Origin of the sequence: Actinomadura sp. NPDC023710, assembly GCF_040639875.1 — a bacterium.
Lineage (GTDB): Bacteria > Actinomycetota > Actinomycetes > Streptosporangiales > Streptosporangiaceae > Spirillospora > Spirillospora citrea.
Window position 1 is genome coordinate 55,531 of the sequence record NZ_JBFAGB010000011.1, and the last position, 56,074, is coordinate 111,604.

Annotated in this window: 55 protein-coding genes (2 of these 55 running past the window's edge); 32 read left to right on the top strand and 23 right to left on the bottom strand. The window is 72.8% G+C overall.

What is annotated here, in order from left to right; translation table 11 throughout:
* Positions 1-590, bottom strand: partial view of an ATP-binding cassette domain-containing protein gene (locus tag AB0H37_RS14745; protein ID WP_329087846.1) — the 5' portion only. Its footprint begins 403 nt before the window's first position; only the first 590 of its 993 coding nucleotides appear in the window; its start codon is at positions 588-590; its stop codon lies beyond the left edge, outside the window.
* Between the two features lie 305 nt (positions 591-895).
* Between AB0H37_RS14745 and AB0H37_RS14750 the strand changes: the two genes are divergently transcribed.
* Together AB0H37_RS14750 and AB0H37_RS14755 are read left to right on the top strand one after the other, a co-directional pair.
* On the top strand, positions 896-1,456 hold the full coding sequence (locus tag AB0H37_RS14750; protein ID WP_229810131.1) for a PH domain-containing protein: 561 nt from the start codon (positions 896-898) through the stop codon (positions 1,454-1,456).
* The gene (locus AB0H37_RS14755) at positions 1,453-2,895 is read left to right on the top strand and encodes a PH domain-containing protein (protein ID WP_360613043.1); all 1,443 of its coding nucleotides are present in this window, start codon (positions 1,453-1,455) and stop codon (positions 2,893-2,895) included. The genes AB0H37_RS14750 and AB0H37_RS14755 overlap by 4 nt, the downstream gene beginning before the upstream one ends.
* Here the strand turns inward: AB0H37_RS14755 and sepH are convergent.
* Positions 2,867-4,636, bottom strand: a complete 1,770-nt coding sequence (gene sepH / locus AB0H37_RS14760) for a septation protein SepH (protein ID WP_360613045.1) — start codon at positions 4,634-4,636, stop codon at positions 2,867-2,869. The two genes, AB0H37_RS14755 and sepH, sit on opposite strands and share 29 nt — an antisense overlap.
* A gap of 445 nt (positions 4,637-5,081) precedes the next feature.
* Between sepH and AB0H37_RS14765 the strand changes: the two genes are divergently transcribed.
* A complete protein-coding gene (locus tag AB0H37_RS14765; RefSeq protein ID WP_360613047.1) occupies positions 5,082-5,996 on the top strand; it encodes a hypothetical protein in 915 nt (304 codons plus the stop codon).
* A 27-nt stretch (positions 5,997-6,023) separates the two neighbouring features.
* Here the strand turns inward: AB0H37_RS14765 and AB0H37_RS14770 are convergent, their stop codons facing one another.
* On the bottom strand, positions 6,024-7,334 hold the full coding sequence (locus AB0H37_RS14770) for a D-arabinono-1,4-lactone oxidase (RefSeq protein WP_360613049.1): 1,311 nt from the start codon (positions 7,332-7,334) through the stop codon (positions 6,024-6,026).
* A 172-nt stretch (positions 7,335-7,506) separates the two neighbouring features.
* On the opposite strand from AB0H37_RS14770, the gene AB0H37_RS14775 reads away from it, so the two are divergent.
* Genes AB0H37_RS14775 through AB0H37_RS14785 form a run of 3 tightly spaced genes read left to right on the top strand, consistent with a single transcriptional unit; the run spans position 7,507 to position 10,495 of the window.
* Complete coding sequence (locus AB0H37_RS14775; protein ID WP_360613050.1) at positions 7,507-8,733, top strand: lytic transglycosylase domain-containing protein; 1,227 nt, start codon at positions 7,507-7,509, stop codon at positions 8,731-8,733.
* Positions 8,734-8,780: 47 nt separating this feature from the next.
* Entirely contained in the window at positions 8,781-9,689 is a 909-nt protein-coding gene (locus tag AB0H37_RS14780; protein ID WP_360613052.1) for a ferrochelatase, read from the top strand.
* Positions 9,686-10,495, top strand: a complete 810-nt coding sequence (locus AB0H37_RS14785) for an inositol monophosphatase family protein (protein ID WP_179836394.1) — start codon at positions 9,686-9,688, stop codon at positions 10,493-10,495. The genes AB0H37_RS14780 and AB0H37_RS14785 overlap by 4 nt, the downstream gene beginning before the upstream one ends.
* Before the next feature lie 83 nt (positions 10,496-10,578).
* Here the strand turns inward: AB0H37_RS14785 and AB0H37_RS14790 are convergent, their stop codons facing one another.
* Complete coding sequence (locus AB0H37_RS14790; protein WP_179836393.1) at positions 10,579-10,755, bottom strand: hypothetical protein; 177 nt, start codon at positions 10,753-10,755, stop codon at positions 10,579-10,581.
* A 221-nt stretch (positions 10,756-10,976) separates the two neighbouring features.
* On the opposite strand from AB0H37_RS14790, the gene AB0H37_RS14795 reads away from it, so the two are divergent.
* Complete coding sequence (locus tag AB0H37_RS14795; RefSeq protein ID WP_179836392.1) at positions 10,977-11,630, top strand: response regulator transcription factor; 654 nt, start codon at positions 10,977-10,979, stop codon at positions 11,628-11,630.
* The gene (locus AB0H37_RS14800; protein WP_229810130.1) at positions 11,627-12,991 is read left to right on the top strand and encodes a HAMP domain-containing sensor histidine kinase; all 1,365 of its coding nucleotides are present in this window, start codon (positions 11,627-11,629) and stop codon (positions 12,989-12,991) included. Before AB0H37_RS14795 ends, AB0H37_RS14800 begins: the two co-directional genes overlap by 4 nt.
* 70 nt (positions 12,992-13,061) lie before the next feature.
* On the opposite strand, the gene AB0H37_RS14805 is transcribed toward AB0H37_RS14800, so the two are convergent.
* Both AB0H37_RS14805 and AB0H37_RS14810 read right to left on the bottom strand, forming a co-directional pair.
* Positions 13,062-15,833: an ABC transporter substrate-binding protein gene (locus AB0H37_RS14805; RefSeq protein WP_360613055.1), complete on the bottom strand. Its 2,772-nt coding sequence runs from the start codon at positions 15,831-15,833 to the stop codon at positions 13,062-13,064.
* On the bottom strand, positions 15,830-17,497 hold the full coding sequence (locus AB0H37_RS14810) for a serine/threonine-protein kinase (RefSeq protein ID WP_360613057.1): 1,668 nt from the start codon (positions 17,495-17,497) through the stop codon (positions 15,830-15,832). The genes AB0H37_RS14805 and AB0H37_RS14810 overlap by 4 nt, the downstream gene beginning before the upstream one ends.
* Positions 17,498-18,002: 505 nt before the next feature.
* Here AB0H37_RS14810 and AB0H37_RS14815 point away from each other — a divergent pair.
* Together AB0H37_RS14815 and AB0H37_RS14820 are read left to right on the top strand one after the other, a co-directional pair.
* The gene (locus AB0H37_RS14815) at positions 18,003-18,299 is read left to right on the top strand and encodes a DUF4193 domain-containing protein (protein ID WP_089313703.1); all 297 of its coding nucleotides are present in this window, start codon (positions 18,003-18,005) and stop codon (positions 18,297-18,299) included.
* 52 nt (positions 18,300-18,351) lie between these two features.
* On the top strand, positions 18,352-19,170 hold the full coding sequence (locus AB0H37_RS14820) for a hypothetical protein (protein ID WP_229810129.1): 819 nt from the start codon (positions 18,352-18,354) through the stop codon (positions 19,168-19,170).
* 185 nt (positions 19,171-19,355) lie between these two features.
* On the opposite strand, the gene AB0H37_RS14825 is transcribed toward AB0H37_RS14820, so the two are convergent.
* Positions 19,356-19,643: a DUF4235 domain-containing protein gene (locus AB0H37_RS14825; RefSeq protein WP_179836389.1), complete on the bottom strand. Its 288-nt coding sequence runs from the start codon at positions 19,641-19,643 to the stop codon at positions 19,356-19,358.
* 128 nt (positions 19,644-19,771) lie between these two features.
* Here AB0H37_RS14825 and valS point away from each other — a divergent pair, with 128 nt between their 5' ends.
* The gene (gene valS, locus AB0H37_RS14830; RefSeq protein WP_329087873.1) at positions 19,772-22,297 is read left to right on the top strand and encodes a valine--tRNA ligase; all 2,526 of its coding nucleotides are present in this window, start codon (positions 19,772-19,774) and stop codon (positions 22,295-22,297) included.
* Positions 22,298-22,412: 115 nt separating this feature from the next.
* Positions 22,413-23,300 (top strand): metal-dependent hydrolase, encoded by an 888-nt coding sequence (locus AB0H37_RS14835; RefSeq protein WP_329087875.1) that lies wholly within the window; start codon positions 22,413-22,415, stop codon positions 23,298-23,300.
* 10 nt (positions 23,301-23,310) lie between these two features.
* On the opposite strand, the gene AB0H37_RS14840 is transcribed toward AB0H37_RS14835, so the two are convergent.
* The 7 genes from AB0H37_RS14840 to AB0H37_RS14870 all read right to left on the bottom strand — a co-directional run bounded on the left by AB0H37_RS14840 (position 23,311) and on the right by AB0H37_RS14870 (position 27,643).
* Positions 23,311-24,594, bottom strand: coding sequence for a cytochrome P450 (locus AB0H37_RS14840; protein WP_329087877.1), 1,284 nt, complete (start codon positions 24,592-24,594; stop codon positions 23,311-23,313).
* Positions 24,595-24,680: 86 nt separating this feature from the next.
* Positions 24,681-25,235, bottom strand: coding sequence for a hypothetical protein (locus AB0H37_RS14845; RefSeq protein WP_360613060.1), 555 nt, complete (start codon positions 25,233-25,235; stop codon positions 24,681-24,683).
* Between the two features lie 18 nt (positions 25,236-25,253).
* Complete coding sequence (locus tag AB0H37_RS14850; RefSeq protein ID WP_179836384.1) at positions 25,254-25,421, bottom strand: hypothetical protein; 168 nt, start codon at positions 25,419-25,421, stop codon at positions 25,254-25,256.
* The gene (locus tag AB0H37_RS14855) at positions 25,409-25,963 is read right to left on the bottom strand and encodes a hypothetical protein (protein WP_329087882.1); all 555 of its coding nucleotides are present in this window, start codon (positions 25,961-25,963) and stop codon (positions 25,409-25,411) included. Before AB0H37_RS14855 ends, AB0H37_RS14850 begins: the two co-directional genes overlap by 13 nt.
* Positions 25,960-26,421, bottom strand: a complete 462-nt coding sequence (locus AB0H37_RS14860; RefSeq protein ID WP_360613062.1) for a hypothetical protein — start codon at positions 26,419-26,421, stop codon at positions 25,960-25,962. The genes AB0H37_RS14855 and AB0H37_RS14860 overlap by 4 nt, the downstream gene beginning before the upstream one ends.
* Positions 26,418-26,948: a MauE/DoxX family redox-associated membrane protein gene (locus AB0H37_RS14865; protein ID WP_329087886.1), complete on the bottom strand. Its 531-nt coding sequence runs from the start codon at positions 26,946-26,948 to the stop codon at positions 26,418-26,420. Before AB0H37_RS14865 ends, AB0H37_RS14860 begins: the two co-directional genes overlap by 4 nt.
* Positions 26,945-27,643, bottom strand: a complete 699-nt coding sequence (locus tag AB0H37_RS14870; RefSeq protein ID WP_360613064.1) for a hypothetical protein — start codon at positions 27,641-27,643, stop codon at positions 26,945-26,947. The genes AB0H37_RS14865 and AB0H37_RS14870 overlap by 4 nt, the downstream gene beginning before the upstream one ends.
* Positions 27,644-27,865: 222 nt before the next feature.
* On the opposite strand from AB0H37_RS14870, the gene dut reads away from it, so the two are divergent.
* Together dut and AB0H37_RS14880 are read left to right on the top strand one after the other, a co-directional pair.
* Positions 27,866-28,366 carry a dUTP diphosphatase gene (dut, locus tag AB0H37_RS14875; RefSeq protein ID WP_229810128.1) on the top strand — a complete coding sequence of 167 codons (501 nt, stop codon included), beginning with the start codon at positions 27,866-27,868 and terminating at the stop codon, positions 28,364-28,366.
* 3 nt (positions 28,367-28,369) lie between these two features.
* Positions 28,370-29,197, top strand: a complete 828-nt coding sequence (locus AB0H37_RS14880; RefSeq protein ID WP_179836378.1) for a DUF3710 domain-containing protein — start codon at positions 28,370-28,372, stop codon at positions 29,195-29,197.
* 198 nt (positions 29,198-29,395) lie between these two features.
* On the opposite strand, the gene AB0H37_RS14885 is transcribed toward AB0H37_RS14880, so the two are convergent.
* A complete protein-coding gene (locus tag AB0H37_RS14885) occupies positions 29,396-30,097 on the bottom strand; it encodes a PIG-L deacetylase family protein (RefSeq protein WP_179836377.1) in 702 nt (233 codons plus the stop codon).
* 31 nt (positions 30,098-30,128) lie between these two features.
* Positions 30,129-31,409 carry an ArsB/NhaD family transporter gene (locus AB0H37_RS14890; RefSeq protein ID WP_329087892.1) on the bottom strand — a complete coding sequence of 427 codons (1,281 nt, stop codon included), beginning with the start codon at positions 31,407-31,409 and terminating at the stop codon, positions 30,129-30,131.
* 230 nt (positions 31,410-31,639) lie between these two features.
* Between AB0H37_RS14890 and AB0H37_RS14895 the strand changes: the two genes are divergently transcribed.
* From AB0H37_RS14895 to AB0H37_RS14905, 3 genes are all read left to right on the top strand, one after another.
* The gene (locus AB0H37_RS14895; RefSeq protein WP_179836375.1) at positions 31,640-32,437 is read left to right on the top strand and encodes an ABC transporter ATP-binding protein; all 798 of its coding nucleotides are present in this window, start codon (positions 31,640-31,642) and stop codon (positions 32,435-32,437) included.
* Position 32,438: 1 nt separating this feature from the next.
* A complete protein-coding gene (locus AB0H37_RS14900) occupies positions 32,439-33,794 on the top strand; it encodes an FtsX-like permease family protein (RefSeq protein WP_360613068.1) in 1,356 nt (451 codons plus the stop codon).
* 70 nt (positions 33,795-33,864) lie between these two features.
* Positions 33,865-34,689, top strand: a complete 825-nt coding sequence (locus AB0H37_RS14905) for a hypothetical protein (RefSeq protein WP_329087896.1) — start codon at positions 33,865-33,867, stop codon at positions 34,687-34,689.
* Between the two features lie 131 nt (positions 34,690-34,820).
* On the opposite strand, the gene AB0H37_RS14910 is transcribed toward AB0H37_RS14905, so the two are convergent.
* A complete protein-coding gene (locus AB0H37_RS14910) occupies positions 34,821-36,296 on the bottom strand; it encodes an MFS transporter (RefSeq protein WP_179836373.1) in 1,476 nt (491 codons plus the stop codon).
* Positions 36,297-36,526: 230 nt separating this feature from the next.
* On the opposite strand from AB0H37_RS14910, the gene AB0H37_RS14915 reads away from it, so the two are divergent.
* The gene (locus tag AB0H37_RS14915; protein ID WP_218936192.1) at positions 36,527-36,859 is read left to right on the top strand and encodes an OB-fold nucleic acid binding domain-containing protein; all 333 of its coding nucleotides are present in this window, start codon (positions 36,527-36,529) and stop codon (positions 36,857-36,859) included.
* A gap of 28 nt (positions 36,860-36,887) precedes the next feature.
* The gene (locus AB0H37_RS14920) at positions 36,888-37,583 is read left to right on the top strand and encodes a DUF3159 domain-containing protein (protein ID WP_329087900.1); all 696 of its coding nucleotides are present in this window, start codon (positions 36,888-36,890) and stop codon (positions 37,581-37,583) included.
* A 2-nt stretch (positions 37,584-37,585) separates the two neighbouring features.
* Here the strand turns inward: AB0H37_RS14920 and AB0H37_RS14925 are convergent, their stop codons facing one another.
* Both AB0H37_RS14925 and AB0H37_RS14930 read right to left on the bottom strand, forming a co-directional pair.
* Complete coding sequence (locus AB0H37_RS14925; RefSeq protein WP_179836370.1) at positions 37,586-38,245, bottom strand: TrkA family potassium uptake protein; 660 nt, start codon at positions 38,243-38,245, stop codon at positions 37,586-37,588.
* Positions 38,245-38,910 (bottom strand): TrkA family potassium uptake protein, encoded by a 666-nt coding sequence (locus AB0H37_RS14930; protein ID WP_179836369.1) that lies wholly within the window; start codon positions 38,908-38,910, stop codon positions 38,245-38,247. Before AB0H37_RS14930 ends, AB0H37_RS14925 begins: the two co-directional genes overlap by 1 nt.
* 259 nt (positions 38,911-39,169) lie before the next feature.
* Between AB0H37_RS14930 and AB0H37_RS14935 the strand changes: the two genes are divergently transcribed.
* From AB0H37_RS14935 to AB0H37_RS14945, 3 genes are all read left to right on the top strand, one after another.
* Positions 39,170-41,203 carry an APC family permease gene (locus AB0H37_RS14935; RefSeq protein WP_329087904.1) on the top strand — a complete coding sequence of 678 codons (2,034 nt, stop codon included), beginning with the start codon at positions 39,170-39,172 and terminating at the stop codon, positions 41,201-41,203.
* Positions 41,196-42,533: a class I SAM-dependent RNA methyltransferase gene (locus tag AB0H37_RS14940; protein ID WP_329087906.1), complete on the top strand. Its 1,338-nt coding sequence runs from the start codon at positions 41,196-41,198 to the stop codon at positions 42,531-42,533. Before AB0H37_RS14935 ends, AB0H37_RS14940 begins: the two co-directional genes overlap by 8 nt.
* A gap of 308 nt (positions 42,534-42,841) precedes the next feature.
* Positions 42,842-43,243 (top strand): PASTA domain-containing protein, encoded by a 402-nt coding sequence (locus AB0H37_RS14945; protein WP_360613072.1) that lies wholly within the window; start codon positions 42,842-42,844, stop codon positions 43,241-43,243.
* Positions 43,244-43,288: 45 nt separating this feature from the next.
* Here AB0H37_RS14945 and AB0H37_RS14950 read toward each other — a convergent pair whose 3' ends face one another.
* Entirely contained in the window at positions 43,289-44,035 is a 747-nt protein-coding gene (locus tag AB0H37_RS14950) for a GntR family transcriptional regulator (protein WP_360613074.1), read from the bottom strand.
* Positions 44,036-44,157: 122 nt separating this feature from the next.
* Here AB0H37_RS14950 and AB0H37_RS14955 point away from each other — a divergent pair, with 122 nt between their 5' ends.
* From AB0H37_RS14955 to AB0H37_RS14975, 5 genes are all read left to right on the top strand, one after another.
* A complete protein-coding gene (locus AB0H37_RS14955) occupies positions 44,158-44,544 on the top strand; it encodes an ATP-binding protein (protein ID WP_360613076.1) in 387 nt (128 codons plus the stop codon).
* Positions 44,541-45,002 carry a hypothetical protein gene (locus AB0H37_RS14960; RefSeq protein ID WP_360613078.1) on the top strand — a complete coding sequence of 154 codons (462 nt, stop codon included), beginning with the start codon at positions 44,541-44,543 and terminating at the stop codon, positions 45,000-45,002. Before AB0H37_RS14955 ends, AB0H37_RS14960 begins: the two co-directional genes overlap by 4 nt.
* 229 nt (positions 45,003-45,231) lie before the next feature.
* Entirely contained in the window at positions 45,232-45,657 is a 426-nt protein-coding gene (locus AB0H37_RS14965) for a hypothetical protein (protein ID WP_329087915.1), read from the top strand.
* Positions 45,658-45,933: 276 nt separating this feature from the next.
* Positions 45,934-46,446 (top strand): GNAT family N-acetyltransferase, encoded by a 513-nt coding sequence (locus AB0H37_RS14970; RefSeq protein WP_360613080.1) that lies wholly within the window; start codon positions 45,934-45,936, stop codon positions 46,444-46,446.
* Positions 46,447-46,532: 86 nt separating this feature from the next.
* On the top strand, positions 46,533-47,714 hold the full coding sequence (locus AB0H37_RS14975) for a GNAT family N-acetyltransferase (RefSeq protein WP_360613081.1): 1,182 nt from the start codon (positions 46,533-46,535) through the stop codon (positions 47,712-47,714).
* Position 47,715: 1 nt separating this feature from the next.
* On the opposite strand, the gene AB0H37_RS14980 is transcribed toward AB0H37_RS14975, so the two are convergent.
* A complete protein-coding gene (locus tag AB0H37_RS14980; RefSeq protein WP_360613083.1) occupies positions 47,716-48,747 on the bottom strand; it encodes a glycoside hydrolase domain-containing protein in 1,032 nt (343 codons plus the stop codon).
* 180 nt (positions 48,748-48,927) lie between these two features.
* Here AB0H37_RS14980 and AB0H37_RS14985 point away from each other — a divergent pair, with 180 nt between their 5' ends.
* Positions 48,928-49,578 (top strand): hypothetical protein, encoded by a 651-nt coding sequence (locus AB0H37_RS14985; protein ID WP_360613085.1) that lies wholly within the window; start codon positions 48,928-48,930, stop codon positions 49,576-49,578.
* Between the two features lie 58 nt (positions 49,579-49,636).
* Positions 49,637-50,563, top strand: a complete 927-nt coding sequence (locus tag AB0H37_RS14990; protein ID WP_360613087.1) for an LLM class F420-dependent oxidoreductase — start codon at positions 49,637-49,639, stop codon at positions 50,561-50,563.
* Positions 50,564-50,622: 59 nt separating this feature from the next.
* Here AB0H37_RS14990 and AB0H37_RS14995 read toward each other — a convergent pair whose 3' ends face one another.
* Positions 50,623-52,329 carry an MFS transporter gene (locus AB0H37_RS14995; RefSeq protein WP_329087928.1) on the bottom strand — a complete coding sequence of 569 codons (1,707 nt, stop codon included), beginning with the start codon at positions 52,327-52,329 and terminating at the stop codon, positions 50,623-50,625.
* Positions 52,330-52,497: 168 nt separating this feature from the next.
* Between AB0H37_RS14995 and AB0H37_RS15000 the strand changes: the two genes are divergently transcribed.
* A complete protein-coding gene (locus AB0H37_RS15000; protein WP_360613089.1) occupies positions 52,498-53,262 on the top strand; it encodes a TetR/AcrR family transcriptional regulator C-terminal domain-containing protein in 765 nt (254 codons plus the stop codon).
* Here AB0H37_RS15000 and AB0H37_RS15005 read toward each other — a convergent pair.
* Entirely contained in the window at positions 53,259-54,089 is an 831-nt protein-coding gene (locus tag AB0H37_RS15005; RefSeq protein WP_329087932.1) for a TIGR02452 family protein, read from the bottom strand. The genes AB0H37_RS15000 and AB0H37_RS15005 overlap by 4 nt on opposite strands.
* A gap of 107 nt (positions 54,090-54,196) precedes the next feature.
* Here AB0H37_RS15005 and AB0H37_RS15010 point away from each other — a divergent pair, with 107 nt between their 5' ends.
* Together AB0H37_RS15010 and AB0H37_RS15015 are read left to right on the top strand one after the other, a co-directional pair.
* Positions 54,197-55,630, top strand: coding sequence for a 3' terminal RNA ribose 2'-O-methyltransferase Hen1 (locus AB0H37_RS15010; protein ID WP_360613091.1), 1,434 nt, complete (start codon positions 54,197-54,199; stop codon positions 55,628-55,630).
* A protein-coding gene (locus AB0H37_RS15015; RefSeq protein ID WP_360613093.1) for a polynucleotide kinase-phosphatase crosses the window boundary here: on the top strand, positions 55,627-56,074 show its 5' end (the start). 2,108 nt of this gene lie beyond the right edge of the window; the window shows 448 of its 2,556 coding nt (coding positions 1-448); its start codon is at positions 55,627-55,629; the stop codon falls past the right edge of the window. The genes AB0H37_RS15010 and AB0H37_RS15015 overlap by 4 nt, the downstream gene beginning before the upstream one ends.

Consider the following 56,074-nt stretch of genomic DNA (forward strand, 5'->3'; position numbering starts at 1 on the left):
TCCTCCAGGTACTGCGTGGTGAGCAGCACGGTGACGCCGTCGTCGGTGAGGCCGCGGACGATGTCCCAGAGGCCGTTCCGGCTGCGCGGGTCGAGGCCCGTGGTCGGCTCGTCCAGGAACAGGATCTGCGGGCGCCCGACGAGGCTCGCGGCCAGGTCGAGGCGGCGCCGCATCCCGCCCGAGTAGGTCTTGGCGGCGCGCTCGGCGGCGTCGGTCAGCTGGAAGCGCTCCAGCAGTTCGGCGGCGCGCGCCCTGGACTCCCGGCGCGGCAGCCCGAGCAGCCGCCCGATCAGGACGAGGTTCTCGGTGCCGGTCAGCATCTCGTCGACCCCGGCGTACTGGCCGGTGAGCCCGATCAGCTGCCGCACCTTGTGCGCGTCCTTCACCACGTCGAACCCGCCGACCCGGGCGGTGCCGCCGGTCGGCTCGATCAGCGTGGCGAGGATCCGGGTCATGGTCGTCTTGCCGGCGCCGTTCGGCCCCAGCACGCCGAGCACCGTTCCGGCCTCGGCGGTGAGGGAGACGCCGTCCAGCGCCCGGGTCTCACCGAACCGCTTCTCCAGGCCGTCCGCCTGGATCGCGTAGGTCATGGGATCTCCTAGGACTCGGTTGCCGGACGCCGGGGCCCCCGACCAGGGGGACCAGCCAAAATAGGCGGAGTCCGGGTCAAGTGCATCCAAATTTTCTGCCGCCGCCCCAGGGAGGGCGCCGTCGGCAGCGTGAACCACGCCACAACCTCGCATGCGCCACCGACAATCTCGCATGCGCCAACGGCAAATCTCGCACGCACCACTGACAGGAACGAGGAGGCGCCCGCGATCGTGCCGCCGGCTCCCAGGCCGTTCCCGCCGCGCGAGGCGGCGGGAGGGCGCCTTCGGCGCTCTAGACTCGCGGTGTGACGTCGGTGCGGCGCGGTCGCCGGAGGGACGGCGGGCGGCCGCACCCGCCGCGTCTGCGGCCGCCCGAACACCGGGTCTCGCCCCGCGCGATCGCGCAGTGGGCCATCGAGTACCTGCTGCTGTGGGGCCTGGCGTTCGGCCTCGCCCTCGGCGTGGCCGCCTGGGTCGGAGACGCCGGCCTGGACGCGCTGCCCGCCTGGCTGACCGGCCGGATCGGCTGGCTCCCCTACATCGTCGGCGCCGCGGGGCTGCTCATGGTCACGGTCGCGCCCGTGTGGCGGTACCGCGTCCACCGCTGGGAGGTCAGCTCCGACGTCGTCTACACGCGGACGGGCTGGTTCAGCCGCGAATGGCTGCTGGTGCCCGTCGGGCGGATCCAGACGGTCGACAGCAAGCAGGGCCTGATCGAACGGATGCTCGGCCTCGCCACCATCGAGGTGAACACCGCCTCCCACACCGGTTCCTCGGAGCTCTCGGGCCTGCCCGTCTCCGCGGCGACGCGCCTCGCCGAAGACCTCGCGCACCGCGCGCACGACCTCCGCGACGACGCCACGTGACCGCACGCCTGCATCCGCTCACCTTCGTGGTCGGCGCCGTCCGCGAGCTCCTCGCGCTCCTCGCCGCCGGCGCGACGGGCCTGCTCGTGGGCGGGCTTTCCACCGCGTTCTACTTCACGCTCGTGGGGTTGGCCTTCGGGCTGCTCTTCCACGCCGCGAACTGGGTGACGTTCACCTACGTCCTGCACGAGGACCGCATCGAGTTCCGGCGCGCGCTCATCGGGCGGTCGGTCAAGAGCATCCCGCGCGACCGGATCCGGGGCGTGGACATCAGCGCGTCCCTCCCGCACCGCCTGCTCGGGCTGGCGATCGTGCACATCGACGCCGGGGCGGACGGCGGCGAGGGGGAGCTGAACGCGGTCTCCCGCACCGAGGCCGAACGGCTGCGCGGCGTCCTGCTCGCCCGGGACGCCCCGGCTCCGCCCCGGCGCGCCCTCGGCCGCATGCGGCGCCGCTGGTACCTGTACGCCCCGCTCAGCGGCGCCTACCTGCTGACGCCGTTCGCGCTGGCGGGCAGCCTCCTCGGCACCGTCTACAACCTCGGCGACGACCTCGGGCTCATCACACGGGAGCGCGTGGAGAGCCTCGGCCACGACGTGGTGGGCCTGCCCACCGTCGTGGTCCTGGCGCTGGCCATCCTCACCCTGATCGCCATGCCCGTCATGTCGGTGATCGTCTTCACCCTCTTCAACTGGGACTTCACCGTGCACGAGCGGGACGGGTCCGTCGTCGCCGAGCGCGGGCTGCTCACCCGCCGCAGCGTCTCCCTCGAACGCCGCCGGCTGCGGGGCGTCGAGCTCGCCGACAACCCGTTCGAGCGCGCGGCGGGCGTGACGCGGCTCGGCGCCCTCATCACCGGGCTGGGGGACGCCGCCCAGCGGGGACGGCTGCTGCCCGCCGCGCCCCGGGCGGCGGCCGAGGCCCTCGCCGCGGGCGTCGTCGGGAACGTCCCCGGGCCGCTGACCGCGCACCCGCCGGCCGCGCGGAGCCGCCGCGTCGTCCGCGCGGTGGCGCCCCCGGCGGGCGTCGCCGTCCTGGCGGTCCTCGCGGGCCAGCCCTGGGTCGCGGTGGCGTGCGCCGTGATCGCCGTCCTCGCGGTGCCGCTGGGGCTGGACCGCTACCGCCAGCTGGGCCACGCCACCGACGGGGAGCGCCTCACCGTCCGGTCGGGCTCCCTGCGCCGCCGCCAGGTCGTCGTCGAGCACTCGGCCGTCATCGGCTGGCGGGTCCGCCAGACGCTCTTCCAGCGCAGGCTGGGCCTCGCCAGCCTCTTCGCGGCGGTGGGCGCGGGCGACGGGGGCTGCTCGGCGACGGACATGTCCGAGGAGGACGCCGTGGCCCTCGCCGCCGCCATCACCCCCGCGTGGCTGGCCCCGTTCCTGGACGGGCCGCCCGGTGCGGGCGCCGAGCCTATTCAGGCCGGCGGGCACCGAACATGATCTCGTCCCAGGACGGGACGGAGGCGCGCTTGCCCTTGGCCTTGCGGCGCCGGGCCGGACGCTGCGCGCCCGCGGGCTCTCCGGCCGCCGCGGCGGCGGCGGGAGAGCCGGTGGCCGGCTTGTCCTGAGCGGCGGCGGGCATGGTGGGCCGGGCCGCCGGCTTCTTCTTGGCGGGCGGCCGCGCGGGCTGCCGCGGCGGAGCCACGGGCTTGCCCTCCGCTGCGGCCTCACGGGACGCGGCGGGCTCGCGGGACGGGGCGGGCGCTCGGACGGGTGCGGTCTCCTGCTCGGCCTCCGGGACGCAGGGCGCGTCGGCCTCGACCCGCGGCCGGGCGGCGGCCGGGGCCTGCGGCGTCTCGGCGGGCTCGGCCGGCTCCTCCGGCTCCTCCGCGGGGGCGGCCTGGACAGGTTCGGGCGCCTTCGCGGCCTCCGGTGCCTCGCCGACCGCTTCGCGCGCGTCGTCGACCTCGTGCGCCTCGTGCGCCTCGTGGTCGGCGCCCGCCTGCTCTGGGAGAGCCGGCTCGGCCGGTTCGGCGGCCGCGTGCTCCTCCTCCCGGACCGCTTCCGGGTCGTCGGCGTCGAGCGCTTCGATCTCCTCGGGAGCCGGAGCCTCGTCCTCCGGCTCCCCGGCGGCCTCGGCAGGCCGCGCTTCATCCGCGACAGTGGCCGTGTCGTCGTTCCCGGCGGCCGTCTCGCTCGCCAGGTCGCCCACGTCCTCGCCGGAGGTCTCGGCGGGTTCCGCCGGCTCGGGCCCGGCCGCGGCGCCGTGCGGCTCCTCGCTCTGGACGGGCAGGGCGGCCTCGTCGGCGCGCGGCTCGGCGAAGGGCGCCTCCGGAGCCGCCTCCTCGACCGGCGGGCCGGGACGGGGCGGCTCGGGGGCGTGCGCGGCCGGACGGGGCGGGGCGGCCTCGCGCAGGGAAGGCGGCTCGGACGCCTCCCGGAAGGCGGGCCGCGGGTCGACCATGCGGCCGCGTTCGACGATGTAGGCGCGGGGCTCCGCGGCGCGCAGCGGCTCGGGGGCGCCCTGCTCGGGCTCGGCGGGCAGGCCGCGCGCGGGCAGCCCGCGGCCGCCGGGAAGGGCGTCGCGGTCGCTGGAGACGACCTTCATGGCGGGACGGCGCGGGACGAGCGGCGTGACGGTGTCGGAGAGCGCGTCGTCGTCGTCCCACTCGACGGAGGTGAGCCGGGCGGCGACCTCGTCCAGCGGGGAGACGTGCCGGCGGCGCGGGTCGAACGTCCACTCGGCCGCGTGCGGGCGGCCGCCCTCGAAGAAGGACAGCCGGACGCGCCAGGTGTTGTCCTCGCACTTCCAGGAGTCCCACTCGACCTCTTCCAGGTCGACGCCGCCGCGGCCGAGGCGCTCCTCGACGGTCTCGCCGAGCGGCGGGCCGGGCGTGGACTCGCCTGGGCGGCGGACGGTGACGCGCTGCGCCTGCTGGGCCATGTATTCGCGTTCCTGCAGGACCGGACCCTCGAACCAGCGGACCCGTTCGACCGGGATGCCCGCCGACTCGGCGATCTCCTCCGCGGTCTCCCCGGACCGGATGCGGGTCTGGATCTCCTTGGGGCGCAAGGGACTCTCCACTTCGATCTCGAACTGGCCGAGGCGGGAGAAGTGCCCACGGACCGCGGCGCGGAGCCGGTCGTCGACGGGCAGGGTGAACCGGGTGCCTCGGCCCGCGGTGGCCAGGACGAGGTACGTACCGTCCTCGCTGACCGCGACGAGGCGCAGCTCCTGCATGCGTGTCCTTCCTGCCCTGTCCAGACGGCACGGAGGACGCCGGACCGCGCGACCGTGCTCTTCACCGGTCGGCCGTCCGATGCCCACCGAGGGCGCATGCGTGCCCTTCCCCCGGGTTCCCGAGTCTCTCTTTCGGACACACCTGCTGCCAGCACCGTACCCGGCATGTCCGAACATCGCCGCTCTCGAAGCCCTCTTCACGAGGTCGAAGAGGGCACCTGACCAAGCTTGCCGGTGCCGCGACCGGCGGGGGGCCGCTCTGCTCGATTCTTGTCCATCCTTTTCCACACCGTTCCTGACGAGGCCGCGAACGTCCCGCCGCTTCGACGTTGCGAGTGTCACGTCGTGGGCAGGAACACCCGCGTCCTCCCGATCAGTTCACTTTCGGGGGTGTTCGTGGCGACAGACAGGGGTGAATCAGGCGATGCCGCGCAAGCTGCCGGACGTGAGCACGACGCAGCTGATCGCGAGTGCGGTGGCGACGGCGGTCGCCGCCCTGGGCGCGTCCTTCCTGGGCGTGTACGGGACGATCATCGGCGCGGCGCTGATGAGCGTGATCTCGACGGCGGGGTCGGCGGTCGGCAAGCACTACCTCGACCAGGGCCGTGAGCAGATCAAGGAGCTGACGCACCTGCAGTCGGCGGTCCGGCGGCGGGACATGGCCGAGGGCGCGGCCGACGAGGCGACGAGCGCCGACCCGACCCGGACCGTGGTGTGGTCCGGCGACCCCGGCGCCACGCGCCTGGACCCCGTCTTCGGCGGGGGCGACCCGAACGCCACGCGGCTCGACCCCGGCGGGGATCCCGGCGCCACGCGCCTGGACCCGGCGCAGGCGGTCGCCGCCGCGTTCGCCGAGGAGGCCGGCGAGGACGCGGTGCGCCAGGTCGTCCGCCGCTCGGCGTGGCAGAGCACGGTCGAGTGGGCCAAGGCGCACTGGGTGACGCTGGTGGTCTCCTCGGCGGCGGTGTTCGCGGTCGTCATCGGCGGGATCACCATCTACGAGGCGAGCACCGGCAAGCCGGTCGGCGGCGGGGGCGGCAAGGGTCTGACGGTGACCAAGGTCCTCGACGGCGGGGGCGGCGGACGGCCGGCCGACACGCCTTCGCAGAACCCCTCCGGAGGCACCGGCGAGGAGCCCGGCTCCTCGCCGAGCGGCACGCCGACGGGCGAGGCGCCCACCGGTGGAACGGGCTCGCCGGCACCGCAGCCGTCGTCGGAGCCGACCGAACGGCCGACGCAGGAGCCCACGACCGCGCCGCCGACGACGACGCCGACGCCGGAGCCGCCGGCGACCACGGGGGGCCCGCAGGACGGCGGCCAGGACGTCCCCGATCCGCAGGGGGCCACCCCCGGCGGCTGAGCACGGCCGCCGACGAGTCGAGCACGGCTAGTCGCCGAAAACCTGCCTCGTGTAGGGGTTGGCGAAGCGGCGGTCGGGGTCCAGTTCGTCCCGCAGGGCGCGGAAGTCGCCGAACCGGGGGTACACCTTCTCCAGGTAGGCGGCGTCGCGGGTGTGGAGCTTGCCCCAGTGCGGGCGGCCGTCGAGCCCGGTCAGAAGGTCCTCGACGCCGCGGAAGTAGTCCTCGTGCGGATCGCGGTGGTAGACGTGCACGGCGATGAACGCGCTCTGCCGCCCCTGCGCCATCGACAGCCAGGCGTCCTCGGAGGGAAGCAGCCGGACCTCGATGGGGAAGCTGATCCGCCAGTCCCGCCTGGCGAACAGGGCACGGAGTTCGCGCAGCGCGGGGACGAGCGCCTCGCGCGGGATCGCGTACTCCTGCTCCTTGAAGCGGACCGTGCGCGGGCTGGTGAAGATCTTGTACGAGGTGTCGCTGTAGGTGCGGGCCCCGAGCGCCTTGGCGGAGACGCCGTTCACGAAGGGCGACGCGGCGGGCGCCCGGTGGGTGACCCTGTTGACGGCCCCGAAGACCGTGTTCGACAGGAACCGGTCGTCCAGCCAGTGCCTGAACTTCGACAGCGGCTGCGCGGGGCCCTCGACGCGGTTGTTGCGCTTGGTCAGGCAGCCCTCGGTGTGCGGGAACCAGTAGAACTCGAAGTGCTCGTTGGCGGCGTCGAACTCGTCCACGCGCGCGAGGACCTCGTCCCACTTCATGGGGGCCTCCTGCGCGCGCAGCAGGAACGCCGGGACGGTCCGCCAGGTGACGGCGGTGACGACGCCGAGCGCGCCGAGCCCGGCGAGGGCCGCGGCGAACAGGTCGGGACGCTCCTCGCGTGAGCAGCTCGCCACGGTGCCGTCGGCGAGGACGAGCTCCAGGGCGGCGACCTGGGAGGCGAGCCCGGCGGCGTCGCGGCCCGTTCCGTGCGTGGCGGTCTGCAACGCGCCCGCGACTGTCTGCTCCTGGATGTCGCCCATGTTGGCCAGCGCGAGGCCGTGGTCTTCCAGAAGGCGGTTGAGCGCGTGCAGCGGCAGGCCGGCCTCGACGGTGACGAGCCCCGTCGCGGTGTCGACGGAGCGGACCGCGGTGAGCGCGGTGGGGCGGAGCAGGACGCCCTCGGCGACGGCGGCGCCGGTGAAGGAGTGCCCTGTGCCGGTCATGCGGATCGTGAGGCCGTCGCCGGCGGCCGACCGGACCGCGGCGGCCACCTCGTCTGCGGTGCGCGGCGTGGCGACGCGGTGCGGCGTGGCCTGCTGGTTTCCCGCCCAGTTCTGCCACGTCCGGTTGGTCACTGGGGACATGCGGTGACTCTACTCAGGATTCGATCGTGAGGAAAGTTCACATTTTTGGACGGCCCGAACGGGGGCACAGAATCGGCGATACCGTACGATCCGGTAACCACGGCAGGCTAACCGTCCGTAGCGAGACTCGTGGGGAAATGTTGTGGCTCCTCCTTCAGCTCCGCGCACCGGCGTGATCGGCGGTGATGAGTCGCCCGCCGCCCGTCCGCACCGGTCGCGACCCGAGAAGAAGCAGCGGGATCCGCGGGGGAGGAACGCGGGAGCGCGGCGGGGCGGCCGGGCGCTGCCGTTCCTCATCGGCGGTATCGCCGTCCTGGCCGTCGCCAGCACCTCCGGTGGCGTCTACGCGGCGCTGACCACGGAGAAGGCGGATCCGGCCGGGGCCGACTCGCCGCAGGAGGCGGCCCCTCCGAGCGTGCGGCCCGGCGACCCCGTCAACGTGGCCACCGGCGGCCAGGTCGCGCCGCTGCGCCGCGTCGTGCCGCCGGACGTGCTCGCCGTCGGCACCGCCTCGATCCCCGCCGCCAAGATCGACCGGATCGCGAAACTCGGCAGGGTCGGGGACGTGGCGGCCGTCGCGGGCGGCGCCGTCCAGCTCCAGGGCCGCCAGGTGAACGCGCTCGCCGTGGACCCGTCGGCGTTCCGCTCCTGGACACCGCCCGCGACGGCGAAGAAGACCGACCTGTGGGCCGCCCTGGCCGGGAACCAGTTCGTGGTGTCGCCCGCCGCCGCCCAGCAGCTCCAGCTCAACCGCGGCTACCAGTACCCCGTGGTGGCGCGGACGATGCCGAAGCTGACCATGGGCGGCTCCGGGCCGCTCGGCCTGCCCGGGATCGACATGCTCGTCAGCAGGAAGTCCGGGGAGGAGATGGGGCTCGTCCCCAACGTGGCCGTCCTCGTCAACGCCCCCGGGGTGGACCCCGACAAGGTCGTCAAGGCCGTCGGCAAGGTCCTCGGCTCCGGCACGAGCGTGCTGAACCTGCACGAGGGCAAGTACCAGACGCCGGCGGACGGCGGCCGCCCGGGCAGCTACCTGGACCTCTACAAGCAGGCGGCCAGGAGCTGCCGCGGCCTGTCCTGGACGGTCCTCGCCGCGATCGGCCAGGTCGAGAGCGACCACGGGCGCAACGCCGGCCGCTCCAGCGCGGGCGCCCTCGGCCCGATGCAGTTCCTGCCCTCGACGTGGAAGGCGTACGGGGTGGACGGCGACGGCGACGGCAAGGCCGACATCATGAACCCCTACGACGCCATCCCGGGAGCGGCCAAGTACCTGTGCGCGAACGGAGCCGGCCGGGGCGGGCCGCAGCTCTACCGGGCCGTCTGGCAGTACAACCACGCGGACTGGTACGTCCAGAAAGTCCTTAACCTGGCGAAGGCCTACTCGGCGCGCTACGAGTGAGCGCACCCCTGGCCGGGAGTCGGGCCCCGGGCTGGTTGGATGGACGCATGACGTCGTATGACGCGTTGCTTCTGCTGTCCTTCGGAGGGCCGGAAGGGCCCGAAGAGGTGATCCCGTTCCTGGAGAACGTCACCAGGGGCCGCAACATCCCCAAGGAGCGCCTGGAGGAGGTGGGGGAGCACTACTTCCTGTTCGGCGGGGTCAGCCCGATCAACCAGCAGTGCCGGGACCTCAAGGCCGCGATCGAGGCGGACTTCGCCGCCAACGGCGTGGACCTGCCCGTGTACTGGGGCAACCGGAACTGGGACCCCTATCTCGCCGACACCCTCCGGCAGATGGAGGAGGACGGGATCCGGCGCGCGGCCGCGTTCGTCACGTCCGCCTACAGCGGCTACTCGACGAACGACCAGTACCTCGAGGACATCGCGCGCACCCGCGAGGAGGTGCCGGGTGCCCCCGAGATCGACAAGCTCCCCGTCTACGCGGACCGCCCCGGTTTCGTCGAGCCGTTCGTGGACGCGACGAAGGACGCGCTGAGCCGCCTGCCCGAGGGCGCGCGGCTGGTCTTCACCGCCCACAGCGTGCCGCTGTCCCAGCCCAACCAGGAGCTGTACACCGCGGAGCTGCACACCGCCGCGCAGACGGTCGCGCGGCGGGCCGCCCCGGGGGCGCCCTGGGACCTGGTGTACCAAAGCCGGAGCGGGCCGCCGAGCCAGCCGTGGCTGGATCCGCAGATCACCGATCACCTGGAGGAGCTGCACGGCCGGGGCGTCCGCGCCGTGGCGGTCGTGCCGATCGGGTTCGTCTCCGACCACATGGAGGTCAGGTACGACCTCGACGTCGAGGCCGCGGACCTGGCCGCCGAGCTCGGACTCGCCTTCGAGCGCGCCGCCACGCCCGCGACCGACCCGCGCTTCGCCGCCTTGCCCCGCCACCTCCTGGAAGGGGCCTCATGAGCCTGGCCGAGGAGCTGCTGGAGCTGGCCGTGGCGACCGCCCGCGAGGCCGGCCGGATGCTGGTCGACCAGCGCCCCGCGGGCGGCCCGGACGTCGTCCAGACCAAGTCGTCCCCGACCGACGTCGTCACCCAGATGGACCGCGCCGCCGAAAAGCTGATCATCGAGCGGATCAGGGCGGTGCGCCCCGGCGACGGCTTCCTCGGCGAGGAGGGCGGCACCCAGGCCGGCGCCAGCGGCGTGCGATGGGTGGTCGACCCGATCGACGGGACCGTCAACTACCTCTACGACCTGCCCGACTGGGCGGTCAGCATCGCCGCCGAGGTGGACGGCGAGGCCGTCGTCGGGGTGGTGGAGATCCCGCGCCGCGGCGAGACCTGCACGGCGGTGCTCGGCGGCGGCGCCGTCCAGCACACGGCGGCGGGCACCCGCGAGCTCCGCGTGAACGCGCACGTACCGCTCGGCCGCGCGCTGGTGTCCACCGGGTTCGGCTACGAGGCGGGACGGCGGGCGAGGCAGGCGGAGGTCCTCACCGGGGTGCTGCCGAACATCCGCGACATCCGCCGGGGCGGGTCGTGCTGCGTCGACCTGTGCTCCCTCGCGGCCGGTCGCGCGGACGCCTACTACGAGCGCGGCGTCCAGGCGTGGGACATCGCCGCAGGCGGGCTGATCGTCCGGGAGGCGGGCGGGCGCGTCGAGGGGCTGCACGGCGCGGCCCCCGGCCCGGAGCTGACCATCGCCGCCGGCCCGGGCACCTTCGAGGCCCTGCACGACCTGCTGGCCCCGCTCGACCCGGCCAGGGACTGACGCGAGCGGGGGGAGACCGGAACGGGGAGCCCGGGACCAGGTCCCGGGCTCCCCGTCACGGACAGCGCCTTGCGACGGCGGGGTCAGTCGCAGCGGGGCGGTTCGACGCCGATGTCGTTGTTCGCTGCGATCCGGCGCAGGTCGTCGATCTCCTCCTGGCGGATGTCCGCCAGGTAGGTGTCCCCATCCTGGTGGGCGCTCCGCAGCGACGCGTACGCGTCGTCGAGCCGCTGCTGGATCATGCGTGTCAACTCGCCCATGGGCCTCCTCCCGGATCGTGCCCATGCCTACCCAGGCCTAGGCTGAAGGTAAACCTGACTTGCGATGCAATTTTCGCAGATCCTTGCGTCCGCGAGATCGCGATCTGGCGTACGGGGAGAGGAACAGCTGCTTACGGGCGTCTTACGGCCTCCATGGCATATGTGAAGCGGGCAATGTTCCGGGTGCGGGGCCGGCCGCGCCCGACGAGAAGGGGGACCCTTTGCGTGTTCTAGTCGTCGAGGACGAGCGCGTGCTCGCCGACGCGATCGCCACCGGTCTGCGCAGGGAGACGCTGGCCGTGGACGTGGCCTACGACGGCGCGGGCGCGCTGGAGCGGGCGAGCGTCAACGAGTACGACGTGATCGTGCTGGACCGGGACCTGCCCAAGGTGCACGGCGACGACGTCTGCAAGCAGCTCGTGGCGCAGCGCTACCCGGCGCGGATCATCATGCTGACGGCGGCGGGGGAGCTGGACGACCGGGTCGAGGGCCTGTCCATCGGCGCCGACGACTATCTGGCCAAGCCGTTCGCGTTCGCCGAGCTGATCGCCCGGGTGCGGGCCCTCGGCCGGCGCGCCGCCGCGCCGCTGCCGCCCGTCCTGGAGCGCGCCGGGATCACGCTCGACCCGGCCCGCCGCGAGGTCGCGCGCGACGGCCGCCCGGTGGAGCTGACCCGCAAGGAGTTCGCGGTGCTGGAGGTGCTGCTCAGCGCCGACGGCGCCGTCGTCAGCTCCGAGCACCTGCTGGAGAAGGCGTGGGACGAGCACATCGACCCCTTCACCAACGTGGTCCGGGTCACGATGATGACGCTGCGCAAGAAGCTCGGCGACCCCCCGGTGATCGAGACCGTGCCCGGCGTGGGATACCGCCTGTGACCGAGGAGACCGCACCCCAGGACCGCCCGGACGGACCGGACGGCGAGGCCGCCCGCTCGAACCCGCCCCAGGAGGGCGGCCCGCAGGCCACGCAACCGACCGCGCTTCCCGGCGACCCCGGCGACGCCGGGGGCCGGCGCGGCGGGCGGTGGCGCCGCCCCGGCCCGCAGCAGGTCCCCCAGCCGCACCCGGCCGCGAAGGGCATGTGGCGCGGCGAGGGCGGCGGGCCGTTCGCCCAGATGACCGTGATGCCGGGCCGGATGAGCGTCCGGCTGCGCCTCACCCTGCTGTACGGGCTGCTGTTCTTCATGGCGGGCGCGCTGCTGCTGTTCGTGATGTCGGTCCTGATGGCCAACATCCTCGGCAACGTCAAGGTGATCGGCTTCGGCATCTCCGACGCGGAGGCGGCCGAGCTGCAGCGCCAGTTCGTCGAGCAGACGATGCGCCAGCTCGTCGGCCGGTCGCTGCTCGCGCTCGGCGGGGTGGGCGTCATCACGCTGGTGCTCGGCTGGTTCGTCGCCGACCGGGCGCTCAGCCCCCTGCAGCGGGTCACCACCACCGCGCGCCGGCTGTCGGAGAGCACGCTGCACGAGCGGATCGCGCTGGAGGGCCCGGACGACGAGATCAAGGAGCTGGCCGACACGTTCGACGCGATGCTGGAGCGGCTCGGGCAGGCGTTCGACACCCAGCGCCGGTTCGTCGCGAACGCCTCGCACGAGCTGCGCACCCCGCTCGCGATCAACCGGACGCTGCTGGAGGTCGCGCTCGGCGACCCGGAGGTCTCCGACGACCTGCGCGCCGTCGGCCGGACGCTGCTGGCGACCAACGCCCGGCACGAGCGGCTCATCGAGGGGCTGCTGCTGCTGGCCCGCAGCGAGCGGGAGCTGACCGCCCGCACGCCGGTCGACCTGGCGGAGGTGGCGGCGACGGTGCTGGAGCAGTCGGCCCGCCGCGACCACGACCACGACGTCGCCGTCCACCCGGAGCTGACCTCCGGGACGGCGCTCGGCGACCCGGTGCTGCTGGAGCACCTGGTGTCCAACCTCGTCGAGAACGCGATCAAGCACAACGTCGAGGACGGCGGCGAGCTGTGGATCCGCACCGGCATGCTGGAGGGCTACGCCACCGTCCAGGTCGAGAACACCGGGCCCGTCGTGCCCGCCTACGAGGTGGAGCGGCTGTTCGAGCCGTTCCGGCGGCTGAACGCCGACCGCGTCGAGTCCGCCAAGGGCGCGGGGCTCGGCCTGTCGATCGTCCGCTCGGTGGTGCTGGCGCACCGCGGCGCCGTCTACGCGGCGCCGCGGCCGGGCGGCGGGCTGATCGTCACCGTCCGCCTCCCCCCGGGCCTGCCGGCCGCGTGAGCCCGGCGGCCGCCGCGGCTACGTGAGCGCGGCGGTCGCCACCGCTACGTGAGCGCGGCGGTCGCCACCGCTACTTGAGCGCGGCGGTCGCCACGGTGGGGTCGCCGTCGTAGTCGGGCTCCAGCCCGACGTACCTGCCGGGCCGGACCATGGCGACGCGAGTGTCGTTGAGCAGCGGGATGAGGGCCATGTCGTCCAGCGCCACCTTCTCCGCCTGCCTGAACAGGCCGGTCCGGTCGTCCGGCGCCGTCGTCCTGAGCGCCCTGGAGACCGTTTGGTCGAAGGTGCCGTTCCTCCACTTGCCCAGGTTGTAGAAGCCCGTGTCGCTCGCCTCGCCGCCGCCCAGCAGGGGCCACAGCATCGTGTAGGCGCCCGGGTAGTCCGGACCGTAGGGGAGGAAGGCCAGCCCGGACGCGTCCTTGGACATGACGTCGTCGCGGTACTTCGTGAACTCGGAGACGGGGTAGGACTTCATCTCGACCTGCAGGCCCAGCACCGACTTCAGCTGCGAACTGACGACGGCGGCGAGGCTCTGGTCGACGGGCGACTGGCGGTAGTACAGCCGCACGGGCGTGTCCGTCCCCAGCCCGGCCTGCGTGGCCAGCATCTTGGCCTTCTCGGGGTCCGTCGCGTCGCAGGACGGGCAGACGCCGCGCCCGCCGAACCCGGGGACCGGCACCGGGACGATGCCGTGCGCGGGCTCGTGAAACCCGCCGAGAGCCAGGCTGAGCTTGCTCCGGTCGAGGGCGTAGGAGACGGCCTGCCGGGCCTCCTTCGACTTCATCGGGCCCCGGGCGGTGATCGGGACGAGCATCCGGGTGAACGGCGCGGGATGGGAGACCAGGCCCGTCCTCGGAGTCGAGGCCAGATTCTCGGTGCCCACCGCGTACCAGTCGGTCTGCCCGGCCGTGTAGGCGGCGCGCCCCTTGGCGGAATCGTCGGTCAGCGTCACGGTGACGCCGTCCAGCCTGGTCTTGCCGAACGCCCAGCGGTCGTTGCGGACGAGCGAGACCGACGCGCCCTTGCGGTAGTCCTGCAGCTTGAACGGGCCGTTGCCGATGGGACGGGTGTTGAACGCCGCGTTGTCGACCTTGCCGGCCTCCTCCGGGACGGGCATGAACGCCGGTTCGGACAGCCGGGCCGCGAAGTCGCAGTTGGGGGAGGTGAGCTCGACTTCGAGCGCGGTGCCCGAGACCACCGTGACCCCGGACAGCAGCCCGGTCCCGCTGCCCGACACCGAGGAGTACCCCTCGATGTCGGTCATCAGGTAGGACGCGGGGCCGGTCTTGTCCGCCGCGCTGCGCGCCCAGCCGCGGGCGAACGCGTGCGCGTCGACGGCCTCGCCGTTGGTGAAGGTCGTCCCGTACTTGAGCGAGATGGTCCACGTGCGGCATTCGGCGTCCGGCGTGATCGCCGTCGCGAGCCGGGGGCGGGCGGTGCCGTCGGCGCCGACCTCGGTGAGGCCGGTGAACAGCTGCTTGCTGAGGAACCGCTCGGTGCCGCCGAGGGCGCGGGAGGGGTCGAAGCCGCCGTCGGTGGCGGTCGGCGTCGACATCGCGATGGGCAGCGTCCCGCCGACCCGTCCGCGCGTGGCCGTCGAGCCATGGTCGCCGTCCCCGCGGAGCTGGACCCAGGCCACGCCGGCGGCGAGAACCAGCACGGCCAGCGCGGCGCCCCCCACGCTGGCGAGAACCCCGATGCGGGGCCCCTTTCCGCCTCCGGACGGCTTGGTGAAGTCGACCCCCGGAGTGGAGACGGACGGCCACGTGGCGGGTGTGTCGCCGTTGGGCGGCGGGGCCGGTGAGGGCCACCCCGCGCCGGGCATGGGCGGCGGCGCGTGCGGAGGCGTGTGCGGTGAGGTGTGCGGTGAGGTGTGCGGGGGCGTGTGCGGCGGCGTCTGCGGCACCGGAGGGCCGGCCTGGAAGGGCTGCGGTGTCTGCGTCCGCAGCCGTGCGGACTCGGTGGCCGCCGTCTGGGCGCCCTGGGTGAGCATCAGGGCGTCGTTCTGCTGGGCGCCCGGCTGCGGGAGGCTGCCCGCCAGCGCCAGCAGGTGCGCCAGGACCATCTGGGAGGCGGGACGCAGCGCCGGGTCCTTGCTGAGGCAGTTCGCCACGATGCCGCGCAGCGGCTCGGGAAGGTCGCCGAGCTCGGGCGGCAGGTTCAGGATGCGGTGCATCACCGCGGGGATCGAGTCCTGCCCGAACGCCGGCCGCCCGCTCGCCGCGTACGCCATCGTGGCGCCCCACGCGAACACGTCGGCGGGCGGCCCGACCCGCGCCCCGGAGATCTGCTCTGGCGCCATGTAGGCGGGGGTGCCGACCGCCGTGCTCGACATGGTCCCGGTGGCGTCCAGCGCCCGCGCGATACCGAAGTCGATCACCCGCGGGCCGTCCGGCGCGAGCAGGACGTTGGCGGGCTTGAAGTCGCGGTGCACGACCCCCGCCTGGTGGATCGCGGCGAGCGCCGTCATGGTCCCGATCGCCAGCCGGTCCAGGTCGGCGCCGCGCCGCGGGCCGTCCTGCGCCAGGACCCGCGACAGCGCCGGCCCGTCGATGTACTCGCTGACGATGTAGGGGCGGTCGCCCTCGACGTCGGAGTCCAGGACGCGGGCCGTGCAGAACGCCGACACCCGCTTGGCGACCGCGACCTCGGCCGCGAACCGCGAGCGGGCCTTCGGGTCGCCGCTGAAGCGCGCGTGCAGCAGCTTCACGGCGACCCGGTGGCCCGGTTCGTCCTCCCCGAGGTAGACGGCGCCCTGCCCGCCCTCGCCGAGGAGGCCGGTCAGCCGGTACGCGCCGAGCCGGGAGGGGTCGCCCTTGCGGAGGGGGGCGACCTCGGTCATGCCTTGGACACGGTCCCGTAGGCGGTCGCGCTCGTCTCGGACTGGCTCTGGCGCCACTCCCACCGCATCGAGGTGCCGCCGGAGGACGGGATGAACGTGACGTACCCGGACGCGCACTCCTTCGGGTCCATCCCCGCCATCGGCGTCTCCCGGTACTCGACCTTCGAGCTGTTCTCGTCGCCGGACAGCAGCGACAGCCGGGTGTAGCAGTTGTCCTGGGCACCGGACGGATAGGTGTACGTCGCGACGCCGCTGGAGTACAGCAGGGAGAACTTGACGCTGAAGGAGGTGTGGCCGGATCCGGCGCCCGGCTGGTACCCGTTGCCGGTGAAGTTGCCGAGCAGCCCGCCCGTGGTGCTGCTGGTCGGCGTCTCGCTCGGCGTGTAGGTGTTCGGCGGCGAGTAGACCGGCGGCGTCGGCGGGTCGTCGTCGCTGTTGGCGCCGATGATGGCGAGCACCACGACCACCAGGATCACGATCAGCGCGAGCGCGCCGCACCCGATCGCGATGATCGGCCCGGCGGAGCTCGACTGCTTCGGCGGCGGCCCGTACTGCGGACCGGGCGGTCCGGGGGGCATCGGCATCCGCGGCTGCGTCTGCGGCGGCATCCCCCCGCCCTGGTACATCGGCATGGGCGGCGGCGTGATCGGCTGCGGCGGCGGCGTGGCCTGGCCGGGCATCCCGCCCTGGTGCAGCGGCATCGGCGGCGGGGTGATCGGCTGGTGCTGCGGCCGGGGCCGCGGCGCCGGCGGCACCGGGGGCGGCGGCGGAAGCTGCGAGGCGATCCGGGTGCCCTGGTTGAGCAGGTCCTCCTGCCCGGCGCCCTGGTTCGCGGGCGCGGCGCCGACGTGGCCGAGCAGGTTCAGCAGCAGTTGCGCCGCCGGGGGCCGCAGGCCCGCGTCCTTGGACAGGCAGCGTCCGATCAGGTCGCGCAGCGGGCCCGCGGGCAGCGCCGACAGGTCGGGATCCTCGTTGAGGATCCGGTTGATGATGACCGGCAGCGTGTCGGCCTCGAACGGCGACTGCCCGGTGGCGGCGAACACCATGGTCGCCGCCCAGGCGAAGATGTCCACCGCCGGGGTCAGCGGCGCGCCGGTCAGCTGCTCGGGCGCCAGGTAGCCGGGCGTGCCCACCACCATGCCGGTCGCGGTGACGGCGCTCTCCTGCGAGTTCACCGTCCGCGCGATACCGAAGTCGACGACGCGCGGGCCGTCGGAGGCCAGCATGACGTTGTTCGGCTTGAAGTCGCGGTGCACGATCCCGGCCTCGTGGATGGCCGCGAGCGCGGTCACCGTGCCGATCGCGAGCCGCTCCAGCTCCGCCGCGCTCCGCGGGCCGTCGTGCGCGACCACGTCGTGCAGGGACGGCCCGTCGATGAACTCGCTGACGACGTAGGGCTGGTCGCCCTGGACGTCGGCCTCCAGCACCCGGGCCGTGCAGAAGGGCTCGACCTTCTGCGCCGCCGCGACCTCGCGGGTGAACCGGGCGCGTGCGGCCGGATCGTTGGCCATCTGCGCGTGCAGCAGTTTGACGGCGACGTACCCGCCGCCCGGCGCCCTGCCCAAAAAGACGGCGCCCTGGCCCCCGGCGCCCAACCGTCCGATGACCTCGTACCGTCCGAGTGCCCTAGGATCGCCCGGCTCCAGCGGAGCGGCATCCGGCATCTGACCCTCCAGTGACCCGCAGTGATGTCCGCGACATTGTGCGCCGAACCCGCTCGCGGGGCCCCGTGCCGGCGATCGCCGGGCTGACCCCCGCAGGGGATCCGCCCCCAACCTCAGGCGGGCACGATATCGCGTTAGTTCTGACGTTTCACCGATGTATCCGGTTCGGTGTTCCAGCTGCCGGATCGGGCCATCCCGCCGCGCCGGGGCGATCGGTGCGCACAACGCCTCCGGGACCGATATGATCCCCGCCGCCGCGGGAACCCCGGCAGGCGCCACGGTCCCCGGAACGGGGCCGTGTCGTTCGCCGGGTATGTGATGGATGACACAGTGCGAGGAAAGAGTCGGGTGATGGGTGTCACTCGTGGGAACGGTCGCGCCTCGTGTGTCGCAGGTCACCAACCGTGACAGAATTTCCCGCCCGGATCGGGCACAAGAACGGTCCCCCGAGCGTTAGATCCGCGCGACGGGGCGCATAAAGCACTGAGGGGGATGGAGATAGAAGATGGCGACCGACTACGACAGCCCACGCAAGACAGACGACGACCTGAGCGAGGACAGCCTCCAGGAGCTCCAGGCCCGGCGCGCCGACAAGGCGGCCAGCATCATCGACGAGGACCTGGACGCCGGCGAGGTCGCCGAGCTGCCGGGCGCCGACCTGTCGAACGAGGAGCTCACCTTCCGGGTGGTGCCTCGGCAGGCCGACGAGTTCACCTGCACGCGCTGCTTCCTGGTGCACCATCGCAGCCAGCTGGCCACCGAGAAGAACGGCCGGCCGGTCTGCCGCGAGTGCGCCGCCTGACCGGCGGCGGACACCGGGTGACGGGAAGAGGGCGCGTGACGGGAGAGGCGGGGTGACGGAAGAGATCGAACCGCGTCATGGCGAGGTGGGGCCGGCGCGCGGCGACGGCTCCGCGGAGCTGGGCGAGCTGATCGGCCGGCTCGCCTCCGACGAGGACATGGACCGCGAGACCCGCGGCCGCCTGCTCGGGCGACTGGCCAGACTGCTCGGCCAGAGCGCCCGCAAGGTGGGGGCCGCGGGCTTCGCGCGCGGCAGGTGGCTCGCCGACCTGCTCCTCGCGACCGCGCCGCACATACCGATCCGCGATCTGGAGACCCTGCAGGCCCACCACCACGGGCTGATGGGCGAGGAGCTCGCCGACCGGATCGTCAAGGCGGCGGGCAACGCCACGACCGCCGTCGGCGCCGCGGGAGGCGCGCTGGCCGCGGTGGAGTTCGCCGCCCCGCCGCTGCTGCTGACGGCGCCCGCCCAGCTCGCCGCCGAGACGCTCGTCGTCGCGGCCATCGAGGTGAAGATGATCGCCGAACTGCACGAGGTGTACGGCGTCAGCGTCCAGGGCACCGGCACCGCGCGCGGGGCCGCGTTCGTCACGTCCTGGGCCCGGCAGCGCGGCATCAACCCCCTGGAGGGCGGCACCCTCACCAGCGCCCTCGGCACGGCCGCCAAGAGCGCGCTGCGCAGGCGCATGCTCCGCGTCTTCGGCCGGAGCATGTCCACGATGGGCCCCCTGCTCACCGGCGCCGCTGCCGGCGCCGCCCTCAACCGCTCCGCGACCAAGGGGCTGGCCCTGAAGGTCCGGGCCGACCTGCGGGAGATCGCCGGCTCCCTGCCCCCGCTCCCCGGCGACCAGCCCCGTCGCCTGGACCCGTAGCGGGCCGCCCACCCCCTGGCGGCACACGCGGGTGTCGAGGAGGCGGCGCGTCCCGCGAGGCGAAGCCGTTTCCGAGCCCCCGGCTCGACGAGAACGCGTCGCGGCCGGTCCCTCCGATCATCGGAGGGACCGGCCGCGACGCGCATGGGCGCAGACCGTGGGTCAGGCCCCCGGCGCGGGACGTCTCAGACGTCGGCCTTGAGGTTCTGCGGGAGCTGCCCGGTGCCCTTGGCCCACTGGTGGGCGGCGGCGCGGGTGGCGAGCAGCCGCGCGACCTCCATGCCGACGCCCATCACCACGGCCCATCCGATCGCCTCGGCCAGCGCCACGTCGGGGGACTCGGGGTTGGTCGGGGGCTCCTTGCCGGTGCTCTTCTTCCAGGCCAGCGTGATGACTTTCTTCGCGACGAAGCCGCCCGCGAATGCGGCCGCGCCGGCCATCACCCGCCAGCCGATGTCGCCCTTGTCCGCCATGTTGGTCCTCTCTCGTCCTGTCGTCTCCGACGCTACCGGAACGGCCCGCGCCCGGCGGGGAGGGTGATCGCCGCGTCGGCGCCGGCAATCGGCATGCGACCCGGGCCGGTATCAATACGATTGGCCTCATGACAGAGCAGCCGCGTACTTCGAACGTCCCTCCGAAGCCCTCCCTGGACGGCCTGGAGGACAGATGGGTACGCGTCTGGGAGGACGAGGGCGTCCACCGCTTCGACCGCACCCGGCCACGCGGCGAGGTCTACTCGATCGACACCCCGCCGCCCACCGTGAGCGGCTCCCTCCACGTCGGCCACGTCTTCTCCTACACCCACACCGACACCGTCGCCCGGTATCACCGCATGCGCGGTCGGGCGGTCTTCTACCCGATGGGGTGGGACGATAACGGCCTGCCGACCGAGCGCCGCGTGCAGAACCACTTCGGCGTCCGGTGCGACCCGTCCCTTCCCTACGATCCGGACTTCGAGCCCCCGGCCAAGCCCGACCCGAAACGCCAGCAGCCGGTCTCGCGGCGCAATTTCATCGAGCTGTGCGAGCGGCTCACCGAGGTCGACGAGAAGGCCTTCGAGGAGATGTGGCGGCGCGTCGGCCTGTCGGTCGACTGGAGCCACCTCTACACCACCATCGGCGACACCGCCCGGACGGCGTCCCAGCGCGCGTTCCTGCGCAACCTGGCCCGCGGTGAGGCCTACGTCTCCGAGGCGCCGACGCTGTGGGACGTCACGTTCCGCACCGCCGTCGCGCAGGCCGAGCTGGAGGACCGCGAGCACCCCGGCGCGTTCTACCGGATCCGGTTCCACGGCGACCAGCGCCCCGTCTACATCGAGACGACGCGGCCGGAACTGCTGCCCGCCTGCGTCGCGCTGGTCGCGCACCCCGACGACGAGCGGTACCAGGAGCTGTTCGGCACGACCGTGCGCACGCCGCTGTTCGGCGTGGACGTCCCGGTCGTCGCGCACCGGCTGGCCGAGCCCGACAAGGGCTCCGGCATCGCGATGATCTGCACGTTCGGCGACGTCACGGACGTCACCTGGTGGCGCGAGCTGGACCTGCCCACCCGCGCGGTCATCGACTGGGACGGGCGTCTCGCCGCCGACCCGCCGCCGGGCGTCCCCGCGCGACCGTACGGTGAGCTGGCGGGCAAGACGGTCTTCTCGGCCAAGGAGCGCGTCGTCGAGCTGCTGCGCGAGTCCGGCGACCTGGACGGCGAGCCCCGGAAGATCAGCCGGCCGGTGAAGTTCTACGAGAAGGGCAGCAAGCCCCTGGAGATCGTCACGACCCGGCAGTGGTACATCCGCAACGGCGGCCGCGACGAGGGCGTCCGCGCGGAGCTGCTCGCCCGCGGGCGGGAGCTGGAATGGCATCCCGGCTACATGCGGGCCCGCTACGAGAACTGGGTCGAGGGCCTGAACGGCGACTGGCTGATCTCGCGGCAGCGGTTCTTCGGGGTGCCGATCCCCGTGTGGTACCGGCTGGACGACTCCGGTGAGCCCGTGTACGCCGAGCCGATCGTGCCGGCCGAGGACGCCCTGCCGGTCGACCCGTCGTCCGACGTCCCGCCGGGCTTCACCGAGGACCAGCGCGGCCGGCCGGGCGGCTTCGCGGGCGACCCCGACGTGATGGACACCTGGGCGACCTCGTCGCTGACCCCCCAGATCGCGGGCGGCTGGGAGCGCGACGCCGACCTGTTCGCCCGGGTCTTCCCCTTCGACCTCCGGCCGCAGGCGCACGACATCATCCGCACGTGGCTGTTCTCCACGGTCGTGCGCTCGCATCTGGAGCACGGCTCGCTGCCGTGGAAGGGCACCGCCCTGTCCGGGTGGATCCTCGACCCGGACCGCAAGAAGATGTCGAAGTCCAAGGGGAACGTCGTCACGCCGATCGACCTGCTGCGCGAGTACGGCTCCGACGCCGTCCGGTACTGGGCGGCCGGCGGGCGCCCCGGCACCGACACCGCGTTCGACACCGGCCAGATCAAGGTCGGCCGCCGCCTCGCCATCAAGATCCTCAACGCGTCGAAGTTCGTGCTCGGGCTCGGTGCGGCGGCCCCGGACGCTCCGGTCACCGAGCCGCTGGACAAGGCGATGCTGGCGGCGCTGGCCGGGGTCGTCGAGGAGGCGACGGAGGCGTTCGAGGGCTACGACTACGCGCGCGCTCTGGAGCGCACCGAGCGGTTCTTCTGGGAGTTCTGCGACGACTACCTGGAGTTGGTCAAGGCCCGCGCCTACGGGGACGGGCCGCAGGCGCTGTCCGCGCGTGCGGCGCTGCGCGCCGCGCTGTCGGTGCTGCTGCGCCTGTTCGCGCCCGTCCTGCCGTTCGTGACCGAGGAGGTCTGGTCGTGGTGGCGGCACGGGTCGGTGCACACGGCCTCGTGGCCGTCGGCCGCCGAACTGCCGCCGGGCGGCGACCCTGCCGTCCTCGCGGCGACGGGCGAGGCGCTCCGGCAGGTCCGCAAGGCCAAGTCGGAGGCCAGGGCGTCGATGCGCGCCGACGTGACCAGCGCGGTCGTGCGCGGCTCGCAGGTGACGCGGATCGCGCGCCCGGACCTGGCCGCGGCCGGGCGGATCGCCGACCTGACCCTGGAGGACGCCCCCGCCGCGCTCACCGTCGACGTCGTCCTGGCCCCCGCGACGTAGATCACCCCGGCCGGGCCTTGACGGGGGTCCGGCGCACTCCACATATTAGATTTCCAGTCTAATTAGCTGTCGCCGCGGGACGCGTCCGGTCCGGCGCGGCGCGGGAGGAGACGGGTTGAGCGACATCGACGAGCGGCACCCCGTGATCGCCCCGCGCCGGGTGCGGTTCGACTGGGCGGACACGCCGCTGCACTGGATCCCGGACGAGCCGGTCGCCACGCACTTCATCAACGTCCTGCACCTGCTGCTGCCCGCGGGCGAACGGTGGTTCGTGCACGTCTACAAGGAGGCGCTCCCGCTCGTGCGGGACGACGAGCGCCTCTACCACGAGGTCAAGGGCTTCATGGGTCAGGAGGCCGTGCACGCCTACTCCCACCAGGGCGTCCTGGACCGGCAGATGCGGGAGCAGGGCCTCGACCCGGGCCCCCTCACCGACCGGATCGAGTGGGTGTTCCGGCGGATCCTCGGCGACCGGTGCCCGGTGCCGCTCCTGCCGCGCAAGCGCTGGCTGTTCGTCCGGATCGGCGTCATCGCGGGCATCGAGCACTACACGGCGGTGCTCGGGCAGTGGATCCTGGACGCCCGTGAGCTGGACGAGGCCGGCGCCGATCCGACGATGATGGACCTGCTGCGCTGGCACGGCGCCGAGGAGGTCGAGCACCGGTCCGTCGCGTTCGACGTCTACCAGCACGTGGCCGGGCGGTACTGGATGCGGTTCATCGCGTTCTTCATCGGCGTCCTCGCGCTGCCGCTGATGGTGTACGCAGGGGCCGTGTTCCTGTGCCGGGCCGACCCGACGCTGAGGGGCGTCCGCCCGCGGATCCGCGACTACCGGCGGGCGGTGCGGCGCGGGCTGTTCCCCAGCAACCGGTTCATGATCTCCGCCGGCCGCGCGTACCTGCGGCGCGACTACCACCCGTCCCGCGCATGCTCGACGCAGCGGGCGCTCGACTACCTCGCGGTGTCGCCCGCGGCGCGGGACGCCGGCCGCCGGGCGTCCTGAACCGCGCCGCTCACAGCGTGCAGGGCAGGTGCTTGATGCCGTTGATGAAGTTGGAGTAGAGCATCTGCGGCTCGCCGCTCGCCCGGATGTCCGGGACGCGGGTGAACAGCTCCCGGAACATCACCGTGATCTCCTGCCGGGCCAGGTTCGCGCCCAGGCAGAAGTGCGGGCCGGGGCCGCCGAAGCCGACGTGCGGGTTGGGGGAGCGGGTGATGTCGAAGACGTCCGGGTCCGTGAACACCTCCGCGTCGCGGTTCGCGGAGTTGTAGAACAGCAGGACCTTGTCACCAGCCTTGTACCGCTGACCGTGCATCTCGTGGTCGCGGGTCACGGTCCGGCGGAACTGGATGACCGGTGTCGCCATCCGGACGATCTCCTCGACCGCCCCCGGGACGCGCGCGTCGAAGTCCTCCATCAGCAGCGCCCGCTGCTCGGGGTTGTCGGTGAACAGCTTCAGCCCGTGCGTCATGGCGTTGCGGGTCGTCTCGTTGCCGGCCACGACGAGCAGGATGAAGAACGAGCCGATCTCCTGGTCGGTCAGGGACTCGCCGTCGACGTTGGCCGAGACCAGCCGCGACACGAGGTCGTCGCCGGGGTGCCGGCGGCGCCTGCGGGCGAGCTTCATCGCCAGGTGGTTGAGCTCGTACCCCGCGGACATCGCCATGAGCAGCCCGTACAGGACGCCGATCCGGGTGATGCCCTCGCGGGTCACGTCCTTGCCGCCGGTGTACTCGGGGTCGCCGAGCCCCAGGATGGTGTTCGTCCGGTCGTACACCATCGGGCGCACCCGCTCGGGGATGCCCATCATGTCGCAGATGACCTGCACGGGCAGCCGCGCCGCGACGTCGGTGACGAAGTCGGCCGACCCCTTGCGCTCCAGGTCGTCGACGATCCGCGTCGCGGTCGCCTGCAGGTCGGTCTCCAGCTTGGCGAGGACGCGCGGGGTGAACGCCCGCGAGACGATCCGGCGGATCTTGGCGTGCCGCGGGTCGTCCATGTTGATCATCGAGCCGAAGTAGCGGGCCATGTACCGGGGCAGGTCGGCGATGCTGTTCGAGCACGGCTCGCTGCTGAACACCTCCGGCGTCCGGCTGGCCTCCACCACGTCCGCGTGCCGGGTGAGCGCGTAGTAGCCGGGCCCGGTCCGGATGAACGGCAGCTTGAGCTCCGGGAAGAACGCCGGGTGCTCGCGCTCGCGCAGCCGCGCGAACGCCGCCAGCCGCCGGTCCGGGGGCAGCGACCAGAAGGCCAGATCGGACAGGTTGTCCTGGGTCGCCCGTGCCGTCGTCGTCACCGCACACCGTCCTCGGAAGTCAGAACGCCGTTCGGTTCCATCGAACCGAGCCTTCCGGACATCCGTCAAGCCCGAGCGCCCTCCGGTCACAGCAGCAGGAGGGCGAGGGCGGTGAGGGACGCGAGGGCGGTGGCGTTCTTCACGGGCGGCATGCGGGCGGCCATCGCGGCGTCCCGTCGATCGTCGCGGGCCAGGTAGGTGAGGAGGGCGCTCAGCGCGCGCCCGGCGCCGAAGGCCGTGCCCGTCAGGACGGTGGTGAGCGGGTCCTCGTGGACGAGGAGCAGCCCCAGCGCCAGGACATAGGGGGCCGTGGCGGAGACGTAGGTGCGGACGCCGGTTCCGAGTTCGAAGCCGAACTGGAGGGCGCCCTTGCGGAGGTGGGTCTGCAGGACGTCCTGGGGGATCTGGCGGGCGTTCTGGGGGAGCGGGACGCGGACCAGCCCGGCCTCCCTCGCGGCTCCCAGCCCGGCGACGGCGAGGACCGCGGCGGTCCGGACGGACGCCGGGAGCGGCGCGGAGAGGCCGGACGACAGCCAGATCACCGTCGCGGTGAGCGTGCCTCCGAGCAGGAGCCCGAGGGTGAAGACGGCCAGGACCTCGCCCTGCCGTACGGGGGCCCGCCAACCTGGCGAGAACAGCACGGATTCGCTGTTGCGCGTTCAGACACTGCCCGACAGGGAGAACCCGGCGAGCGCGCCGATCGACGCCCAGCACAGGACGGCGGCGTCCAGGGCGGCGGCCGACACCGCCAGGAGCGCGAGGGCGGCGACGGGCAGGAGCGGGTCGGTCGTGCCCCGCCGCAGCCGCCCGGCGGTCAGTTCTTGCACGCCATCGCCTTGCGGCAGATGGTCTTGTACCAGTTGCCCTTCTTGGATTTCTTCCAGCCGTCATGGCAGCGCCAGGTGACGCCCTTCTTGCAGCTGCCGCAGCTCTTGGCGTAGGCCCAGAGCCACCCGTCGTAGCCGCCGCCGTAGCACTGGCTGGGGCGCAGCTTGTAGCGGCCCGGGTCAGACACGCCGGACTTGTGGAAGCCCTTGTACTTCCCGCTCGTGCGGCAGCACACGCTGCACACCAGGCTGGGCCCGCAGCCGGGGGAGCAGTTGTGGTTGGCCGCGTACGAGGGGCAGCGCGGATAGATGTCGTAGTAGCCGACCAGCTGGAAGCCCGATGCGAGCGCCTCCCGCGCGGGAGGGAGGACGCCGAGGGCCTTCAGGCCGGCGGTGGCGCCCGCGGCGGCGAGCCCGGTGAGGACGCTGCGCCGCACCGGGCGGAACCGCCGCTCGTCCGCGGGCACCGGGCGCCGCCGGACGCGCTGCGCCCCGGCCGGGCGGGGGCCGCGCAGCGGCGGGACGTCTTCCAGTTCGATCATCGTGCCGCCTCCAGGATGAGGGCGCGGAGGGCTTCGGGAGAGCCGACGGGCTCGGCGGCCCGCACGCGCCCGTCGGCGCCGACCAGCACGGCGAACGGGGTCGCGGGGACGCGGTAGTCGGCGAACAGGCCGTCCTGCTCGCCGGCCAGCACGGTCACACCGGGACGCGACGCCTCGTCGGGCGGCGGCCCCGCGAAGATCGCGTGCAGCGGCCGTCCGATCGGGACGGCGGCGAGGACGTCCGCGCACACGCCGCACTCGCGGTCCAGGAAGAGCAGCAGGCCGGGCCCGAGGCGGTCGAAGGCGGGCGCGGGCGCGCCCGCGGCGGGGCCGAGCCCGGCGGGCCGTGAGGCCCCCCGGCCGAGCGCGTGGACCTGCCGGACGAGTCCGGCGACCACCAGGGCGAGCAGCAGGATCGCCGCCCATGACAGCAGGAGCGCGCTGTTCTGGAAGCTCATCCGGCCGTCCTCCTCTCCTCGGTCATGGCGTGCGGGAGCGTCCAGAGGAGCACGGCGAACCCCAGCCCCGCCGCGACCTCCACGGACGACTCGTACAAGGTGGAGCCGGCCGGAAGCCCGTGCAGGGCGCCGGTGAGGGCGAGCGCGCAGAGCGCGGCGGCCCGTCCCGCGACCCAGCCGTTCATCGGCGTGCCGCCGCCGCCGCAGCCGCAGGGGACGCCGTGCCGGGTACGGGCCACGTGCGCCGCGTAGGCCGCGTACAGGGCCAGCAGGACGGCCGCCGCCCCGCCGGCCGCGCGCACCGGACCGTCCAGCCGGAGCAGCAGCGCCGCCGCTCCGGTGACGCCGATCAGCGCCTCCGCGGCGATCACGGCCGCCGCGGCCGCGCCGGTGAGGGCGGCCGGGAGCACCCGGTGCGCCCGCAGCGCGGCGGCCAGCGCCGCCGGGCGCCTGACCTGCCCGGCCAGCGACGCCAGCAGGACGAGCGGGACCGTGACGGCGGCGATCCCGGCGAGCAGCCCGGTCACCGGACCGCCTCGACCGCCAGCCCCGCGAGCCGCCGCGGGACGTCGCGGACCCGGTCCTCCTCGGGCAGCACGGTCACCAGCAGCGACGCCAGCGCCAGCAGGAAGTAGGGACCCTGGCCCTCCACGGTGTCCCGGAACAGCTCGCCGCCCGCGACCGAGGCGCCGCGCCACGGCGGGAGCCGCCGGCGCGTGACCGTGGTCAGCGCGGTGATCTCCAGCAGGCCGATCCCCGGCACCTCCTTGACCATCTCCGCGGGCTCGGGGCGCCTGGCCCGGCCGCGCGGGACGGCGGTGACCCCGTCCTCGTGCTCGGTCAGGCGCACGGTGTCGAAGAAGGCCACCGCGTCCGCGGGGCGCCCGTGGTAGAGGTGCGTGAACACCGCGTGGCGGCGTCCCTCCCACACGGCCGCCAGGACGGGGTCGCTGAGGCCCGTCTCGGCGTCGCGGGTCGCCGTCCTGCCGACCCGCAGCCGCCCGCCCTGGGTGCGGAACTCCTGCTCGAAGCGATCGACCCCGATGTCGGCGGCCCAGGCCAGCGCGTCCTCGCGGGTGCCGCTGGAGATCTCGTGGAGCCGCCCGCCCTCGGCGATCCGCGCCACCGACGTGCACGGCCGCCGCAGGTCGTGGTCGCCGGCGAGCCGGACCCGCACGCCGTCCAGCGACCGGTGGGTGACGTGGTGCCCGCGCGTGCCCATGCCGTCCCCTTCCTGTGGGAACGAATCCCACAGAAGTGCCGCGGGTAACAATTGCGACGCTACGCGTGATACTTCATTTCTGGGTCAAACCTTCCGGAAGTGGTCACGCCTGGGACCGGGTAGGGTCAACTGCCGGACTCGCGCGGCGGCGGCGTTTCAGCGGCGGCCGCCCCCGGCGCCCTGGGTAGGGTCGTGTGGTTCTCCGGCAGGTAGGCGCGTGAGGTGGAGCCCGTGAGCAAGGTCGATGTGCTGATCCAGCGGCTGGATCCGGAGCTGCCCCTGCCGCAGTACGCCCACGCGGGCGACGCGGGCGCCGATCTGGTCGCCGCCGCCGACGTGGAACTGCCGCCGGGGGAGCGCGCCGTCGTCCCCACCGGGATGGCGATCGCGCTGCCGGACGGCTACGCCGCTTTCATTCACCCGCGGTCCGGATTGAGCGCTAAGTTGGGGGTGACCATCGTTAATGCACCCGGTACGGTCGACGCCGGCTATCGGGGTGAGATCAAGGTGACCCTGCTGAACACCGACCCCCGCGCCACGGTGAGACTGCGGCGCGGAGACCGCATCGCGCAGATGGTCGTCCAGCGGGTCGAGCACGCGGTGTTCCACGAGGTCACCGAGCTTCCCGGATCGGCGCGCGGAGACGGCGGGTTCGGCTCCACCGGCGGATTCGGCCCGGCCCCGCGATCCGGGGACAATGAGCACAGTCGAGAAGGAGCGTGAGTCGTGGCTTTTGGACGTCGCCGGCAGGCCGAGGAGCCCGCGGAGGGTCCCGAGGTGACCGAGGAGCCGGCGGAGACCGCCGAGGAGGCTCCCGCCGAGGCGGGGGCGGCCAAGGCAGAATCGGCGGCGGGCGGCCCGTGGGATTCCGAGGAGTCCTTCCCCGAGTTGCAGCGGCTGGATTTCGGTGCCCTCCAGGTTCCGGTCGCGCCGGGGCTGGGCTTCCAGGTGAACTTCGAGGCGACCCAGGTCGACGAGGAGGGCAACCCGCTCGACGGGCGCCCCGTCGCCGTGCTGGTGCAGTACGAGGAGAGCGCCATGCAGCTCCAGGTGTTCGCCGCGCCGAAGCGCAGCGGCATCTGGGACGACGTGCGCCGTGAGACCGCCAAGGACATCCAGGAGGAGGCGCAGGGCCAGACCCAGGAGGGCGAGGGCCCGTTCGGCTCCGAGCTGCTGGCGATGGTCCCGGCCGCGCTGACCGAGGAGGTCCTCGCCGAGATGCCGCCGGAGGTCCGCGAGCAGATCCCGGCGGAGTTCGTCGAGCAGGGCTGGGCGCCGCAGATCATTCGTTTCCTCGGTGTGGACGGCCCCCGCTGGTTCCTGCAGGCCGTGGTCCAGGGCGCCGCGATCGAGGACGAGGAGCAGTGGCAGGTCCTGGAGGACGTGCTGCGCGGCGTGGTCGTGCACCGCGGCGACGCCCCGATGCCGCCCCGCGAGCTGCTGGAACTGCAGATCCCGCAGGAGTTCAGCGAGGCCGGCGAGGACGGGCAGGAGGAGGGCGTGGAGACCTTCGACCCGTTCGAGCGCGGCCCGGAGATCACCGAGGTCCGCTGACCGCACGAGCACCGGACCCGTCCGGCCGTACGCTTTTCGGGCGTGCGCCCGGGCGGGTTCGTGCCGTCTGCGCCCGGCCGGTCGCTTGCCTTGGACCGGTCCGCGGGCGGTCAATCGGGGCATGTCCAAGAAGACGCGCAAACGCCGGGCCCGCAAGCGGAGCAAGCACAACAAGGGCAAGCGGCCCAACGCCCGCCACTAGCCCTCGATCATCTCGAACGTCATCGCGTGCTCGACGCCCGCCTGCCTCCCGCCCGTCTCGGCCATGCCGGTGAGGAACGCCTCGGCGTCGAACCCGGCGCCCAGTTCGGCGAAGTAGACGCGGTGCGCGAGCAGCGAGTCGATGCCGGCCCGCAGATGGCCGGTGACGTCCACGTAGTGGGTGGGCTGCGGCGATCCGCCGAACAGCGCGAACCGGACGCCCTGCCACGGCTCCAGGCCGAGGTCGCGGAACACCCACCGGTTCGCCGCGTCCCGGACCGCGTCCGCGACCGCGAGGCCGAGCACCCGGTGGTCGGCCATGTTGAAGCCGCCGCCGGGGAAGGTCTCGCGGAAGTTCACCGACAGCACCACCTCGGGCCGGTGCCGCCGGATCGCCGCGGCGAGCATCCGGCGCAGCGGCAGGCCGTACTCCAGCGTGCCGTCCGGCAGGTCGAGGAACTCGACGGCGCGGGCGCCGACGATCCGCGCCGCCTCGACCTGCTCGGCGCTGCGGATCCGCCGGACCTCACCGGGGTCCATCGAGTCGATCCCGGCCTCCCCGCGGGTGGCCAGCACCTCCGTCACGGTCTTTCCCTGGCCCGTCCACTTGGCCACCGCCGCTGACGTCCCGTACTCCAGGTCGTCGGGGTGCGCCACGATCGCGAGCGCGCGTTCCCAGTCCTCAGGCACCTCGTCCATCCCCCCATCCTCCCGGATGCGGGGAAGATCGTCACAGGTAGCGGAGCCAGAGGTACGGGGTCGCCAGGGCGACCGTCACGAGCGTGACGACGATGCCGTAGCGGGTGAAGCGCCAGAAGCTGATGGGCGTGCCGTTGCGGGCGGCGATGCCGAGCACGACCACGTTGGCGCTGGCCCCGATGGCGGTGGCGTTGCCGCCGAGGTCGGCGCCGAGGGCGAGGGCCCACCACAGCACGTGCCCGTCGGTGCCGGGGTGCTGCCGGACGAGGTCGGAGACGATCGGGCTCATCGTCGCCACGTAGGGGATGTTGTCCACGATCGCCGAGAGCCCGGCGGACGCCCACAGCAGCAGCATCGTGGCGGCGCCGAGGCGGCCCTCGGTGGCGTCCGCCGCGGCCCTGGAGACGTCGCCGATGACGCCGGTCTCGACGAGGCCGCCGACCATCACGAACAGGCCGGCGAAGAACACCAGCGTGGGCCACTCGACCTCGCTGAGGGCCTCCTCGGTGGTCACCCTGGTCGCGGCGACGAGCAGCCCGGCGCCGAGCAGCGCCACCACGGACGGCTCGTAGTGCAGGACGGGGTGCAGCACGAACGCCGCGATCACGACGGCGAGGACGGCGAGCCCCTGCGCGAGCAGGCGGCGGTCGGTGATGGCCTCCCGCTCCTCCAGCTCCATGACCTCGGCGGCGAGGTCCGGGTCGTAGCGGAACGCGGAGCGGAACAGCCACCGGCACAGGAGGCAGAACACGATCATCAGCACCACGACCAGGGGGGCCAGGTGGGCCAGGAAGTCGTTGAACGTCAGGCCGCCCCGGCTGGCGATGATGATGTTGGGCGGGTCGCCGACCAGGGTCGCGGTGCCGCCGATGTTGGACGCCATGACCTCGGCGATGAGGTACGGCTCGGGTGCGAGGGCGAGCCGCTCGCAGACGAGGAACGTGACGGGCACGACCAGCAGGACCGTGGTGACGTTGTCCAGCAGCGCGGACGCCCCCGCCGTGAGCACGACCAGCATCACCATGAGCCGGTAGGGGCGCCCCCGCGCGCGTTTGGCGGCCCAGATCGCCACGTACTCGAACACGCCCGTCCGGCGCAGCACCGAGACGATGACCATCATGCCGAGCAGCAGGAAGATGACGTTCCAGTCGATCCCGGACTCGGAGGAGAAGAACGCGCCCCGGGCGTCGGTGATGTGCAGCAGGAGCATCAGCCCCGCGCCGCCGAGCGCCACCGCCGTCCGGTGCACCTTCTCCGACGCGATCAGCACGTACGCGCCGACGAAGATGACGATCGCGGCGGTGGCCTGCACAGGACCTCCCGGACGGCATGCGGATGTAGGGACCTGCCGACCAGACTTCCCGGCGCACCTCGGGCGACTCTAACCGGCCCGGCACGCCGCGGGGGAGACCGGGCCCGGACGATGGTGGGGTTTTGCCTACCCCGATCGGCGTGCTGGACCCATCCTCGGCGGCCCCGCGCGTCCGTAGCTTCGTGTTCCGGAGGCGCCCCGCGAGGGGGCGCCGGGCGGAGGTGAGGACGATGTTCGGACGCAGGGGACCGGAGCCCGAGCGCCAGGCGCCGGGTGAGGCGCTCCGGCTGGAGAACGTGCGCCGGGTGTTCGGCCCTGAGGGCAACCAGGTCGTCGCGCTCGACGGGGTGTCGCTGTCGCTGCCGACCGGGTCGTTCACCGCGGTCATGGGCCCGTCCGGGTCCGGCAAGAGCACGCTGCTCCAGTGCGCCGCGGGCCTGGACCGTCCCACCGGGGGCCGCGTCTTCGTCGACGGCGCGGAGCTGACGGGCGACGGGGAGGCGGAGCTGACGAAGTTCCGGCGGGAGCGGATCGGTTTCGTCTTCCAGCAGTTCAACCTGCTGCCGACGCTGTCGGTCATGCAGAACGTGGTGCTCCCCCTCAGGCTCGCCGGCCGCAGGGCGGACAAGGGCCGGGCGAGGGCCGTCCTGGAGCGGGTGGGACTCGGCGAGCGGCTCGGCCACCTGCCTTCGGAGCTGTCAGGCGGGCAGCAGCAGCGGGTGGCGATCGCGCGGGCGCTGCTCACCCGGCCGCGGGTGCTGTTCGCGGACGAGCCGACCGGTGCGCTCGACACCCGCAGCGCCCGGGACGTGCTCGGCCTGCTGCGCGAGTCGGTGGGGGCGTTCGGGCAGACCGTGGTGATGGTGACCCACGACCCGGTCGCCGCGTCCTTCGCCGACGCCGTGCTGTACCTGGCGGACGGGCGGATCGTCGGCCACCAGTCCGCGCCGACCGCCGAGGCTGTCGCGGAGCGGATGACGCACCTGGCCGACGAGGTCGAGCGCCAGCGCACGACGGCGGGGGCGTGAGATGTTCGCACTGGCGATCCGCTCCCTGCGCCGGCGCGCGGGCGCGTTCACGGCGAGCTTCCTCGCCCTGTTCCTCGGCTCCACGATCATCATGGCGTTCGCCTCGATGCTGGACACCGCCGCGGCGAGCGGCGCGACGGGGGAGGCCCGGGACACGCTGGTCATCATGGCGAACGTCGTCGGCGGCTGGGGCCTGCTGCTCGTGGTGTTCGCGGTCACCTCGACGCTGACCCTGTCGGTGCGGCAGCGCGCGTCGGAGATCGCGCTGCTCAAGAGCGTCGGCGCGACCCCGGCGCAGCTCGCCCGGATGATCGTCGGCGAGGCCGCCGGGCTGGCCGTGGCCGCGGCGCTGCTCGCCGTCGTCCCCGGGATGCTGGCCGGCCGGGGCGTGCTCGGCCTGCTGCACGGCACGGGCCAGGTGCCCGCGGAGATCGGCCACCACTTCGGCGCCGTCGCGCTGTCGATGGGCATCGGCATCACGACCGTCTCCGCGACCGCCGCCGCCCTGATCACCGCCCGGCGCGCCACCCGCGCCGGGGTCGCCGACTCGATGCGGTCCGCGGCGGTGGACACCGGGAGGACGAGCAGGAAGCGCATCGTCTTCGCGGTCCTGTTCCTGCTGCTGGCGCTGAACGAGGCGGTCATCACGGTCACGCTGATGGACGGCAAGGGCAGCGACGTGATGGCGACGTCCGGGCAGGCCGACATCCTCGCCGCGATCGGGCTGGCGCTGCTGGCTCCGGCGATCATGCGGGGGGCGACGTCCCTGCTGGGCCGGCCGCTGCGCGCGTTCGGCGCGGCCGGCGAGCTGGCGGCCGCCACCATGCGCCGCCGGACGGGCGCGCTGGCGTCCGCGGTCGCCCCGGTCGTCCTGTTCGTCGGCACCGCCGTCGGGACGCTGTACCTCCAGGCCACCGAGAACGCGGCGATGGAGGCCGCCGGGCTGGCCAAGACGGCCGAGCAGAAGAGCATCGAGACGCTCAACTTCGTCGTCATCGGCATGGTGGTGCTGTTCACGGCGATCATGCTGGTCAACACGCTGGTCGCGGCGACCGCGCACCGGCGCCGCGAGTTCGGGCAGACCCGGCTCGCCGGCGCGACCCCGCGCCAGGTGCTCGCCGGGGTGGCGCTGGAGTCGGCGGTGCTGACGGTCACCGGCGTGGCCTGCGGCACGGTCGCCTCGGTCTTCACGATCGTGCCCTTCGGGCTGGCCCGCCGCGACTCCGCCGTCCCGGCCGGGGACGTGTGGACCTACCTCGCGGTCGTCGCCCTCGCCGCCGCCCTGACCGGCGCCACGACCTGGGCCGCCACCCGCCGCGCGATCCGCGTCCCCGCCGTGGAGGCCGCCCTCCGCTGACCGCCCGGCTTGTCTTCGCGTGGGTGCTCATCCATACTGGGTGAGCACTCACTCATTTCAGGGAGCGGACATGGCGGGATCGATGCGGGCCTCGCGCGGAGGGTTCCCGGTGGCGGCCGCCGTCCAGGGCCTAGGGGCGTTCTGGACGAGCGGCCGCCGGGTCGAGCGCGCCTCCTACGCCGTCGGCGCGGCGCTCATGGTCTCGGGGCTGCTGCACCTGGTCGTGTTCGCGGTGGACGGCGGCCCGTGGACGGGGCCGGTGTCGTGGCGCAAGCCGGTCACCTTCGGGATCTCGTTCGGCCTGACCCTCCTCACGATCGCGTGGGTCAGCGCGTTCGTCCGGCTCGGCGACCGCGCGCGGACCGCGGTCCTCGGCGTGTTCGCGGCCGACTGCGTCGCGGAGGTCTCCCTCATCACCCTGCAGGCGTGGCGCAGGGCGCCGTCCCACTTCAACGAGGAGACGGCGTTCGACACGGTCGTCACCCGGATGCTCGCGGCGGGCGGCGGCGTCCTGGTCGTCACGCTGGTCGCGCTCGCGGTCGCCTCCTTCCGCCGTGACGAGGAGGTCGCGCCGAGCATGCGGCTGGCCGTCCGGTCCGGCTTCGCCGCGCTGATGCTCGCGCTGGCCTCCGGCGCGGCGATGATCGCCCGCGGCGTCGCGACGGTGGAGTCCGGCGACCAGCAGGCCGCCTACCACGTCGTCGCCGCGCTGAAGCCGGCGCACTTCGTGACCATGCACGCGATCCTCGTCCTGCCGCTGCTGGCCTGGCTGCTCACCTTCACCGGCCTGCCCGAGGCCCGCCGCGTCCGGGCCGTCGCCCTCGCCTCCGGCGCCTACTGGGCGGTGGCGGCGGTGGTCATCGCGGTCTCCGCCGTCCGCTTCGCGACCGCCTGAACCGGTCCGCCAGCGCGCGGCGGCGGACCGCCTTGGCTCCGGGCGAGGTCACGGGCGGAGCCCACCGGTCCTGCATACGCCGGCGCGCCGTCCGTGACGGACGGCGCGCCGGGTTCGGCACCGGACGGGGGTCAGTGCGCGCGGGCGCGGCGGGGGAGGAGGAAGGCGACGAGGAACGCGGCGGCGGTGAGGGCGGCGGTCAGGGCGGTGACCTGCTTCGCGGCCTCCAGCGCGGCCGGCGCGGCGAACCGTCCGGCCACCGGGGCGCCGATCGCCCCGAAGAAGACCGTGCCGAGGACCGCGACGCCGAGCGAGGCGCCGAGCTGCTGGACCGACTCCAGCGCGGCGGAGCCGGAGCCCACCTCGTGGTCGGCGATGCCCGCGACGATGACGTCGAACAGCGGGACGAAGATCATGCCCATGCCGGCGCCGAACAGCAGCAGCGGCGCGGCCAGGTGCCAGCCGCCGACGCCCGTCCCGGCCGCCTCGAACACCGCGTACAGGGCGGCCAGCCCGGCGATCATGAGAACCAGGCCGAGGTGCAGGATCCTGCGGCCCAGCCGGGTCATCGTCATGCCGCTGAACGCCGACCCGGCGAACGCCCCGATCGCCCAGGACGACATCGCCAGGCTCGCGGCCAGCGGCGTGTAGCCGAGGCCGAGCTGGAGGAACAGGCCGGTGGCCAGGGAGAACCCGGCGATCGCTCCGAAGAAGACGACGACGAACAGGACACCGGAGCCGTAGGCGCGGTTGGCGAACACGCTCAGCCTGACCAGCGGCGTCCGGCCCCGGCGGGTGCGGCGCAGCTGGTGCAGGGCGAACAGGGCGAGGACGGGGACCGAGCCCGCGAGCAGCGCGAGCGACCAGGCGGGCCAGCCGAGCTCGCGGCCCTGGACGAGGGGGTAGACCAGCATGCTCATGCCGAGGCCGCCGAGCAGCATCCCGGCGACGTCCAGGCCGCCCGAGCGGTCGGCGGCCGTCGGCGCGGGCAGCGCCCGGGCGCCCACGACCAGCGCGTAGACGCCGACCGGCACGTTCACCAGGAAGATCGCGCGCCAGCCGGTGCCGAGCGGGTCGGCGTCGATCAGCAGGCCCGCGACCACCGGGCCGAGGATCGTGGCCAGCCCGATCACCGGCCCGAACAGCGCGAACGCCTTGCCGGTGTGCCGGCCGAACAGGTCGCGGATCAGTCCGAAGCCCTGCGGGATCATCACGGCGGCGCACAGGCCCTGCGCGACCCGGGCGGCGATCAGGCTCTCCGGCGACCAGGCGAACGCGCACGCCACCGACATCGCCGTGAACGCGGCCGCGCCCGCCAGCAGGACGGGCCGCCGTCCGAACATGTCGCCGAGCCGCCCGCCGGTCAGCAGCGCCACCGCGAGGGCGAGCGTGTAGCCGGCGGCCGTCCACTGCAGCGCGGAGTACGAGCCGCCGAGGTCCGCGCGGATCGCGGGCGCGGCCACGTTCACCACGGTGGAGTCGAGCAGGTTCAGCAGCGTGGCGGCCAGGATCGCCGACAGGCCGAGCCAGCGGCGCGGGGCGGGCGCGGCGCCGTCGGCCGGGCGCGTCCCGGTCGCGGGGACCGGGGTTTCGAGGGTGGCGGTCATGATCCGTCCTTTCAGGGTGGAGCGGAATGCTCTGTTCCGATAATAGCAGAACGGAATGCTTCATTCCACACATGTCCCGGCTTCGTTCCGGCGGTGGGCAAGGGGTCCGCTTCGTCCCGGGATGCCATACGCTTCGAGGTATGGACGAGGTTTCGGCCAGCACCGCGCCGGGGGCGGAGCCCCGCGGGCGCGAGCGCGGCAAGGGCGGGCTGCGGCGCTTCCTGCGGCGCATGGCGTCCACCAAGGCCGAGTTGGAGGCCGAGGAGCTCCAGAAGACCACCGGCGACGAGGGCGCGACACCGATCACCGACTGCGGCGCGCGCAAGCGGCACTGCGTGGCGGGTACGCTACGTACCGTGACGCTCCGTCCCCGGGGCGGCGCCCCCGCCCTGGAGGCCGAGCTCTACGACGGCACCGACGTGATCAACCTGGTCTGGCTCGGCCGCCGCAGGATCGCCGGTATCGACCCCGGGCGCCGGCTGCGCGCCGAGGGACTCGTGAGCGAGCAGGACGGGCGCAAGGTCATGTTCAATCCGCGATACGAGTTGCGCGGCGGCGTGTGAGGCCGCGGCGATCCGCCGGGAGAGCGACGTGAGCGAAACGGAAACGGGCACCGCGCGGGAGACCGCCGCGCACGACACCGTGGAGGCGGCCGTCCGCGCCCAGCTCACCAAGGCGCTCGGCGGCGTGCGCGGCATGGTCGAGGCGGCGGTGCCGACGATCGCCTTCACCGCCACCTACGTCGCCGCGAAGGACGTCAAGCTCGCCGTCGGCGCCGGTGTCGGCGCCGCGGTGGTGCTGCTCCTGGTCCGGATCGCGCAGCGCTCCAGCCCGCAGTTCGTCCTCAACAGCCTGTTCGGCATCGCCATCGCCGCGTTCTTCGCGCTGCGCTCGGGCAAGGCCGAGAACGCCTTCCTGCCCGGCATCATGCTGAACGCCGGCTACGCCGCCGCGATGATCTTCTCGATCGCGGTGCGCTGGCCGGTCGTCGGCTTCATCATCGGATCGGTCACGGGCGACCCGACCGCCTGGCGGGCCGACCCCGGGATAGTCCGGCTGTGCTCCCGCCTCACCTGGCTGCTCGTGCTGCCCTGCATCCTGCGCGTCGGCGTCCAGTACCCGATCTACCTCGCGGACGGCGACCAGAGCGGCCTGCTCGGCCCCGCCAAGATCGTGATGGGCTGGCCCCTGCAGGTCGCCGCGCTCGCCGCCATGGTCTGGCTCCTCGCCCGCGGCCGTACCCCCATCCAGCGCGGAGGTCCGGCCGAGAGCGAGAAACCCGCCTAGCGCTACCGGCCGCCGAGGAGTTCGGCGAGTTCGTCCTCCACGTCCTGGCTGGCCACGAACATCAGCTCGTCGCCCGGCTCCAGGGTGTCGTCGGACGTCGGGACCAGCACCCGGCCCTCGCGCAGGATCGCCACCAGGGCGGTGTCGCGCGGCCAGGCCACCGAGCCGACGCGCTCGCCGCCGAGGGGGGCGTCGTCGGGCAGCGTCAGCTCCACCAGGTTGGCCTCGCCCTGCCGGAACGTCATCAGCCGGACGAGGTCGCCGACGCTGACGGCCTCCTCGACCAGCGCCGACAGCAGCCGCGGCGTGGAGACCGCCACGTCCACGCCCCACGACTCGTTGAACAGCCACTCGTTGTTCGGGTGGTTGATCCGCGCCACCACGCGCGGGACCCCGTACTCGGTCTTGGCCAGCAGCGAGACCACCAGGTTGACCTTGTCGTCGCCGGAGGAGGCGACCACCACCTGGCAGCGCTCCAGCGCCGCGTCGTCCAGGGCGGCGATCTCGCACGCGTCGGCCAGCAGCCATTCCGCGCGCGGCACCAGCTCCACCTTGATGGCCTTCGGGCTCTTGTCGATCAGGAGCACCTCGTGGCCGTTCTCCAGCAGTTCCTGGGCGATGGACCGGCCCACCGCGCCGGCCCCCGCGATCGCGACCCGCATCAAGCGTCCTCTCCGTTCCGCGCCGCGACCGCGGCGTTGACGCGCTCCAGGTCGTCGGCCCCCGCCATGATGTGCACGATGTCGCCGTCCTGGATCACGGTGTCCCGCTCGGGGACGAGCGCCTCGCCCATCCGGGACAGGAACGCCACCCGGGTCCCCGCGTGCTCCTCCAGCTCGCCGACCTTCTCGCCCACCCACAGGTGGCCGGAGTCCAGCTCGGCGAGGACGACCGCGCCGGTCGGGTCGCGCCACAGCGGCTCGGCGCCCTCGGGGAGCAGCCGGCGCAGGATCTGGTCGGCCGTCCACCGGACGGTCGCGACCGTGGGAATGCCGAGGCGCTGGTAGACCTCCGCCCGGCGCGGGTCGTAGATCCGGGCCACCACGTTGTCGACCCCGAACGTCTCGCGCGCCACCCGCGCGGAGATGATGTTGGAGTTGTCGCCGCTGCTGACGGCCACGAACGCCGACGCGCGCTCGATGCCCGCCTCGGCGATGACCTCGCGGTCGAACCCGAACCCGGTGATGCGGCGGCCCCGGAACCCGCTGCGCAGCCGGCGGAACGCCTCCGGGCTCTGGTCGATGATGGCCACCGAGTGACCCTTGTCCTCCAGGATGTGGGCGAGCGTCGAGCCGACCCGCCCGCATCCCATGATCACGATATGCACGGCCGTTCCCTCTTCCGTCCAGGGGGATGCTCCCCCTGTACCCCCCGCGCCGGGCACGGCATTCGCCGCCGACACCGCGCCGCACCCGAGGACCGTTTCCTGTGAATGATCCCTGCCGGGCTGCAAACCTACACATCCGCCCAGGCGAGTACTACTCAACCAGCAATCCGTCGGGGCGGCGAGGCGGTCGCGCGGCGCCCGCGGGACAGGGGCGGCCGGGCGCCAGGGCGGCGGTCCGCAGGGGCTAGAGTCTCGTTGCGTGTCAAAGGTTCCGGACCTCGCGAAGCGGCTCCTCCTCGGCCGCGCGCTGAGCAGCTCCCAGCAGCACGAGCAGCTGCTGAAGAAGCGCATCGCGCTGCCCGTCTTCGCGAGCGACGCGCTGTCGTCGGTCGCCTACGCCCCCCAGGAGATCCTCCTCGCGCTCGGCGCGGGCGGCCTCGTGATGTACCACTACACCCCGTGGATCGCCGCGGCCGTCGTGATCATCCTGCTGACCGTGGTCGCCTCCTACCGGCAGAACGTCCGGGCCTACCAGAGCGGCGGCGGCGACTTCGAGGTCGCCACCACCAACCTCGGCGACAACTGGGGCGTCGTGGTGGCCAGCGCGCTGCTGGTCGACTACGTCCTCACCGTGGCGGTGTCGGTGTCGTCGGGGGTGGAGAACCTCGGCGCCCTGCTGAAGTTCATGCAGCCGCACGAGGTCGCCGTCGCGATCGTCATCGTCGTGCTGCTCACCCTCGGCAACCTGCGGGGCCTCAAGGAGGCCGGGGCCGCCTTCGCGATCCCCACCTACCTGTTCATGTTCGCGGTCTACAGCATGCTGGCGTGGGGCCTGGTCCGGCTGGCCTCGGGCACCGAACTGCAGGCCGAGACGGCGCACTACGAGGTCCGCGGCGACGAGACGGGCATCGCCGGGTTCGCGCTGGTGTTCCTGCTGCTGCGGGCCTTCTCCTCCGGCTGCGCCGCGCTGACCGGGGTCGAGGCGATCAGCAACGGCGTGCCCGCGTTCCGCAAGCCCAAGGGCGAGAACGCCGCCACCACCCTGCTGATGCTCGGACTCGTCGCGATGACGATGTTCGGCGGCGTGAGCGCGTTCGCCTACATCACCGACGCCAAGTTCGCCGAGCCCGACCAGGGCAGCCAGTTGATCGACCCGTCCACCGGCAAGCCCGTGACCGACGCCGACCCGGTGATCGCGCAGGTGGCGCACACGGTGTTCAGCAACTTCACCCCCGGGTTCGCGCTGGTCACCGCGATGACCGCGCTGATCCTCTTCCTCGCCGCCAACACCGCGTTCAACGGGTTCCCGGTGCTCGGCTCGGTCCTCGCGCAGAACCGCTACCTGCCGCGGCAGTTGCACACCCGCGGAGACCGGCTCGCCTACAGCAACGGCATCATCATCCTGGCCACCATGGCCGGGCTGCTGATCTACGCCTACGACGCGTCCGTCAGCCGGCTGATCCCGCTCTACACCGTCGGCGTCTTCGTGTCGTTCACCGTCAGCCAGGTAGGCATGGTCCGGCACTGGAACCGGCTCCTGTCCACCGAGTCGGACCCGACGCAGCGCCGCCGGATGCGCACCTCCCGCGGGATCAACGCCTTCGGCGCCACCCTCACCGGCATCGTCCTGGTCGTCGTGCTGATCACCAAGTTCGCGCTCGGCGCGTACATCGTCTGCATCGCGATGCCGCTGCTGTTCCTGCTGATGAAGGGGATCAGGCGGCACTACGACCGGGTCGCCGCGGAGCTGGTGCCCTCCGGCGAGGACGTCGTGCTGCCCGCCCGCAACCACGGCATCGTGCTCGTCTCCAAGATCCACAAGCCGACGCTGCGGGCCCTGGCCTACGCCCGCGCCACCCGCCCGTCCACGCTGGAGGCGGTGACCGTGGCGGTGGACGCCGAGGAGTCGCAGCGGCTCCAGCAGGAGTGGGACGCCCTCGACATCCCCGTCCCGCTGAAGATCCTCGACTCGCCGTACCGGGAGATCACGCGCCCGGTCCTGTCCTACGTCAAGAGTGTCCGCCGCAAGAGCCCCCGCGACGTCGTCACCGTGTTCATCCCCGAGTACGTCGTCGGCCACTGGTGGGAGCAGCTCCTGCACAACCAGAGCGCGCTGCGGCTGAAGGGCCGGCTGCTGTTCCAGCCGGGCGTGATGGTGACGAGCGTCGCGTGGCAGCTGCAGTCCTCCGACCGGCTCAAGGGGCGGACCGAGCCGCCCGGGCCCGGCTCGTCCCGGCGCCCGCCGCGGACCGGGGCACACCCCGGTGCCGGTAGTGTTTCGGACCGTGACTGAACTCGAACCCGACGTCCTCGAACTGGAGGTCGGCAACGTCGCCAACGGCGGTTTCTGCGTCGCCCGGCACGAGGGGCGCGTGGTCTTCGTCCGGCACGCCCTGCCCGGCGAACGGGTGAGGGCCCGCGTCACCGACCGAACCAAGAACTTCCTCCGCGCCGACGCCGTGGAGATCATCGAGGCGTCCCCCGACCGGGTGCAGGCGCCCTGCCCGTTCGCCGGTCCCGGGCGGTGCGGCGGCTGCGACTGGCAGCACGCCTCCCTGCCCGCCCAGCGGGCGCTCAAGGCCGCGGTCGTGCAGGAGCAGCTGGAGCGGCTCGCCGGGATCACCCGCACGGTCGTCGTGGAGGAGGTCCCGTACCCGGTCGACGGCGAGGTGACGCCGCCGCCGGGGCTCGGCTGGCGCACCCGCGTCCAGTTCTCGGTCTCCTCCGGCGCCGTCGGCCTGCGCAAGCACCGGTCGCACGACATCGAGCCCGTGGACGAGTGCCTGATCGCCCACCCCGGCGTGGAGCTGATGGGCATCGAGCGCAAGCGCTGGCCGGGCGCGACCGGCGTCGAGGGCGTGGTGTCGGCGAGCACCGGCGACCGCCTGGTGGTGCTGCGCGGCCGCGACCGCCGCAAGATCCGGGTCCCGCGGCTGGACGTGCCGGTCCGGCTCGTGCGCGGCAAGCCCGAACCGGGCGCCGGGCTCCCGTACGTGCGCGAGGAGGTCTCCGGGCGGCTGTACCAGGTCAGCGGCAGCGGCTTCTGGCAGGTGCACCCGGGCGCCGCGCAGCTGCTCGCCGACGCCGTCCTGGACGCCCTCGAACCGAAGCCCGGCGACATCGCCCTCGACCTGTACTGCGGCGTCGGCCTGTTCGCCGGCGTCCTCGCCGACCGCGTCGGCGACGAGGGCCTCGTCGTCGGCATCGAGTCGGACGGCCAGGCCGTCCGCGACGCCCGCTTCAACCTGCGCGACCTGCCGAACGTCTCGATCGAGCGCGGCTCCGTCGAGGAGGTCATCACCGACCTGGAGTTCGGCCGCGCGTCCTCGGGTTCCCGCACGCAGAACAAGCGCGGCACCGGCCACCACGGCGGCTCCCGGGTCCGGAAGGCCGACCTCGTCGTCCTCGACCCGCCCCGCACCGGCGCGGGCCGCGAGGTCGTCGACCACATCACCCGCATCGCCGGCCGCAAGATCGCCTACGTCTCCTGCGACCCGGCGACCCTGGCCCGCGACCTCGCCTACTTCAGCGAACGCGGCTGGACCCTGGAGTCCCTCCGCGCCTTCGACGCCTTCCCCATGACCCACCACGTAGAGTGCCTCGCCACCCTCGTCAGAGGTTGACCAGCGCCCTGAGCAGCCAGATTGTCGGTCTGTGAGGGATTGGACGGGACGCCGAGGGACGTAGATTCCCACCCCTCATGACGCACCAACGACGCATGCGCGAGGTGCGTGAACGCCGTGCACGATCATGACCGCATGGCGTCAGCGCCGCTCCAATTTCGCGGCCCCAATCCCAGCGAGATGGGCTGCGCCGACAGGAAGAGCGTGGCCGGATAGTGACAGAGGGCTACCCTGCGTGAACCGTTCACGGAAGGTGAAGCGTCCAACACGCGTCCCTCCGCCGTCGGCAGATCACGACAGGACCGTCCATGCGCAGACTCACCATCCATGCCGCACTTCTCGCGGCCGCCCTGGCCCTCACCGCGTGCGGAGGCACCGCGGAGAATGCCACCCCCGCCAAGACCGTGACCGTCGCACCGCCCAGCGCCACCGCGCCCGTGAGTACGCCGACCGTCTCCCCGAGCAGCACGAAAGTCCCGGCCGCGAAGAAGGTCCGCGTCCCGAACGTGGTCGGGAAGAACCACCAGACCGCTCAGAACATCATGCAGGCGGCCGGACTCTGGATGCTGCAGGAGGAGGACGCGACCGGACAGGGGCGAATGCTCATCCTGGACCGCAACTGGCAGGTGGTCCGCCAGAAGCCGAAGGCTGGGACGAGCGTGGCGCCGGAGGCGACGATCACCCTGTACTCGAAGAAGATCGGAGAATAGCCCGGCACATCACCGCCCGTCGGCCAGCCTGCCGGCGGGCGGTCGTCATTCCACCGGGAGGACGTACTCCGCCTCGTACCGGTCCGTGGGGACGATGATGGCGGCCGTCTCCACCGGACGCTCCGCCGTGCGATAGGTACGCCGGATCACCAGCACGACCGACCCGAGTGCCTCGCCGAGCAGCTCCGCCTCCGATTGCAGCACGGGCCGCGCCGTCACGACCTCCTGCACCGACTCGATGTGCTGCCCGATCGCCCGCATCCGCGCGACCACTCCGGCGCCGGCGTGCGGGCCCTCCTCCGGAAACATGATGGGTGTGCCGCCGGTGAGGGCGAGCGGCTCCCAGCTCGTGGACAGCATCACGGGTCGCTCGTCGGCCAGGAAGGTGTATCGGCTCGTCATGACCGGGTCACCCGCCGCGAATTCGAGCCGCTCGGCGATCTGTGGGGTGGCGGAGCCGGTCTCGGACGAGACGCGCCACGTGCCTTCGCGGCCCTGCCTGGCCATCTCTGACCGGAACGGCGAGCCGTCCCGGTCCGACGTGCCGTACCAGTAGCGGGCGAGGCGCTTCAGCTCAGGCTTGCGTCGCACATACGTGCCCGAGCCGGAGCGCGCTTCGAGGAAGCCCTCGGAGGTCAGCAGACGGACGGCGCCGATGGCGACCTGATCGGACACTTCGTACTGCTCACGGATCTGGGTTCGCGACAGAACCCGCTCACCCGGCGCGAGTCGACCGTCGATGATCTGCTGCCTCAGATCGTCGGCTATGCGCTGGTATGCGGGCTGGGTCACGGCGTCTCCGATTGCCGGGTGCGAGTGCTCGGACACAGCTTGACAACCTGTGCGCACTGCTTGCAAGCTGTGCGCACAGGTTGTTCCTGTGACGACACGATCACAGACCGTAGGTGGTTTCCGTGGAGTGGAGCCAGACCTACCCCGGCTGCACGTCCATGGTGCCGGCCGCCCGGGCCTTCGTACGTGGGATGCTCGGCGACTCCCCGCGCCGGCACGACGCCGAACTCGTCACCGCCGAACTCGTCGCCAACTCGCTGCGCCACACGCCGAGCGGCGACGGCGGCGAGGTCACCGTCACCGTGGCGGTGGCGCCCGGCCGCGCCCGCATCGCCGTCCGCGACTCCGGCGACGGGACGCGCTGGCAGCCTTTCTCCGGCCTCCCGGTGGACGAGGACGACCACGGCCGCGGCCTGTTCATCGTCTTCGCCCACGCTGACAAGGTCGGCCACGACGCCGATGCCGACGGGCAAACCATGTGGGCCGAGCTGACCTGGAGCGAGCAATGAGCAACGTCCGCGATCTCATGGCCGCGACGGCGGACGACATCGTCCTCCAGCTTGCCGAGATGAGCAAGGAGTTCCCGAACTGGACGATCAAGCTGGTCGATTCCTTCGCCCCGTATCAGGCGGTCCGGGACGATACGGAGCCGATGATGCTGGGTGCGCGCTCCTGCGTGGGCTTGCGCGCCCTGCTGGAGAAGACCGACGTAGCCGGCCTCGCCGCATTGCGCGAGCACATGGCGGTCCGTGGGTTCGAGGTGGAGTTCGACGGCTCCAGCCTCACCGTGAAGGCGGCGCTCGACGGCGCCGGTGTGCCTCGCGCCGTGAAGATCACGTGCAAGGCGCGGGGAAGCGACGGCGGACGGCTCTGGTTCTGGACGCACTGGGGTGAACCGCTGGCCGAGGCGGGCGACATCACCGGCGCGGAGGTCGCCCTCGTCGGGCTGCTGGCAGCCCGACCATGAGCCGGGTGGTGGTCAGCTGATCAGGTGGCGCCGTTATCTCCGCCGCCGTGCCCGACCATGCCAGGCACGGGAGAGGTTGCGCGAAGGTCGCACCGAAGGGGCGTGGGCGCTCGACCCGGTAGCGTGACGTGCGCGCGTGAGCGACGCGACGACAGGAGGACATATGCGACTGCCCCGATGGGCTCCATGGGTCGAGGGCGTGCTGAGCGGTTCCCCGGCCATCACCAGCGTGAAGCCCTTCGCCGACGCGGGGATCACCGATCCCCGGTTCGGGCACATCATCACTCTGTCCACGGGCGCCCAGATCGAACTCCAATGGGTTCGGACCAGTCCGCCGTCGGGCGATGACCGCGAGGAGGTCCCGGTCACCGGTGAGCCGCCCGTGCCGGTGACCCTGCCGGAACTGCCGAGCTCGGGCCGGACGTCGCTGAGCCTGATCGAGCAGCACCTCGCCGCGCTGATCGTTAACGGGGGGAATCCGGAGATCCGAGCGGTCGAGCGGAAGTCGACCCGCGAGGACGCCGGGCTGCGACCGTGCTGCGTCATCGTGCGCATGCACAGCGGCGCCGACATCTTCGGCGTTTTCCGAAACCTGGCGTCCGCTGGTGCCTCGATCGGCCAGGGGGGTGAGTTCCAGCAGAGAGAGGAGGTGTGATGAGAGATGGCGAATTGCCCTAACTGCGGACAGTCCACGTCCGCCGGGGCGGGTGAGCCGACGCCGGCGCATCAGCCGCCCGGCAGCCGGACCACGTGTCCCGGCACCGGCCGACCCGCCACATGAGGTGGCGGCCCCGCCCAGGCGAATTGGGCGGGGCCGTCCGCGCGGAGATTACCGGCATATCGGGCAGGGTGAAACGTCCTTCTTACGCGAAGCCGGAAGGCGGGAGCGTCCGCGCGGTCTTGCAGACGACGTCCGGAAAGGATTTGGCGGGTGGTCGGTATCCGAGAGTGCAGGGAGGAAGACCTTGAGCTGCTGGAGTCCCGGATCCCCTCGCCCGGCCGGACCAGGAGGCACGCGGCACGGTTCGACCAGCAGCAGCGCGGTCTCACCACGTTCCTGATCGCCTGGGCCGAGAGCGTTCCCGTCGGAACGGCGCAGATCCTGTGGCACGGCTGCGCCGCTCCCGAAGTGAGGCAGCGGCATCCGGATTGCCCCGAGCTCAACGGTCTGGGCGTCTGGCCGCCCGAACTGAGGTCCCAGGGCATCGGGCGCGCCATCATCGACGCGGCAGAAGCCCTCGTCCGCCAACGCGGCCACGACCAGATCGGGCTGGGTGTGGACGACGACAACCAGCGCGCAGCCGCTCTCTACCTGCGACTCGGCTACCAGGAAACCGGCTGCCGCTACTTCGATCGGTACCACTACATCGACGACCATGGGACCCGCCATGAAGTGGTCGATCCCGCGCGGTTTCTGGTCAAGCGACTCGGCGGAGACGCCTGACGCGACCTGCCGCGTGGAGTGCCTCGCAACGCTCTTACGTGGCTGACCTCGGAAAATGGGTTGCGCCCACGGGTTAGCGTGGTTGTGTGATCGAGATCAGGGACGTGCCGGAGGCCGATGCCGGGCTGATGGTCGACTTCGCCGGGATGGTGTTCCACGTTCCCGTGGAGGAGATCGACCGCGAGCGGGACGGGTGGCCGGTCGCGCGTGCCGAGCGGATCGGCGCCTTCGACGGGGAGACCAAGGTCGGGCAGTTGGCGGCCCTGCCGATGCGGCTCGCGGTGCCGGGTGCGCTGCTCGACTGCTCGGCGGTCACGTTCGTCGGGGTCCTGCCCACGCACCGCCGCCGGGGGATCCTGACGTCCATGATGGACCGGATGGCCGCTGACGCGATCGCCGCGGGGCGCCCGGTCGCCGCGCTCTGGGCGTCCCAAGGCGCCATCTACGGTCGGTACGGGTTCGGTCTGGCCACGCGGGCGATCGGGCTGGAGGTGGACACGTCACGTCCGCTGGAGCTGCGGACGGTGCCGGACGACCGGCCGCTTCGGCTCGTTGACGTCGCGTCGGCGTTCGATGTGGTCGACCCGATCCATCGGCGGTCGCTGACGGTGCGGCCTGGCGGCCTGGTCCGCGACCCGGAGTGGTGGGCGCGGGGGATCCTGCGGCCGGTCGACCGGGACGCCCCCGGGTACACCGCGCCGCGCATCGTCGTGCATCCCGCCGGTTACGCGGTCTACCGGGTCTTGAAGGGGACGGTCAGGGTCGTCGACCTTGTCGCCGACACGCCCGGGGCCGAGGCCGCGCTCTGGGGGTTCCTGGCGTCGATCGACCTGACGTCCCGCGTCGAGGCGCCGAACCGCCCGGTGGACGACCTGCTGCCGCACATGGTCGTCGATCCCGACCGGGTCGCCGTCAAGAGCGACTACGGCGCGCTGTGGCTCCGTCTGGTCGACCTGCCGGCCGCTCTTCGGGCCCGTTCCTGGGCCGCCGAGGACGCCTTCGTCCTGGAGGTCGACGATCCTCGCATCCCGGCGAACGCGGGCCGCTGGCTGCTCAAGACCGGCGCGGCGCCTGTCTGCGAGCGCGCCTCCGGGCCGCCGGACCTGAGTCTGAGCGCGGCCGACCTCGCGGCCGTCTACCTGGGCGGCCAGAGTCCGGTCACGCTGGTCCGGATCGGCGCCGTCGCCGAGCACACGCCCGGCGCGGCGGCCCGTCTGGAGGCCGCGTTGGCCGTTCCTCTGGCGCCTTACCTCAACGACGACTTCTGAGTCAGCGCCAGAAGAAGACCTTGGCGCTGGCCTTGGCGATGGTCGCGGCGGCGGCGCCCTGGTGGAGCAGCTGGAAGCGCACGCGCTTGCCCGCCTCGACGGTGTCGGCGGCGAGGCCGTAGACGAGGTTGGTGGTGTCGCCGACGGAGATGAAGTCCTGGACGGGGCCGACCTGGTAGTCGGAGGCGTTGCCGTCCGCCACCTCGATCACCCGGGCCTGGATGAGCGTGCCCGCGGGGACGCCGCTCAGCGCCGCGCTCACCGACAGGCTGTAGCGGGCCGATCCGGTCAGCAGGCTGGGGCCGCCCGGGTCGTTGTGCTGGTGCTCCTTGTCGGAGTACTCCTTGCTCCAGGTGACCTCGGTCCACTTGCCGGGAGGAAGCTCCTGGTGGTCGCCACCGGTGCCGACGGACACGTAGTCGGGCATGTCGTCCTCTCCCTGGGGCGAGACGCCGACGCGCCACTGCCCGTAGTCGCTCTTGACGCCGCGGTCGTAGTCGACGCCGACGCCGTTGATCGTGTGGTCGTTGGAGTACTGCTGGAGCTGGGCGCGGGCGTCCCACCTGCCGCCCGACCAGGCGTACGTCTGCCAGCCGAAGGTGATCTTCTTGGCGTCGAAGGCGCGCTTGACCGGGCCGTACCCGCCGTACAGGCCGACCCGGCCGCGGCCGAGGACGCTCGCCGCGCCGTCCAGGTAGGCGTTGATCTCGTCCTGCTGCCCGGAGGTGGCGTCCCAGTCGGCGGCGAAGTAGACGGGCCGGTCGTCCGGCATGCCGCACGCCTCGGCCTGGGCGGCGGCGTCGCGGGCGTCGGCCGCGCCGGCGGACCGCCCGTCGAGAGGGCGCTTGGCGGTCGACTCCCACACGACGACCAGCCAGATGCCCGCGGCGGACAGCTCGTCGGCCTCCTTGCGGGTCAGGTTCTTGCCGGTCGTGTCGTGCGACAGGTAGCGGCACGCGAACTCGGCCCCGGCGCGTTCCAGCGCGGGCGCGCCGGGGCGGCCCCACGCGTAGTCGACGCCGAAGACAGCCATGTCAGCTCCATGTGTCGGGGATTGTCACGGTCTTGGCGATTTAACAGGCTTTGTGCTTTGGGGCGCAGGAGATTGCGGAGGTTGACCGTCCTGAAGGGGTGGGGCGGTCAAGAGTCGCCGTGTGTGACGACACGCCGACGCCGCGTTGGCGGGCGCGCCTCCTGATCACTAGAACGGACGGTGACCGGTAAGAAAACCGCAGGCCACGGGGGGTTCGTAGTGATCCGGACGTTGAGGGTGCAGGGCATGGTGCTGGCGCTCGCCGCACCGCTGCTGGGGGGCGTGCTCGCGCCGGCCGCGGCGCGGGCCGACGGTCCCGGCCCGAGGACGAGACCCAAGCCGCACGGCGTGCACGCCGCGGGCGTGGCGCTTCGCACGAGCGGCCCCGCGAGCGCCGTGGTCCCGGGACGCACCTACGAGTGGACGTTCAAGCTGACCGCCAAGGGGCCGCGGAAGTCCGGCAAGGCGGTGTTCAGGGCGAGGCTGCCGAGATCGCTGGCGTTCGTCTCGGGGAACAGGGACTGCGCGGCCGCGGGGTGGACGGTCGAATGCGACCTCGGCGCCGTGCGGAAGGGGCAGACGGTGACCGGCGCCCTCAAGGCCAAAGTGTCCAGGAGCGCCAGGCCCGGCCAGAGAATCCACCTGCGCGGGACGGTGAGGTGGGGCAGGGCGCACGCGTCCCGCACGTTCCCGGCCGTCCGCGTCGCCGGGGCCGCCCACCTCGGCCACTCCAAGGCGGCACCCAAGAAGCCGGCGGCCCAGAAGCCGGCGGCCAAGAAGCCGGCGGCCAAGAAGCCGGCGGCGGTGCGGAGGATCTCTTCTGCGCGATGACACCGGCGGGCGTCGACCCGCCGCGCGACGGCCGCCGGGTTCGTACGAGGATGGGGACATGCGACTTCGAATCTTCACCGAGCCCCAGCAGGGGGCGACGTATGAGACACAGCTCGCCGTGGCCAGGGCGGCCGAGGACCTCGGCTTCGACGCGTTCTTCCGTTCCGACCACTTCCTCAAGATGGGGGACGTGACGGGCGAGCCGGGCCCGACCGATTCCTGGATCACCCTGGGCGCGCTGGCCCGGGAGACGAGCCGGATCAGGCTCGGCACGCTGGTGACGGCCGGGACGTTCCGCTACCCGGGGCCGCTGGCGATCTCCGTCGCGCAGGTCGACCAGATGAGCGGCGGGCGCGTCGACCTGGGGCTCGGGACGGGGTGGTACGAGGAGGAGCACACCGCCTACGGCATCCCGTTCCCGAGCCTGGGCGAGCGGTTCGAGCGGCTTGAGGAGCAGTTGCAGATCCTCACCGGGCTGTGGGGGACGCCGTCCGGCGAGACCTTCTCCTTCAGCGGGGAGCACTACACCCTGAGCGGGTCGCCCGCGCTGCCCAAGCCCGTGCGGCCGGGCGGTCCGCCGATCATCATCGGCGGGGCCGGGGCGAAGCGGACGCCGCGGCTCGCCGCGCGCTACGCCGACGAGTACAACGTGCCGTTCCACCAGCTCAAGGACACCGGCGGCGCGTTCGACCGGGTCCGCGCGGCGTGCGCGGAGGCGGGCCGGACCAGGCCGCTGGTGTACTCGGCCGCGCAGGTCGTCTGCTGCGGGCGGGACGAGGCGGAGGTGAAGCGGCGCGCCGACGCCATCGGGCGGAAGGCGCCCGAGCTGCGCGAGAACGGTCTGGCCGGGACTCCGCAGGAGCTGGTCGACAAGCTCGGCCGGTTCGGTGAGCTGGGCGCGGAGTGCCTCTACCTCCAGGTCCTCGACATGAGCGACCTGGATCACCTGGAGCTGCTGGCCTCCGAGGTGATGGGCAAGGTCTGACGACGAGACAGGGCCCGCGCCCGGGGGAGTTTCCCCGGGCGCGGGCCCTTTGCGTTCCGTCAGGCGGCTTCCTCTTCCGGGCGCGCGTGCATCGGCAGCAGGAACGTCGCGAGGAAGGTCAGGCCGAGGAGCCCGACCTCGACCCACAGCGTGATCTTCATGGCGTCGCCGAACCCGACCTTGGCCGCGTGCTCCCCGGCCTCGGCGACCGCCTTCTGGACGGCCGGCGCCGACTGCGGCGCCGCGGTGACGGCGGCGACGGTGGCCTCTTCAAGACGGTGGCAGGACGCGGGCACGGCGGCGGCGTCCTTGGCGGTGGCGCGGTCGCGGCCGCAGCCGCGCAGACCGTCCACGACGCGGTCGCGCTGCGGGGCCGGGACGGACGCGGCGGCGAGGTCGCGGCGCAGGGCGGCGGCGCCGTCGTCGGCGGCGGTCGCGACGTGCCCGCCGAGCAGCCCGAAGAAGACCGTGCCGAGGACGGCGGCGCCGAGCGCGCTGCCGAGCTGCTGGACGGCGGTGAGCGTGCCGCCCGCCGAGCCGGTCTCCTCGGGCTCGACGCCCGCGAGCACGGTGTCGAAGAAGGGCCCCATCAGCAGGCCCATGCCGATGCCGGTGACGGTCAGCGCGGGGACGAGCTGCCAGGGGGTGACGTCGATCCCGGCGTACCGGAGGGTGAAGTACAGCCCGGCGATCCCGGCGGCCATGATGACGGCGCCCGCGTGGATCACCTTGCGGCCGAGGCTCTGCACGGCCTGCATGACGCCGAACCCGATGACGATGCCGACCGACCACGGGATCTGCGCGAGGCCCGCCTTGAGCGGGGAGTAGCCCAGCCCGAGCTGGAAGAACAGCGCCAGCACCAGGCCGAGGCCGGCGACGCCGGAGAAGAACACCAGGCCGACGACGAGGCCGCCGGTGAAGCCCCGCTTGCGGAACAGGCTCGGCACGATCAGCGGGTCACCGCCGCGGCGCTGCTTGCGGGTCTCGTACCAGGCGAACGCGCCCCACACGACGAGGGAGGCGGCCATCATGGCGAACGTCCAGGCGGGCCAGTCGTGCTCGCGGCCCTGGACGAGGGGGTAGACCAGCAGCCCGGCGCCGAGGGAGGCCAGGGCGGCGCCGGTGAGGTCGAGGCGGGAGGCGTGCTCGGCGCGCCCTTCGGGCAGGAACTTCAGCCCGGCCAGCACGGCGGCGGCGCCCAGCGGCAGGTTGATCAGGAAGATCATCCGCCAGCCGGTGCCGAACAGGTCGGCGTCGATCAGCCAGCCGGCCAGCACCGGGCCGCCGACCGACGACAGCCCCATGACCGGCCCGAACATGGCGAACGCCGCGCCCATCTCCTTCGCCGAGAACATCTGCTTGATCATTCCGATGCCCTGCGGCAGCATCAGCGCGCCGAACAGGCCCTGCATGCCGCGGGCGCCGACCAGCATCCCGGGGGAGCCGGCGATGCCGCACAGCAGCGAGCCGACCGTGAAGCCGGCCGCGCCGATGACGAACATCCGCTTGCGTCCGTAGAGGTCGCCGAGGCGGCCGCCGGTGATGAGCCCGACGGCCATGGCGAGGGTGTAGGCGGCGGCGAGCCACTGGATGGTGGCCGCCGACCCGCCGAGCTCGGCGCGGATCGTGGGGGCCGCGATGGCCGTGATCAGGGCGTCCAGCATGTCCATGACCTCGCCGGCGAGGATCACGAACAGGGCGACCCAGCGCCAGCGGTAGCCGCCGTCAGCGGTGCCCCGGGCAGGGGAGGTCAGTGTGTCGGTCATGGTCACTCCGGGGGGAACAGTGTTCGTTGGTTACGAACAATGTTCTAAGGGCGAACGCTGTTCGTGTCAAGTACGATGTTCGTGTTTCGAAGAATTCTCTCCGCAGTAGAGAAGATATATCGCGATTCGCGATAGTCAAGATGTATCGCGAGATTGGGAGGTCCCGACGTGGCCGAAGCCGACCGAGGCGCACGCCCGGACATGCCGACGCCGCCCGGCCGCAGGCCGCGCAAGGCCGCGCCCGCCCGGCAGCCGCTCACGCAGGAGCTGGTCGTCGACACGGCGATCCGCGTCCTGGACGCCGAGGGGCTGGAGGCCGTCACCATGCGCCGCGTCGCCCAGGAGCTCGGCACGGGCCCGGCGTCCCTCTACGCCCACGTCTCGAGCAAGGAGGAACTGCGCGAGCTGATGCTCGACCGGGTGGCCGCCGAGATCCGGCTACCCGTCCCGGACCCGGAGCGCTGGCAGGAGCAGCTGAAGGAGCTGGCGCGCGAGATCCGCCGCGTCTACACCTCGCACCGCGACATCGCGGTGGTGTCGATGGCGCTCATCCCCACCGGACCCCATCTGCTGGACGTCGCCGAGGCGCAGCTCGCCCTCATGCACGCCGGCGGCGTCCCGAAGCGGATCGCCGGGCTCGCCGTCAGCACCCTCGGCATGTTCCTCGACGCCGACGCCATCGAGGACACGCTTCACCACGCCAAGACGCCCGCGGGGGCGGGGGACCCGTGGACGTACTTCCAGGAGTACCTCAACCAGATCCGCGAGTACTTCGCCGCCCTGCCCAAGGACCGCTACCCGACGGTCTCCGGCATGGTTGACGAGCTCACCGCGGAGGACGGCGACGGGCGCTTCGAGTTCGGCCTCGACATGCTCGTCCGGGGGATCGCCTCGTACGCCGCGGAGGCGTCCCGCCCCGCGGGGGACGGCTAGGCGAAGGCGCGCTCGAAGGCCGCGTGCCTGGGAGCGCCTGCGGCGGTGTCCCAGACGGCGAAGACCACGTGCTCGAACCGGTCCGCGAACCCTCCGCCCGGACGCAGCGCTTCGGCGAACACTTCGGCGACCTCGGCCGGGTCGTTGCGGAACACTCCGCAGCCCCAGGCGCCGAGCACGAGCCGGGTGTGGCCGTTGGCCAGCGCCACGGCGAGGACCTTGCGCGCCCGCAGCCGCAGCACCTCGGGAACCTGCCGGGCCTTGCCCGCGTCCCGGATCGCGCCGCGGTTCGGGGCGGGCGACGTCAGGAACGTGACGCCGTACGGTTCCTCCAGGAGCCGTCCGGAGTCCTCCCGGAACACCGGCACGTCCGGCGAGTAGATCATGTGGTCGCTGTAGAGGAGATCTCCCTGGGCGCGGTGGAAGTCGTAGTACTCCCTGGCAGAGAGCAGCGACTCGTACAGGCCCGACGAACGCGCCAGCCCTTCCTCCTGGGCGTGGGCTCCGTTCAGGAAACCGCCGCCCGGGTTCTTCGCGGAGGCGAAGTTGAGCGCGAACGGGGTCGTCCCGGGGGCGCACAGCCGTCGCGCGGCGGCGAGCGTGGTCTCGCCGGTCACCTCGATCCGCGTCCGCGTGTCAGGGTCGGCCGGTGGGAGCCGCTTCAGCAGCGTGTCCAGCTCGTCCGGCCGGTAGAGGACGGTGCGCCGGACGGCCTCGGCCAGGCCGTCCGCGATCGAGACGGCGCGGCCGGACGGCGCCGTGTAGTCGCCGCGCTCGAGGATGGCCACGGTCTCCTGCGCGGTCATGCGGCGGGGGTGTCTGCTCATGTCCCCCCGGATTCTGCTGGCCTGCCGAACCCGGACGCAAACCCTTTAAGACCGGCGTTCCGGAAAAATGGATGGGGGCGTTCGGCGTGTTCGGCCACACTTGGGGCGTGCTTCTGACGATCACCACGACGATGAGCCAGGCGACCGACCTGGGGTTCCTCCTGCACAAGCATCCCGACCGGGTGCAGCGCTTCGAGCAGTCCCACGGCACGGCGCACGTCTTCTACCCGGACGCGGAGGAGCAGCGCTGCACGGCGGCCCTGCTGCTGGACGTCGACCCGGTCCAGCTCGTGCGCACGCGCGGCAGAGGCACGCCCGACTTCTCTCTCGGCCAGTACGTGAACGACCGTCCGTACGCGGCGTCGTCGCTCCTGGCGTCGGCCATGGCGAACGTGTTCCGCACCGCCATGCGCGGACGCTGCGACCTGCGTCCCGAGCTGGTGGAGACGCCCGTCCCGCTGGAGATCGTCCTTCCCGCGCTCCCGTGCCGGGGCGGGCCCGGCCAGGCCGAGCGCTTCTTCGCGCCGCTCGGCTGGGACGTGTCGGCCGCGCCCGTGCCGCTCGACCCGGACTTCCCCGAGTGGGGCGACTCCCGGTACGTGACGCTCACGCTGACCGGGACGCTGCGGCTCGCGGACGCCCTCAACCAGCTGTACGTGCTGCTGCCGGTCCTGGACGACGCCAAGCACTACTGGCTGGCGCCCGACGAGGTCGACAAGCTGATCCGGGCGGGGGAGGGCTGGCTCGCCGCACACCCCGACCGCGGCGCCATCACGCGCCGGTACCTGGCCAACCGGCGCAGCCTCGTGCAGTCCGCGCTGGGCCGCCTCGCCGACGCCGAGGACGCGCCCGACGAGGAGCTCGACCCGGTGGAGGTCGAGGAGGAGGGGCCCGCCGCCGAGGAAGGCCAGGAGGAGGCGGCGCCCGAAGAGGCGTCCGTCCCGCTCGCGGAACTGCGTCTCCGGTCGGTGGTGCAGGCGCTGCACGACGAGGACGCCCGCCGGGTCATCGACCTCGGCTGCGGCTCGGGGAAGCTGCTGGCGCGGCTGGCCAAGGACGAGTTCTTCAGCGAGATCTCCGGGTCGGACGTGTCGTACCGGGCGCTCGGCCACGCTTCGCGGCGCCTGCGCCTGGACAAGCAGCCGCGCCGCGAGAACGACCGCGTCCAGGACGTCTTCCAGGGCGCGCTGACCTATGCCGACGAACGGTTCCGCGGGTACGAGGCGGCCGTGCTGATGGAGGTCATCGAGCACGTCGACCCGCCGCGCCTCGGCGCCGTCGAGCGGGTCGTGTTCGGCCACGCCTCGCCCCGCGTGGTGGTCGTCACGACCCCGAACGCCGAGCACAACGTCCGCTACGAGGGGCTGGCCCCCGGGGCGATGCGCCACCCCGACCACCGTTTCGAATGGACGCGGCCGGAGTTCCGCGCGTGGGCGGACCGGGTCGCCGCCGAGCACGGCTACCGCGTCCGCCACGTGCCCGTGGGCGACGACGACCCCGAGGTCGGCGCGCCGACGCAGATGGGAGTGTTCACCCGATGACCGAGATCAGGGTTCCCGAGATGGGCCTTGTCGTGCTCGTCGGCGTGTCCGGATCGGGCAAGTCGCATTTCGCGCGCAAGCATTTCAAGGCGACGCAGGTGGTGTCGTCGGACTTCTGCCGCGGGGTCGTGTCGGACGACGAGAACGACCAGGCGGCCACCGGCGACGCGTTCGACCTGCTGCACTACATCGTGGGCAAGCGCCTGCGGCGCGGCCTGCTGACCGTGGTGGACGCGACCAACGTGCAGAGCAAGGCGCGGGAGTCGCTGCGCCGGCTGGCCAAGGAGCACGACGTCCTGTCGGTCGCGATCGTGCTGGACGTCACCGAGGGCCTCGCCGCCGAGCGCAACGCCGGTCGTCCGGACCGGGACCTCGCCCCGCACGTCATCCCGCGCCAGCGCCGCGAGCTGAGGCGCAGCATGAAGTCGCTGGGCCGCGAGTTCC

What these genes read in the sequence shown, in the direction of transcription:
- valS (WP_329087873.1), top strand. Translation starts at nt 19,772, where the DNA reads ATGACAGAGCAGCCGCGTACTTCGAACGTCCCTCCGAAGCCCTCCCTG.
- AB0H37_RS14770 (WP_360613049.1), bottom strand. Translation starts at nt 7,334, where the DNA reads ATGTCCCCAGTGACCAACCGGACGTGGCAGAACTGGGCGGGAAACCAG.
- AB0H37_RS14980 (WP_360613083.1), bottom strand. Translation starts at nt 48,747, where the DNA reads ATGGCTGTCTTCGGCGTCGACTACGCGTGGGGCCGCCCCGGCGCGCCC.
- AB0H37_RS14825 (WP_179836389.1), bottom strand. Translation starts at nt 19,643, where the DNA reads ATGGCGGACAAGGGCGACATCGGCTGGCGGGTGATGGCCGGCGCGGCC.
- AB0H37_RS14895 (WP_179836375.1), top strand. Translation starts at nt 31,640, where the DNA reads ATGTTCGGACGCAGGGGACCGGAGCCCGAGCGCCAGGCGCCGGGTGAG.
- AB0H37_RS14870 (WP_360613064.1), bottom strand. Translation starts at nt 27,643, where the DNA reads ATGGGCACGCGCGGGCACCACGTCACCCACCGGTCGCTGGACGGCGTG.
- sepH (WP_360613045.1), bottom strand. Translation starts at nt 4,636, where the DNA reads ATGCAGGAGCTGCGCCTCGTCGCGGTCAGCGAGGACGGTACGTACCTC.
- AB0H37_RS14885 (WP_179836377.1), bottom strand. Translation starts at nt 30,097, where the DNA reads ATGGACGAGGTGCCTGAGGACTGGGAACGCGCGCTCGCGATCGTGGCG.
- AB0H37_RS14790 (WP_179836393.1), bottom strand. Translation starts at nt 10,755, where the DNA reads ATGGGCGAGTTGACACGCATGATCCAGCAGCGGCTCGACGACGCGTAC.
- AB0H37_RS14805 (WP_360613055.1), bottom strand. Translation starts at nt 15,833, where the DNA reads ATGACCGAGGTCGCCCCCCTCCGCAAGGGCGACCCCTCCCGGCTCGGC.
- AB0H37_RS14785 (WP_179836394.1), top strand. Translation starts at nt 9,686, where the DNA reads ATGAGCCTGGCCGAGGAGCTGCTGGAGCTGGCCGTGGCGACCGCCCGC.
- AB0H37_RS14905 (WP_329087896.1), top strand. Translation starts at nt 33,865, where the DNA reads ATGGCGGGATCGATGCGGGCCTCGCGCGGAGGGTTCCCGGTGGCGGCC.
- AB0H37_RS14995 (WP_329087928.1), bottom strand. Translation starts at nt 52,329, where the DNA reads ATGACCGACACACTGACCTCCCCTGCCCGGGGCACCGCTGACGGCGGC.
- AB0H37_RS14910 (WP_179836373.1), bottom strand. Translation starts at nt 36,296, where the DNA reads ATGACCGCCACCCTCGAAACCCCGGTCCCCGCGACCGGGACGCGCCCG.
- AB0H37_RS14990 (WP_360613087.1), top strand. Translation starts at nt 49,637, where the DNA reads ATGCGACTTCGAATCTTCACCGAGCCCCAGCAGGGGGCGACGTATGAG.
- AB0H37_RS14915 (WP_218936192.1), top strand. Translation starts at nt 36,527, where the DNA reads ATGGCGTCCACCAAGGCCGAGTTGGAGGCCGAGGAGCTCCAGAAGACC.
- AB0H37_RS14860 (WP_360613062.1), bottom strand. Translation starts at nt 26,421, where the DNA reads ATGAGCTTCCAGAACAGCGCGCTCCTGCTGTCATGGGCGGCGATCCTG.
- AB0H37_RS15005 (WP_329087932.1), bottom strand. Translation starts at nt 54,089, where the DNA reads ATGAGCAGACACCCCCGCCGCATGACCGCGCAGGAGACCGTGGCCATC.
- AB0H37_RS14925 (WP_179836370.1), bottom strand. Translation starts at nt 38,245, where the DNA reads ATGCGGGTCGCGATCGCGGGGGCCGGCGCGGTGGGCCGGTCCATCGCC.
- AB0H37_RS14780 (WP_360613052.1), top strand. Translation starts at nt 8,781, where the DNA reads ATGACGTCGTATGACGCGTTGCTTCTGCTGTCCTTCGGAGGGCCGGAA.
- AB0H37_RS14945 (WP_360613072.1), top strand. Translation starts at nt 42,842, where the DNA reads ATGCGCAGACTCACCATCCATGCCGCACTTCTCGCGGCCGCCCTGGCC.
- AB0H37_RS14900 (WP_360613068.1), top strand. Translation starts at nt 32,439, where the DNA reads ATGTTCGCACTGGCGATCCGCTCCCTGCGCCGGCGCGCGGGCGCGTTC.
- AB0H37_RS14855 (WP_329087882.1), bottom strand. Translation starts at nt 25,963, where the DNA reads ATGATCGAACTGGAAGACGTCCCGCCGCTGCGCGGCCCCCGCCCGGCC.
- AB0H37_RS14960 (WP_360613078.1), top strand. Translation starts at nt 44,541, where the DNA reads ATGAGCAACGTCCGCGATCTCATGGCCGCGACGGCGGACGACATCGTC.
- AB0H37_RS14815 (WP_089313703.1), top strand. Translation starts at nt 18,003, where the DNA reads ATGGCGACCGACTACGACAGCCCACGCAAGACAGACGACGACCTGAGC.
- AB0H37_RS14810 (WP_360613057.1), bottom strand. Translation starts at nt 17,497, where the DNA reads ATGCCGGATGCCGCTCCGCTGGAGCCGGGCGATCCTAGGGCACTCGGA.